The 53459-nt window shown below is 57.6% G+C and carries 68 protein-coding genes (2 of these 68 only partly in view); 42 read left to right on the plus strand and 26 right to left on the minus strand.

Features of this window, described 5'->3' with window-relative positions; translation table 11 throughout:
• A protein-coding gene (locus tag ABLN87_RS18985; protein ID WP_353013307.1) for a universal stress protein crosses the window boundary here: on the plus strand, positions 1 to 406 show its 3' portion. It extends 8 nt beyond the left edge of the window; only the last 406 of its 414 coding nucleotides appear in the window; the start codon falls outside the window, past its left edge; it ends in the stop codon at positions 404 to 406.
• Here the strand turns inward: ABLN87_RS18985 and ABLN87_RS18990 are convergent.
• On the minus strand, positions 399 to 740 hold the full coding sequence (locus ABLN87_RS18990; protein WP_353013309.1) for an ArsR/SmtB family transcription factor: 342 nt from the start codon (positions 738 to 740) through the stop codon (positions 399 to 401). The two genes, ABLN87_RS18985 and ABLN87_RS18990, sit on opposite strands and share 8 nt — an antisense overlap.
• 231 nt (positions 741 to 971) lie before the next feature.
• On the opposite strand from ABLN87_RS18990, the gene ABLN87_RS18995 reads away from it, so the two are divergent.
• From ABLN87_RS18995 to ABLN87_RS19015, 5 genes are all read left to right on the plus strand, one after another.
• Positions 972 to 1304, plus strand: coding sequence for an AtpZ/AtpI family protein (locus ABLN87_RS18995; RefSeq protein ID WP_170531415.1), 333 nt, complete (start codon positions 972 to 974; stop codon positions 1302 to 1304).
• 2 nt (positions 1305 to 1306) lie between these two features.
• On the plus strand, positions 1307 to 2065 hold the full coding sequence (locus tag ABLN87_RS19000) for a F0F1 ATP synthase subunit A (protein WP_170531413.1): 759 nt from the start codon (positions 1307 to 1309) through the stop codon (positions 2063 to 2065).
• 48 nt (positions 2066 to 2113) lie between these two features.
• Positions 2114 to 2338, plus strand: a complete 225-nt coding sequence (locus tag ABLN87_RS19005) for a F0F1 ATP synthase subunit C (RefSeq protein ID WP_005981269.1) — start codon at positions 2114 to 2116, stop codon at positions 2336 to 2338.
• A gap of 86 nt (positions 2339 to 2424) precedes the next feature.
• The gene (locus tag ABLN87_RS19010; protein WP_353013311.1) at positions 2425 to 2976 is read left to right on the plus strand and encodes a F0F1 ATP synthase subunit B'; all 552 of its coding nucleotides are present in this window, start codon (positions 2425 to 2427) and stop codon (positions 2974 to 2976) included.
• 5 nt (positions 2977 to 2981) lie between these two features.
• Positions 2982 to 3542 (plus strand): F0F1 ATP synthase subunit B, encoded by a 561-nt coding sequence (locus ABLN87_RS19015; RefSeq protein ID WP_353013313.1) that lies wholly within the window; start codon positions 2982 to 2984, stop codon positions 3540 to 3542.
• Positions 3543 to 3616: 74 nt separating this feature from the next.
• Here the strand turns inward: ABLN87_RS19015 and ABLN87_RS19020 are convergent, their stop codons facing one another.
• Positions 3617 to 4096, minus strand: a complete 480-nt coding sequence (locus tag ABLN87_RS19020; protein WP_353013315.1) for a metal-dependent hydrolase — start codon at positions 4094 to 4096, stop codon at positions 3617 to 3619.
• Positions 4096 to 4866 (minus strand): FadR/GntR family transcriptional regulator, encoded by a 771-nt coding sequence (locus ABLN87_RS19025; RefSeq protein ID WP_353013316.1) that lies wholly within the window; start codon positions 4864 to 4866, stop codon positions 4096 to 4098. Before ABLN87_RS19025 ends, ABLN87_RS19020 begins: the two co-directional genes overlap by 1 nt.
• A gap of 146 nt (positions 4867 to 5012) precedes the next feature.
• Here ABLN87_RS19025 and ABLN87_RS19030 point away from each other — a divergent pair, with 146 nt between their 5' ends.
• The 5 genes from ABLN87_RS19030 (at position 5013) to ABLN87_RS19050 (ending at position 11576) form a co-directional block, all read left to right on the plus strand.
• Positions 5013 to 6206 (plus strand): PLP-dependent aminotransferase family protein, encoded by a 1194-nt coding sequence (locus tag ABLN87_RS19030; RefSeq protein WP_353013318.1) that lies wholly within the window; start codon positions 5013 to 5015, stop codon positions 6204 to 6206.
• A 44-nt stretch (positions 6207 to 6250) separates the two neighbouring features.
• Positions 6251 to 6646, plus strand: coding sequence for a hypothetical protein (locus ABLN87_RS19035; protein WP_353013319.1), 396 nt, complete (start codon positions 6251 to 6253; stop codon positions 6644 to 6646).
• A 140-nt stretch (positions 6647 to 6786) separates the two neighbouring features.
• Entirely contained in the window at positions 6787 to 10242 is a 3456-nt protein-coding gene (locus tag ABLN87_RS19040; protein ID WP_353013321.1) for a chromosome segregation SMC family protein, read from the plus strand.
• Positions 10243 to 10296: 54 nt separating this feature from the next.
• Positions 10297 to 10647, plus strand: coding sequence for a hypothetical protein (locus ABLN87_RS19045; protein ID WP_353013322.1), 351 nt, complete (start codon positions 10297 to 10299; stop codon positions 10645 to 10647).
• A 131-nt stretch (positions 10648 to 10778) separates the two neighbouring features.
• The gene (locus ABLN87_RS19050; protein WP_353013324.1) at positions 10779 to 11576 is read left to right on the plus strand and encodes a class II glutamine amidotransferase; all 798 of its coding nucleotides are present in this window, start codon (positions 10779 to 10781) and stop codon (positions 11574 to 11576) included.
• Between the two features lie 10 nt (positions 11577 to 11586).
• On the opposite strand, the gene ABLN87_RS19055 is transcribed toward ABLN87_RS19050, so the two are convergent.
• From ABLN87_RS19055 to cobD, 3 genes are read right to left on the minus strand one after another with little or no spacing between them, the layout of a single operon-like run.
• On the minus strand, positions 11587 to 12750 hold the full coding sequence (locus ABLN87_RS19055; RefSeq protein ID WP_353013326.1) for a lytic murein transglycosylase: 1164 nt from the start codon (positions 12748 to 12750) through the stop codon (positions 11587 to 11589).
• Positions 12751 to 12760: 10 nt separating this feature from the next.
• Complete coding sequence (gene cbiB / locus ABLN87_RS19060) at positions 12761 to 13681, minus strand: adenosylcobinamide-phosphate synthase CbiB (RefSeq protein ID WP_353013328.1); 921 nt, start codon at positions 13679 to 13681, stop codon at positions 12761 to 12763.
• The gene (gene cobD, locus ABLN87_RS19065; protein WP_353013330.1) at positions 13678 to 14637 is read right to left on the minus strand and encodes a threonine-phosphate decarboxylase CobD; all 960 of its coding nucleotides are present in this window, start codon (positions 14635 to 14637) and stop codon (positions 13678 to 13680) included. Before cobD ends, cbiB begins: the two co-directional genes overlap by 4 nt.
• 183 nt (positions 14638 to 14820) lie before the next feature.
• Here cobD and ABLN87_RS19070 point away from each other — a divergent pair, with 183 nt between their 5' ends.
• A complete protein-coding gene (locus ABLN87_RS19070) occupies positions 14821 to 15183 on the plus strand; it encodes a response regulator transcription factor (protein ID WP_353013332.1) in 363 nt (120 codons plus the stop codon).
• Here the strand turns inward: ABLN87_RS19070 and ABLN87_RS19075 are convergent.
• Positions 15165 to 16154, minus strand: a complete 990-nt coding sequence (locus ABLN87_RS19075) for a glutathione S-transferase family protein (protein WP_353013334.1) — start codon at positions 16152 to 16154, stop codon at positions 15165 to 15167. The two genes, ABLN87_RS19070 and ABLN87_RS19075, sit on opposite strands and share 19 nt — an antisense overlap.
• Positions 16155 to 16369: 215 nt before the next feature.
• On the opposite strand from ABLN87_RS19075, the gene ABLN87_RS19080 reads away from it, so the two are divergent.
• Positions 16370 to 16723 (plus strand): hypothetical protein, encoded by a 354-nt coding sequence (locus ABLN87_RS19080; protein WP_170531387.1) that lies wholly within the window; start codon positions 16370 to 16372, stop codon positions 16721 to 16723.
• Between the two features lie 78 nt (positions 16724 to 16801).
• Here ABLN87_RS19080 and ABLN87_RS19085 read toward each other — a convergent pair whose 3' ends face one another.
• A complete protein-coding gene (locus ABLN87_RS19085) occupies positions 16802 to 17974 on the minus strand; it encodes a MalY/PatB family protein (RefSeq protein ID WP_353013336.1) in 1173 nt (390 codons plus the stop codon).
• 97 nt (positions 17975 to 18071) lie between these two features.
• On the opposite strand from ABLN87_RS19085, the gene def (ABLN87_RS19090) reads away from it, so the two are divergent.
• The 5 genes from def (ABLN87_RS19090) to ABLN87_RS19110 are packed head-to-tail and all read left to right on the plus strand — an operon-like array spanning position 18072 to position 20480.
• Positions 18072 to 18590 (plus strand): peptide deformylase, encoded by a 519-nt coding sequence (gene def, locus ABLN87_RS19090; RefSeq protein ID WP_353013338.1) that lies wholly within the window; start codon positions 18072 to 18074, stop codon positions 18588 to 18590.
• Positions 18587 to 19081 carry a peptide deformylase gene (gene def, locus ABLN87_RS19095; protein ID WP_353013340.1) on the plus strand — a complete coding sequence of 165 codons (495 nt, stop codon included), beginning with the start codon at positions 18587 to 18589 and terminating at the stop codon, positions 19079 to 19081. The genes def (ABLN87_RS19090) and def (ABLN87_RS19095) overlap by 4 nt, the downstream gene beginning before the upstream one ends.
• A gap of 2 nt (positions 19082 to 19083) precedes the next feature.
• Positions 19084 to 19998, plus strand: coding sequence for a methionyl-tRNA formyltransferase (fmt, locus tag ABLN87_RS19100; RefSeq protein WP_353013342.1), 915 nt, complete (start codon positions 19084 to 19086; stop codon positions 19996 to 19998).
• A 7-nt stretch (positions 19999 to 20005) separates the two neighbouring features.
• Positions 20006 to 20242, plus strand: a complete 237-nt coding sequence (locus ABLN87_RS19105; protein ID WP_353013344.1) for a hypothetical protein — start codon at positions 20006 to 20008, stop codon at positions 20240 to 20242.
• A gap of 1 nt (position 20243) precedes the next feature.
• Positions 20244 to 20480: a GlsB/YeaQ/YmgE family stress response membrane protein gene (locus ABLN87_RS19110; protein WP_170531376.1), complete on the plus strand. Its 237-nt coding sequence runs from the start codon at positions 20244 to 20246 to the stop codon at positions 20478 to 20480.
• Between the two features lie 46 nt (positions 20481 to 20526).
• Here the strand turns inward: ABLN87_RS19110 and ABLN87_RS19115 are convergent, their stop codons facing one another.
• From ABLN87_RS19115 to ABLN87_RS19145, 7 genes are all read right to left on the minus strand, one after another.
• Entirely contained in the window at positions 20527 to 21123 is a 597-nt protein-coding gene (locus ABLN87_RS19115) for an alpha/beta hydrolase (RefSeq protein ID WP_353013346.1), read from the minus strand.
• A 65-nt stretch (positions 21124 to 21188) separates the two neighbouring features.
• Positions 21189 to 21812: a trimeric intracellular cation channel family protein gene (locus ABLN87_RS19120; protein WP_353013348.1), complete on the minus strand. Its 624-nt coding sequence runs from the start codon at positions 21810 to 21812 to the stop codon at positions 21189 to 21191.
• Positions 21809 to 22276, minus strand: a complete 468-nt coding sequence (gene rnhA, locus ABLN87_RS19125; RefSeq protein WP_353013350.1) for a ribonuclease HI — start codon at positions 22274 to 22276, stop codon at positions 21809 to 21811. Before rnhA ends, ABLN87_RS19120 begins: the two co-directional genes overlap by 4 nt.
• Complete coding sequence (locus ABLN87_RS19130; RefSeq protein WP_353013352.1) at positions 22269 to 22862, minus strand: class I SAM-dependent methyltransferase; 594 nt, start codon at positions 22860 to 22862, stop codon at positions 22269 to 22271. The genes rnhA and ABLN87_RS19130 overlap by 8 nt, the downstream gene beginning before the upstream one ends.
• A complete protein-coding gene (locus tag ABLN87_RS19135; RefSeq protein WP_353013353.1) occupies positions 22859 to 23311 on the minus strand; it encodes a DUF3429 domain-containing protein in 453 nt (150 codons plus the stop codon). Before ABLN87_RS19135 ends, ABLN87_RS19130 begins: the two co-directional genes overlap by 4 nt.
• A complete protein-coding gene (gene ispH, locus ABLN87_RS19140) occupies positions 23308 to 24258 on the minus strand; it encodes a 4-hydroxy-3-methylbut-2-enyl diphosphate reductase (protein WP_353013355.1) in 951 nt (316 codons plus the stop codon). The genes ABLN87_RS19135 and ispH overlap by 4 nt, the downstream gene beginning before the upstream one ends.
• A gap of 190 nt (positions 24259 to 24448) precedes the next feature.
• On the minus strand, positions 24449 to 25024 hold the full coding sequence (locus ABLN87_RS19145; RefSeq protein WP_353013357.1) for an NYN domain-containing protein: 576 nt from the start codon (positions 25022 to 25024) through the stop codon (positions 24449 to 24451).
• Between the two features lie 137 nt (positions 25025 to 25161).
• On the opposite strand from ABLN87_RS19145, the gene folK reads away from it, so the two are divergent.
• The 13 genes from folK (at position 25162) to ABLN87_RS19210 (ending at position 34896) form a co-directional block, all read left to right on the plus strand.
• Positions 25162 to 25731, plus strand: a complete 570-nt coding sequence (gene folK / locus ABLN87_RS19150) for a 2-amino-4-hydroxy-6-hydroxymethyldihydropteridine diphosphokinase (RefSeq protein WP_353013359.1) — start codon at positions 25162 to 25164, stop codon at positions 25729 to 25731.
• Between the two features lie 94 nt (positions 25732 to 25825).
• Positions 25826 to 26179 (plus strand): DNA-directed RNA polymerase subunit omega, encoded by a 354-nt coding sequence (gene rpoZ, locus ABLN87_RS19155; RefSeq protein WP_142639234.1) that lies wholly within the window; start codon positions 25826 to 25828, stop codon positions 26177 to 26179.
• Between the two features lie 25 nt (positions 26180 to 26204).
• A complete protein-coding gene (locus tag ABLN87_RS19160; RefSeq protein WP_353013361.1) occupies positions 26205 to 28337 on the plus strand; it encodes a RelA/SpoT family protein in 2133 nt (710 codons plus the stop codon).
• A gap of 16 nt (positions 28338 to 28353) precedes the next feature.
• Entirely contained in the window at positions 28354 to 29052 is a 699-nt protein-coding gene (locus ABLN87_RS19165; RefSeq protein WP_353013363.1) for a DUF2062 domain-containing protein, read from the plus strand.
• Positions 29045 to 29791, plus strand: a complete 747-nt coding sequence (locus ABLN87_RS19170) for a pyridoxine 5'-phosphate synthase (protein ID WP_353013365.1) — start codon at positions 29045 to 29047, stop codon at positions 29789 to 29791. The genes ABLN87_RS19165 and ABLN87_RS19170 overlap by 8 nt, the downstream gene beginning before the upstream one ends.
• Entirely contained in the window at positions 29788 to 30411 is a 624-nt protein-coding gene (locus ABLN87_RS19175; RefSeq protein ID WP_353013367.1) for a LysE family translocator, read from the plus strand. Before ABLN87_RS19170 ends, ABLN87_RS19175 begins: the two co-directional genes overlap by 4 nt.
• A gap of 13 nt (positions 30412 to 30424) precedes the next feature.
• Positions 30425 to 30964: an ABZJ_00895 family protein gene (locus ABLN87_RS19180; protein WP_353013369.1), complete on the plus strand. Its 540-nt coding sequence runs from the start codon at positions 30425 to 30427 to the stop codon at positions 30962 to 30964.
• A complete protein-coding gene (gene acpS, locus ABLN87_RS19185; protein ID WP_353013371.1) occupies positions 30961 to 31404 on the plus strand; it encodes a holo-ACP synthase in 444 nt (147 codons plus the stop codon). Before ABLN87_RS19180 ends, acpS begins: the two co-directional genes overlap by 4 nt.
• 31 nt (positions 31405 to 31435) lie before the next feature.
• Positions 31436 to 32263 (plus strand): signal peptidase I, encoded by an 828-nt coding sequence (gene lepB, locus ABLN87_RS19190; RefSeq protein WP_353013373.1) that lies wholly within the window; start codon positions 31436 to 31438, stop codon positions 32261 to 32263.
• Entirely contained in the window at positions 32260 to 32937 is a 678-nt protein-coding gene (rnc, locus tag ABLN87_RS19195; protein WP_353013375.1) for a ribonuclease III, read from the plus strand. The genes lepB and rnc overlap by 4 nt, the downstream gene beginning before the upstream one ends.
• A gap of 22 nt (positions 32938 to 32959) precedes the next feature.
• Positions 32960 to 33478 carry a GNAT family N-acetyltransferase gene (locus ABLN87_RS19200; RefSeq protein WP_353013377.1) on the plus strand — a complete coding sequence of 173 codons (519 nt, stop codon included), beginning with the start codon at positions 32960 to 32962 and terminating at the stop codon, positions 33476 to 33478.
• A gap of 183 nt (positions 33479 to 33661) precedes the next feature.
• On the plus strand, positions 33662 to 34570 hold the full coding sequence (era, locus tag ABLN87_RS19205; protein WP_353013378.1) for a GTPase Era: 909 nt from the start codon (positions 33662 to 33664) through the stop codon (positions 34568 to 34570).
• A complete protein-coding gene (locus tag ABLN87_RS19210; RefSeq protein ID WP_353013380.1) occupies positions 34567 to 34896 on the plus strand; it encodes a DUF1491 family protein in 330 nt (109 codons plus the stop codon). The genes era and ABLN87_RS19210 overlap by 4 nt, the downstream gene beginning before the upstream one ends.
• A gap of 49 nt (positions 34897 to 34945) precedes the next feature.
• Here the strand turns inward: ABLN87_RS19210 and ABLN87_RS19215 are convergent, their stop codons facing one another.
• The gene (locus ABLN87_RS19215) at positions 34946 to 35335 is read right to left on the minus strand and encodes a VOC family protein (RefSeq protein WP_353013381.1); all 390 of its coding nucleotides are present in this window, start codon (positions 35333 to 35335) and stop codon (positions 34946 to 34948) included.
• A 166-nt stretch (positions 35336 to 35501) separates the two neighbouring features.
• Here ABLN87_RS19215 and recO point away from each other — a divergent pair, with 166 nt between their 5' ends.
• Positions 35502 to 36227 (plus strand): DNA repair protein RecO, encoded by a 726-nt coding sequence (gene recO / locus ABLN87_RS19220; RefSeq protein ID WP_353013382.1) that lies wholly within the window; start codon positions 35502 to 35504, stop codon positions 36225 to 36227.
• Here recO and ABLN87_RS19225 read toward each other — a convergent pair.
• Complete coding sequence (locus ABLN87_RS19225; protein ID WP_353013384.1) at positions 36211 to 36603, minus strand: META domain-containing protein; 393 nt, start codon at positions 36601 to 36603, stop codon at positions 36211 to 36213. The two genes, recO and ABLN87_RS19225, sit on opposite strands and share 17 nt — an antisense overlap.
• Positions 36604 to 36822: 219 nt before the next feature.
• Here ABLN87_RS19225 and ABLN87_RS19230 point away from each other — a divergent pair, with 219 nt between their 5' ends.
• Positions 36823 to 38055 (plus strand): SGNH/GDSL hydrolase family protein, encoded by a 1233-nt coding sequence (locus ABLN87_RS19230; protein WP_353013386.1) that lies wholly within the window; start codon positions 36823 to 36825, stop codon positions 38053 to 38055.
• 2 nt (positions 38056 to 38057) lie between these two features.
• Here ABLN87_RS19230 and ABLN87_RS19235 read toward each other — a convergent pair whose 3' ends face one another.
• The 5 genes from ABLN87_RS19235 to ABLN87_RS19255 form a co-directional block, all read right to left on the minus strand.
• Complete coding sequence (locus ABLN87_RS19235) at positions 38058 to 38609, minus strand: hypothetical protein (RefSeq protein ID WP_353013387.1); 552 nt, start codon at positions 38607 to 38609, stop codon at positions 38058 to 38060.
• A gap of 197 nt (positions 38610 to 38806) precedes the next feature.
• Positions 38807 to 40498, minus strand: a complete 1692-nt coding sequence (locus ABLN87_RS19240) for an acyl-CoA dehydrogenase family protein (protein WP_353013388.1) — start codon at positions 40496 to 40498, stop codon at positions 38807 to 38809.
• 144 nt (positions 40499 to 40642) lie between these two features.
• Positions 40643 to 41107 (minus strand): hypothetical protein, encoded by a 465-nt coding sequence (locus tag ABLN87_RS19245; RefSeq protein WP_353013390.1) that lies wholly within the window; start codon positions 41105 to 41107, stop codon positions 40643 to 40645.
• Positions 41108 to 41218: 111 nt separating this feature from the next.
• Complete coding sequence (locus ABLN87_RS19250; RefSeq protein WP_170531325.1) at positions 41219 to 41509, minus strand: hypothetical protein; 291 nt, start codon at positions 41507 to 41509, stop codon at positions 41219 to 41221.
• 357 nt (positions 41510 to 41866) lie between these two features.
• Complete coding sequence (locus ABLN87_RS19255; protein WP_353013392.1) at positions 41867 to 43465, minus strand: phosphoenolpyruvate carboxykinase; 1599 nt, start codon at positions 43463 to 43465, stop codon at positions 41867 to 41869.
• Between the two features lie 2 nt (positions 43466 to 43467).
• Between ABLN87_RS19255 and ABLN87_RS19260 the strand changes: the two genes are divergently transcribed.
• Genes ABLN87_RS19260 through ABLN87_RS19295 form a run of 8 tightly spaced genes read left to right on the plus strand, consistent with a single transcriptional unit; the run spans position 43468 to position 49235 of the window.
• Entirely contained in the window at positions 43468 to 43791 is a 324-nt protein-coding gene (locus ABLN87_RS19260) for a hypothetical protein (RefSeq protein WP_353013394.1), read from the plus strand.
• Between the two features lie 21 nt (positions 43792 to 43812).
• Positions 43813 to 44517, plus strand: coding sequence for a response regulator (locus ABLN87_RS19265; protein WP_170531319.1), 705 nt, complete (start codon positions 43813 to 43815; stop codon positions 44515 to 44517).
• A gap of 32 nt (positions 44518 to 44549) precedes the next feature.
• On the plus strand, positions 44550 to 46268 hold the full coding sequence (locus ABLN87_RS19270) for a sensor histidine kinase (RefSeq protein WP_353013396.1): 1719 nt from the start codon (positions 44550 to 44552) through the stop codon (positions 46266 to 46268).
• 4 nt (positions 46269 to 46272) lie between these two features.
• Positions 46273 to 46743 (plus strand): HPr kinase/phosphorylase, encoded by a 471-nt coding sequence (locus ABLN87_RS19275; RefSeq protein ID WP_353013398.1) that lies wholly within the window; start codon positions 46273 to 46275, stop codon positions 46741 to 46743.
• Complete coding sequence (rapZ, locus tag ABLN87_RS19280; protein ID WP_353013400.1) at positions 46740 to 47621, plus strand: RNase adapter RapZ; 882 nt, start codon at positions 46740 to 46742, stop codon at positions 47619 to 47621. The genes ABLN87_RS19275 and rapZ overlap by 4 nt, the downstream gene beginning before the upstream one ends.
• On the plus strand, positions 47618 to 48010 hold the full coding sequence (locus tag ABLN87_RS19285; RefSeq protein WP_170531314.1) for a PTS sugar transporter subunit IIA: 393 nt from the start codon (positions 47618 to 47620) through the stop codon (positions 48008 to 48010). Before rapZ ends, ABLN87_RS19285 begins: the two co-directional genes overlap by 4 nt.
• A gap of 16 nt (positions 48011 to 48026) precedes the next feature.
• Positions 48027 to 48296 carry an HPr family phosphocarrier protein gene (locus ABLN87_RS19290; protein ID WP_170531313.1) on the plus strand — a complete coding sequence of 90 codons (270 nt, stop codon included), beginning with the start codon at positions 48027 to 48029 and terminating at the stop codon, positions 48294 to 48296.
• A 39-nt stretch (positions 48297 to 48335) separates the two neighbouring features.
• Entirely contained in the window at positions 48336 to 49235 is a 900-nt protein-coding gene (locus tag ABLN87_RS19295) for a lysophospholipid acyltransferase family protein (protein ID WP_353013402.1), read from the plus strand.
• 47 nt (positions 49236 to 49282) lie between these two features.
• Here the strand turns inward: ABLN87_RS19295 and ABLN87_RS19300 are convergent, their stop codons facing one another.
• Entirely contained in the window at positions 49283 to 50158 is an 876-nt protein-coding gene (locus tag ABLN87_RS19300; RefSeq protein ID WP_353013404.1) for a 3-hydroxybutyryl-CoA dehydrogenase, read from the minus strand.
• A gap of 163 nt (positions 50159 to 50321) precedes the next feature.
• Here ABLN87_RS19300 and ABLN87_RS19305 point away from each other — a divergent pair, with 163 nt between their 5' ends.
• Positions 50322 to 51134: a DUF6473 family protein gene (locus tag ABLN87_RS19305; protein WP_353013405.1), complete on the plus strand. Its 813-nt coding sequence runs from the start codon at positions 50322 to 50324 to the stop codon at positions 51132 to 51134.
• A 56-nt stretch (positions 51135 to 51190) separates the two neighbouring features.
• Here ABLN87_RS19305 and ABLN87_RS19310 read toward each other — a convergent pair whose 3' ends face one another.
• The 3 genes from ABLN87_RS19310 to ABLN87_RS19320 all read right to left on the minus strand — a co-directional run.
• The gene (locus ABLN87_RS19310; protein ID WP_353013407.1) at positions 51191 to 52120 is read right to left on the minus strand and encodes an electron transfer flavoprotein subunit alpha/FixB family protein; all 930 of its coding nucleotides are present in this window, start codon (positions 52118 to 52120) and stop codon (positions 51191 to 51193) included.
• On the minus strand, positions 52120 to 52878 hold the full coding sequence (locus ABLN87_RS19315) for an electron transfer flavoprotein subunit beta/FixA family protein (RefSeq protein WP_353013409.1): 759 nt from the start codon (positions 52876 to 52878) through the stop codon (positions 52120 to 52122). The genes ABLN87_RS19310 and ABLN87_RS19315 overlap by 1 nt, the downstream gene beginning before the upstream one ends.
• A gap of 280 nt (positions 52879 to 53158) precedes the next feature.
• Positions 53159 to 53459: the 3' portion of a cob(I)yrinic acid a,c-diamide adenosyltransferase gene (locus ABLN87_RS19320; protein ID WP_353013411.1), read on the minus strand. 272 nt of this gene lie beyond the right edge of the window; only the last 301 of its 573 coding nucleotides appear in the window; its start codon lies beyond the right edge, outside the window; the stop codon is at positions 53159 to 53161.

Below are 53459 nucleotides of genomic sequence, written 5' to 3' on the forward strand. Positions count from 1 at the left end.
ACATATCATGATCCCAGTAGACCTTCATTTGCCGCCCGAGGTCCATAAGGCGATTGCCGTGGCCGGTGACATCGCCAAATGGCAGAACGCACGGGTGACCCTTGTCAGTGTGACCGGAACCCAGCCTGGGGATGTGCCGGTGTCCGAAGACTCGGTTACCGAGGGGCTAGCTGCGCTTTCCAAGGATCTGACGGCGAAAGCTGGTGTGCAGGTCGAAACCCGAAACATCCATTCCGTCGATGTCGCGGCTGAGGTCGATGGCGATTTAGCGCGCGCGGCAGAGGAACTGGGTGCGGATCTGATCGTCGTCGGAACCCATGCGCCGCGTATCACGGACTATATCTTCTCAAGCCATGCCGGGTATCTGGCGAAACACGCCAAGGTGTCGGTCTTTGTGGTCAGGTAGGACCATCCTCCGACGTGGGCAGTTCCGTTTCCAAAAACCGTTCAAACGCATCCAGGTTGACCGGCTCGAACTGCCCGAATCCCTGCATCCAGACCGAGGCGGCGCGTAACGCGTCGGGCTCCAGTTTGCACCATTTGACGCGTCCGCGTTTTTCCTGAGAGATCAGCCCGGCCTTGGTCAGAATGACCAGGTGCTTCGAGACGGCCGCTAGCGACATTTCGAACGGCTCGGCCACATCCGTCACGGCCATATCATCCTCAAGCAGCATCGCAAGGATGGCGCGCCGGGTCGGATCGGCAAGCGCCGCGAACACGGTATCCAGATCATTAGACATGGCCCGCTGAACCATACTGCATGGGTTTGGTCAACCGATTGGTTGAATATCGGAATTTGCTTCGATTTCCGGTGCCAGTGGGCCTCCGCGTCGATTTGCTTGCGAGAGAAGGCGTGAAAATCATATATAAAACAATAAGTTAAGATGTGGCAATTCGGGCATTCTATAGCGTTGACTCTGTGCCTCTTCGCCCTTAGCACCTAGCCTCAAGACTGTGCGAGGAAAACGCCCGTGACCGATGATGACCAAAAGCAGCGTATGGCGCAGCTGGAGGCCAAGATCGACGCGGCGAAAAAGGCCAAAGCGCCGAAGCCCCGTGCAGATGCTGACGTGTCCGGGGGCGAGCTTGCCTGGAGGATGGTCATCGAAATGGTATCCGGTCTGGGGATCGGATTTGGCATCGGATACGGGCTGGACAGCCTGCTCGGGACGATCCCGATCTTTCTGGTGCTGTTCACATTGCTGGGCCTTGTCGCGGGCGTGAAGGTTATGCTCCGCAGCGCGAAAGAGGTTCAAGAGAAACAAGCGGCGGCTGAGGCGGCCGAGAAGGACGAGAGGGACTGAACGTGGCAACTGAGACCACCGCAGCAGAAGGCAGCAGCCTGGTTTTCCACCCGATGGACCAGTTCATCGTTAAGCCGTTGTTCGGCGACGGTGCGGTTGGCATGTTCACGATCACCAACGTGACACTGTGGCTGTTCCTTGCAATTATCGCTGTTATCCTGCTGCTGGTTCTGCCTACGTCCAAACGCGCAATTGTCCCGACGCGCATGCAATCGGTCGCAGAGCTGACCTACGGTTTCGTCTACAAGATGCTTGAAGACATCTGCGGCAAGGAAGGTGTAAAGTACTTCCCTTATGTCATGACCCTGTTCATGTTCATTGTCTGCGCCAACTTCCTGGGCCTGATTCCGACCTCGTTCACCACCACATCGCATTTCGCCGTGACCATCCCTCTGGCTCTGGCTGTGTTCCTGACCGTGACCGTTCTGGGCTTTGTCAAGAACGGTGCAGCGTTTCTGGGTCTGTTCTGGGTGTCCAGCGCCCCTCTGGCGCTGCGCCCAATCCTGGCGGTTATCGAGCTGATCTCGTACTTCGTACGCCCCGTCAGCCACTCCATTCGTCTTGCCGGTAACGTCATGGCTGGTCACGCGGTGATCAAGGTGTTCGCAGGCTTTGCCGCGATTGCCGTGATCTCGCCCGTGTCCGTTCTGGCGATCACCGCTATGTATGGCCTTGAGGTCCTTGTGTCCTTTATCCAGGCCTACGTATTCACCATTCTGACCTGTGTATATCTGAAGGATGCGCTGCATCCGTCGCACTAAGGTCCGAACACCCAACATCGAAACTTCCAATTCGTAAGGAGATACATCATGGAAGGCGATCTCGCACACATCGGCGCAGGCCTGGCAGCAATCGGTTCCGGCGCAGCCGCAATCGGGGTGGGCAACGTTGCAGGCAACTTCCTGGCCGGCGCCCTGCGCAACCCTTCGGCGGCTGCTTCGCAGACCGCAACCCTCTTCATCGGTATCGCGTTCGCAGAAGCCCTGGGGATCTTCGCATTCCTGGTCTCGCTGCTGCTGATGTTCGCCGTATAATCTGCGGAACCTGATCCTTACGCGCAGGTGGGCCCAAGCCATAGCGGCCCACCTGTTGTAAAGACAAGTTTCCGACGGAGGATATCATGGCGACTGAACCCATTACAAAAGAGGTAGCCGGCTCGTGCGTCGACTCCTATGGCTCTGCCATCGGGATGCCGCAGCTCTGCTTCGATTGGTTCCCCAACCAGATTTTCTGGCTGGTCATTACGCTGGTCGTCATCTTTCTGGTCCTGTCCCGCGTGGCCCTGCCCCGCATCGCGGCAATCCTGGCCGAACGTCAGGGGACCATTACAAATGACCTGGCTGCGGCCGAAGATCTGAAGGCCAAGGCGGTCGAGGCCGAAGAGGCCTATAACAAGGCGCTGGCCGATGCCCGTGCCGAGGCGCAGCGGATCGCTGCCGAAGCACGCGCGGAAATTCAGGCTGATCTGGATGACGCAATTGCGACGGCGGATGCGGAAATCGCTGCCAAAGCGGCTGAATCGGAAAAGGCAATTGCTGAAATCCGTGCCGGCGCGCTGGAAAGCATTCAAGTGGTTGCCAAAGATACGGCGGCTGAATTGGTGACAGCACTGGGCGGCGAGGCGGATGCCAAAGCCATCGACGGTGCGATCAACGCGCAGATGAAAGGATAAGTGACATGCGGAACACTCTTGCCCTTATCCTGACTTTCGGCGCTGCCAGCCCGGCATTAGCGGCCAAAGGCCCGTTCTTCTCGTTGGGTAACACGGACTTTGTTGTCCTGCTGGGCTTCATCGTCTTCATCGCGGTTTTGTTCTACTTCAAGGTCCCCGGCATGATCGGCGGCGCTTTGGACAATCGTGCTGAGGGCATCAAGTCCGAGCTGGATGAAGCCCGCGCACTGCACGAAGAAGCCCGCAGCCTGCTAGCCTCGTACGAGCGTAAGCAGCGCGAAGTGCAGACGCAGGCAGACGCCATTGTGGCCGCCGCCAAGGAAGACGCAGTCCGTGCTGCTGAACAGGCAAAGGTCGATCTGGAAAACTCAATCGAGCGTCGTCTGGCGGCTGCTCAGGACCAGATTGCATCGGCGGAAGCCTCGGCTGTGAAAGAAGTCCGCGATCAGGCGATTTCTGTGGCAGTCTCGGCAGCCAGCGCGGTTCTGGCCAAGCAAATGAGCGCGGCGCAAGCCAACAAGCTGATTGACGCGTCCATTGCGGATGTGGGTGAAAAACTGCACTGATCACCCGGATCACATGATTTGAAAAAACCCGAGGGCTGCGAAGCACTCGGGTTTTTTTGTCCGGAATATGATTTTCACAGTGATCTGCGCCACCTCGCCACAAGCACGATCAGAGCGACCACGGTGATCAGGATCTCAACCTTGAACGTCCAATGATTGAGAAAAGACAATATCCAATGAGAATGTGTCGTCTGTACCGTTACCAATGGGTAAGTGGCGTTCGAAAACGGCCACAACCAGGCAACTTCACCCGTGATTGAATCCAGCAGCAGGTGAACCAGACCGCCGGCGCCGAGGAAGGTTAGAAATGTCCCGACCCGATATTGCCATTGTCGGATCAGCAGACCCGCCAGCAGAAAGCCCGCCCAGATGATCGGGCGGTGGGTCAGATAGGAATGATGGTGATGCCCTCGATCATCGATAAGATAGAACCAAAGCATATCGATATCGGGTGCGACGGCCCCGATCATTGCGGCTGTGAAAGCAAGTTTGCCAAGGTTTGGCGCAGTAGCCCGGAAGATCAGATAAGCCCCCGGCAGATGCCCGATGAACATCAAGCCTCTCCAGTCTCGTGCTTCAACCTCTGCTGGGCGATCTCTTCGTTGCGCACGGCCTTCTGCTGATCCTGCATGCAGCGCTCGACAAAATCCAGATGCAGTTCGACTGCAACGCGCGCTGCATCCGGGTCACGGCTTTGAAGGGCTGCATTGATCGCCCTGTGCTGATCCAGCAAAGCATCGCGCGTGGCGCGTTGCTGGAACATCATCTGGCGATTGTAGAATACGCCTTGGCGCAGCAGATCATACATCGATCGCATCATATGCAGCATAACCACGTTGTGGCTGGCCTCGATGATCGCCATGTGAAATTCAGCATCCAGTTGTGCCTCGTCCTCGGGGGCGTTGCGATCATGTGCGGATTGCATCCGGTCGAATATCGTCTGAACCACTTTCAAATCACTGTCGGATCCCAAGCGTGCCGCACGTTCCGCAGCCAAACCCTCCATGTCACGGCGAAAGGACAAGTAGTCGAACACAGCTTCATCATGGCTGCTGAACAGACGAATTAAGGCCGGTGAAAATGCCGACCCCAGCACTTCGGCAACATAGATCCCTGACCCGGCTTTGGGTGTCAGTAGCCCCTGTTCTTGCAAGTTTGAAATGGCGTCCCGCAATGAAGGGCGTGATACGCCCATTCGCTCTGCCAGCTCGCGCTCGGACGGCAAGCGCTCACCCGGGCGTAGGATGCCGCGCAGGATCAGCAACTCGATCTGGCGAACGACGGCCAGAGATAGTTTTTCGGTCTGAACTTTTTGAAAAGGCATAGACGTTCCAAAATTGGTCAAGTCAATTGACCACGATTGATGGCGGCGTTCAAGCTGATCACGGTGTTTGAAACAATAGGTCAGTATTATTGACTTAGAGGGTGAGGTGCCTAATCTGCGCGCTGGGGCAGAGGAGGCCCAGATAGATGGATCAGCTATACGCCACCCGCACATCAAGGATGAAGGCATCCGAAATCCGTGAGTTGCTGAAGCTGCTGGGCCAACCGGGCATTATTTCTTTTGCGGGGGGCATTCCAGATCCGGACCTGTTTCCGGGGGACGCATTTGCAGAGGCGTTCCAGAACGCACTCGGACCTGAGAAGCAGGCGCAGGCGCTGCAATATTCGGTCAGCGAAGGGTATGCCCCGTTGCGTGAATGGCTGGCGGATCATATGCGCGGGATCGGTGTGGAGTGTGATGTTGACAACATCCTGATCACCTCCGGTTCGCAGCAAGCGTTGGATTATCTGGGCAAGCTATTCCTGTCTCCTGGTGATACGGCGTTGGTTGGCTGGCCGACCTATTTGGGAGCGATTAACGCCTTTGACGCCTATGAACCACGTTTTGACCGGCTTGACCCTCAGGGCAATCGCGGCGCGGTGGAATATCGGGATGCTGCCGGCGATGGGGCCGTGAAGTTCGCCTATCTGTCGCCCGACTTTTCAAACCCGACGGGGGAAACCGTTGATCTGCGCGGCCGCGAGGCGTTGCTTGATCAGGCAGAGGAGCTTGATTGTGCGATCATCGAGGACGGGGCCTATCAAGCGTTGCGCTATGATGGGGAGTCCATACCGTCAATCCTGGCGCTGGAGCTTGCGCGCAAAGGAACGATTGAAGCGTGCCGCACGATTTACTGCGGCAGTTTCTCAAAAACACTATCACCGGGGCTACGTATGGGGTGGGTAGTAGCGGCCAAACCGATCATTTCGCAGATGGTACTGTTGAAACAAGCTGCCGATCTGCACTCGGCAACCATCAACCAGATGGCGGTGCACCATGTGGCTGAGACCTGTTTCGACACGCATATCCCCAAGGTCCGTGCGGCCTATCAGGCGCGCCGCGACGCGATGTTGGCGGCGCTGGAACAGCATATGCCAGAAGGTGTTCAGTGGACCCGGCCCGAAGGGGGTATGTTCGTTTGGCTGACTTTGCCCTCAGATATCGATGGCGCCACATTGTTAGAGAGAGCATTGGAGACGGAGAAGGTCGCTTTTGTTCCCGGTCGGGCCTTTTTCCCTGACGGAAGCGGTGCCAATACGATCCGGCTGAGTTTTTCGAATTCCAACGAAGACACGATCCGTGAGGGTATTCGCCGCTTGGGTGTCGTGCTGCGCGCTTGAGTGCGGAAAGGTTCTGTTAACCAATACTCTGCAATCCTACGGGCATGATCCGGTATCTTGCCCCTTTGCTGCTGGCGGCCTGTTCGGCTGGCACGCCTCATTTCCGCGATCTGCCTGCGACGCGCATATCAGTCAATGGCAGCGTGTTCGATGTACGTGTGCGCGGGGAACTGGCCGAAGCGGTCCGCCTGAACGCTCAATATGCGCCTCGGTTGGGACCAATCCGGGATCGGGCTGCCCTTGCCATGGCGCAGGTGTCTGGTTGTCCTATTTTGGATGTGCTGGGCGATGCCGCTGTCACGGTTGGAGTGTTGGGCTGTGACCGTGAGGCAGGTAAGCGTTTGCTGCTGACAACAATCTCACGCCCCAATTACGAATGCGTAAATTACGGCGCATCCAGTGGCTATGCCTACGAAGTGTTCGAGTGCACGCCGTATTGAAACACGGGTTTCACCTCGTATTTTGGCAAGATATTGTGGATAACTCGCCGCAATATGCCATATCCTGCGCATTCACGTTGACACCTCCGTGATCCGTTGCGCAGACTTCTTATCCATAGGAATCATCCAAAGAGCAGCCATTGCGCTTTAGCAAACTCAAACTGACCGGCTTCAAAAGCTTCGTTGACCCGACTGATCTGATCATCGCGGACGGGTTGACTGGTGTGGTGGGTCCGAATGGTTGCGGCAAATCCAATCTTCTCGAAGCTTTGCGTTGGGTAATGGGCGAAAACCGTCCCAAATCCATGCGCGGTGGCGCGATGGAAGATGTGATCTTTGCCGGGGCGGCCACGCGGCCCGCGCGCAATTTTGCCGAGGTTGTCCTGACGATGGACAATTCAGAACGCCTCGCGCCATCGGGTTTCAATGAAAGCGACCAGCTTGAAATCGTGCGCCGCATCACCCGCGATGTAGGCAGCGCCTACAAGACCAATGGGAAAGATGTACGAGCGCGCGATGTGCAGATGCTGTTTGCGGATGCCTCAACTGGTGCGCATTCGCCAGCGCTGGTGGGGCAGAACCGCATTGCCGAACTGATCAACGCGAAACCTCGGGCGCGCCGTCGTATCCTGGAAGAGGCGGCCGGGATCTCGGGCCTCTATCAACGTCGTCACGAGGCCGAGCTGAAGCTGAAAGGTACCGAGGCCAACCTGACCCGCGTCGATGACGTATTGGAACAGTTGGGTGGACAACTGTCACAGCTTGCACGCCAGGCCCGACAGGCTGCCCGGTATCGCGAGATCGGAGAACTGCTGCGTCAGGCCGAAGGCATGCTGCTGTACCGCCGCTGGAAAGAGGCTGATATGGCGCGCCAGGCGGCTGAGGACAAACTGCGTGAGCGGATCACCGAAGCCTCACGCGCCGAAGCGGCTGCCCGCGAAGCCGGGGCAAAGCGGGCTCAGATCGAGGAGACACTGCCACCGTTGCGCGAAGAAGAAGCCATTGCCGCTGCGGTGTTGCAACGTCAGCAGGTTCAGCGCGATCAACTGTCCGATCAGGAAACCCGCGCGCGCCAGACGATTGAGACACTGACCAACCGGATCAAGCAGTTGGGCAACGATATCGAACGCGAATCCGGCCTGAACCGGGATGCGGGCGAGATGATCGAACGGCTGGAATGGGAGGCCCGCGAGCTTGCAAAAGCCGCTGAGGGCTATGACGAGAAGGTGTCTCAGGCCGCCGAGGTTGCCCGCGAAGCTGCCACCGTTTTGCAGCAGCGTGAAGATCATCTGTCACAAGAAACTGAAGACATGGCTCGGCTGGTTGCTCGTTACCAATCGGCGCAGCGTTTGGTCGAAGACAGCCGTAAAACCCTGACCCGGTCCGAAGGCGAAGAAGAAAAAGCGCGCGTCGCGGTAGATGATGCCAAGCAGGTCCTGACCCGCGCTAGTGAAGCCTTTGTAACAGCGCAGGTCGGAGAGAACGAGGCCCGCGCGGCGGCAGATGCGGCCGAACAGGCGTTGACGGCAGCGGATGAGAAACGCTCGGAAACACAGGCGCGTGAAGCCGAAGCGCGGGCGCAACGGTCCGAGGCCGAAGGGGAGTTGGGCGCGATCCGCGCTGAAACCATGGCGCTGGCCAAGCTGGTCGAACGCGACACGGCTGAGGGCGGTCAAGTGTTGGACTTGCTGCGCGTGGCGCCGGGCTATGAAAAAGCCTTGGGTGCCGCACTGGCCGACGATTTGCGTGCGCCACTGGTCGAAGGCGATGGACCATCCGGCTGGGTTCCGATGGCGGGGTACGATAGTGACCAGCCGCTGCCCGAGGGGGCAGAACCCTTGGCCTTGCATATTAACGGGCCGGATCGCTTGAGCCGCCGGATCACGCAGATCGGGCTGGTGGATGCGGATCAGGGCGCGCGTTTGCAGGCCCAGTTGAAACCCGGCCAGCGATTGGTTTCTCGGTCGGGCGATCTGTGGCGTTGGGACGGGTTCCGCGCCTGGGCTGAGGATGCTCCAAGCGCGGCGGCTCTGCGGTTGGAACAGCTGAACAAGCTGGAAGCGCTTAAGCAAGAGCTTGCGCGGATCGAAGCACAAGCCGATGGCGCGCGCGCGGCACATGAGGCCCTGTCAAAACAACTGGCAGAGGTGACCGAAGCCGACCGCCGTGCGCGCGAGGCGCGCCGGGCAGCCGATCAGCGTATGGCCGAAACCGCCCGACAGCTAAGCCGGGCAGAGGCAGACCGTAACCTGGCGCAAGGCAAGCTTGAGACCCTGACACTGGCTGTGGATCGCCATAAAGAGGACGCCATGGCCGCCCGCGCCCAATTGCGCGAGGCCGAAGGCGCTTTGACCGGGTTGGGCGACCTCGACAGCGCGCGGGCGCAGGTTGAAGACATCAAACAGACGGTCGAGGCGGCGCGCATTACCATGCTGACTCATCGTTCGTCCCATGACGAACTTCGCCGCGAAGGTGACGCCCGGACACGGCGCTCGCAGGAAGTCACCAAGGACCTTAGCGGATGGCGGCATCGTCTGGAAACGGCCGAGAAACGCATTTCCGAATTGGCTGAGCGCAAGGAAAGCTCTGAGCTAGAACTGACTGAGGCTACCGCCGCGCCGAGTGAAATTGCCGAGGCGCGCGAAGAGCTGAACACTCTGATCGAAACCGCCGAAGCCCGCCGGGTTGAAGCTGCCGACAAACTGGCCGCAGCTGAAACCCAGCAGCGCGAGGTTGTGATGGCCGAACGTGAGGCGGAACGTGCGGCCTCGGAAGCGCGCGAAATCCGAGCGGCTGCCGAGGCGCGTTGTGACGCGGCCAAGGAAAGCGTTGTCACGGCGGCTGAGCGGATCGCAGAAGATCAGCAACTGACGCCGAACCAATTGTTGAACCAGCTGGATGTGAACCCTGATCAGATGCCAGCCGCCGATGCGCTGGAGGCTGAGGTCAACCGCCACAAGCGTCAGCGCGATGCGATGGGCGCGGTGAACCTGCGGGCCGAAGAGGACAGCAAAGAGGTTCAGGAAGAGTTCGACACGCTCAACACCGAAAAGTCTGATTTGGAAGAGGCGATCAAGGCTCTGCGCAGCGGTATTGCCAGCCTGAACCGTGAAGGGCGCGAGCGTCTGTTGACTGCATTCGAACAGGTGAACTCAAACTTCGCAATGCTGTTCAAGCACCTGTTTGGCGGCGGTGAGGCCAATCTGGTTATGGTCGAAAGCGACGATCCGCTGGATGCAGGCCTTGAGATCATGTGCCAGCCACCGGGCAAGAAACTCTCGACCCTCAGCCTGCTGTCGGGCGGCGAGCAGACCCTGACTGCAACTGCGCTGATCTTTGGTGTTTTCCTCGCGAACCCGGCGCCGATCTGTGTTCTGGACGAGGTTGACGCGCCGCTGGACGATGCCAACGTGACGCGATTCTGTGACCTTCTGGATGAGATGTGCCGCCAGACTGATACGCGTTTCCTGATCATCACACACCATGCGGTGACGATGGCGCGGATGGATCGGTTGTTTGGTGTGACCATGCAGGAACAGGGCGTCAGCCAGCTGGTCTCGGTCGATCTGAAGAAGGCTGAGCAGATGGTCGCCTAGATCCCTCACCGGATCGTTACGATCATGTCGGGATTATCGCGCTAGCTTGGCCTTATGAAACGCATTCTGATCCCCGCCCTTATCGCTGCCAGCCCGGTCTTTGCCGCCGATTGGCCCACCAAATCCGATGACGTCCCGCTGTCTTCCGACGAACTGGATGCCCTGGCTGGCCAAACGCTGACCTTCTATGATGATGGTCAGGCGAGATTTTCGGCGGGTGGGGCGTATTCCTACACCTACTCCAGCGGCGACGCGGCGTTTGGGACATACTCCATTGCTGAAGATGGCAGTGTCTGCATCGCCTACCGCAATGGGTTTGACCGGTGTGATCTGTATGTGCGCAATGGCGAGCGATTGATCCTGATTGATCAAAAAGGCGATCGATATCCGGTTCGACCGAAGTAATTGACCCACTTTTAACTTCTTGGAAGATCATATGATTGAAGGAAGAGGAAATTCGTAAGGCAAAACCGAAAAAAATCTGCGTAATGCTTTGATAATCTTCCCTCAACTCGAATGGTGAAGAAAGTGATCAGATGTGTCGGTTTTTGGCTTGGGTCGGCAAGCAGCGATATCTTGATGAACTGGTGCTGGAGCAAGAGCAATCTCTTGTCATCCAAAGCCGCAATGCCCTGATCGGAAAGACGCCGATCAATGCGGATGGGTTTGGCCTTGCTTGGTATTCAGACCGAAAGATGCCTTGCTTTTACAAAGACACGCACCCGGCCTGGTCGGACGCCAACCTGAAACAGCTGGCGCATCACACACAGTCACGGCTTTTTCTGGCCCATGTACGCGCCTCTACTGGCACAGCCACGTCCCGGAACAACTGCCACCCTTTTGGTGTCGGTCGCTGGAGCTTTATGCATAACGGTCAGGCGGGTGGGCATGATCTGATACGGCAGGAACTGGATGCGATGATTCCGGCGCATCTATACGGGCAGCGGTTTGGGGCTACAGAAAGCGAAGCCATTTTCTTGATCGCGCATGGTGAAGGGCTGGAAACGGATCCGATTGGTGCGATGGCACGCGCCGTTGCGCGGGTTGAGCTGGTGTCCAGCCGGCATAAAGTTCTGCCGTATATGAGGTTCGCGGCATGCTGGTCAGACGGCGAACGCGTATATGCGGCACGCTATGCGTCAGACAAATACGCGCCCAGTCTGCACTACCGAACATGTAAGGATGGCATCATCATCTCATCCGAGCCGTTGGACGGAAACAATGAGGGTTGGATCGAAATCCAATCCAATACGGCGATTGAAACCGAGGGGTCCTTGGTCAGGACACACTCGTTCAGGCCGTTCGAGGCCTTAGATCAGGTCGAGGTTGCCTAAGGCTAGCCTGTTACAGCCGGTTCAGTAGGTCTGCGGTTGGCCACGCATCCGCGGGTAGCCCTAACCGCTCTTGTTCAGCCTGTACCGCGGCGCGCGTACCCGCGCCTAGAATGCCGTCGATCTTGCCGACGTCATAGCCATTGGCTTGCAATTTGGTTTGCAGCTGTTTCATCTGCGCGCCCGACAACCCCGCAGGAGGGTTGCCTGCGTCATAGATTTGACCGCCTTCAAGTCGGGTGCCGAAATAGGCGGCGGTCAGCACATAGACAAAGCTCTGATTCCATTCGAAATAGACGTCGAAATTTGGATAGGCGAGAAAGGCAGGCCCTTTGTGCCCCTGTGGCAGGATCAGCGATGCGGGCAGGTTGGCCAGAGACCCAGTGCGCGCCTGGACGCCCATCGCCTGCCAATCCGCGATTGAACGTGATTTGCCGGGGCCAGATAGGGACCAGTCCATCTGGGCAGGCACAGTCACCTCCTGCAGCCAAGGCTGGCCCGGTTGCCAGCCCAGATGTGACAGCATCTTGCCACCGGACACCAACGCATCGGGAGCCGATGTTTTTAGGGAAACCTTGCCATCGCCATCGCCGTCGACGCCATTGTCCAGAATGTCTTGCGGCAGCATTTGCACCATGCCGATTTCACCGGCCCAGGCCCCGGTGGTGCGGTTCGGGTCGAAATTGCCTTGGCTGAATAGCTCGATTGCCGCAAAAACTTGTGGCCGGAACAAATCGGGGCGACGACAATCATGGGCCAGGGTGACCAGCGCGTTGCGGGTGTTGAAATCACCCTGAACCGCGCCGTAGTCGGTCTCGAATGCCCAGAAAGCCAGCAAAACGCCTCGTGAAACGCCGTAGTCACGCTCGATCCGGTCAAACACCGCGTCGTATTTGCGCGACATGGATTGCCCCCGGTCGATCCGGTTTTGCGAAATCAGGCGGCGTGAGAAATCGATGAAAGGTTTCTGAAACACCCCCTGAGCCCGGTCAGCGCGTAGCACCGCTGGGTCCTTTTGGACGCCTTGAAAGAAGGCATTCACCGTGGCCTGATCAAAGCCCTGTTGCGCGGCTTCGGATTTCAGCCCGTTTACGAATTGGTTGAAACCGCCACCGCATTGGGCAAAGGCAGGTGCTGCAAACAGGGCGGCGGCGAACAGAGAGGGCAACAAACGCATCGGACGTCCTTCAGAAATTAAGCGTGATCCCAACCCACACTGACAGAAGGCCGAGTGCAAGCCCCCAGACCCGCCACAAGATGGTACATGCGCGGAAAATCTCCTCAGCTCCGATCTCACGCTCGGCGTTTCCGTTTACCCAGGCCAGATCGCGGAGCTGTCCATCATAGCTGCGCGGCCCAGCCAATGCGATGTTCAGGGCCCGCGCCATTGCAGCCTCAGGCCATCCCGCATTGGGTGAGATATGGCGACGCGCATCTGCGATGATCTCGGACCAGCGGGACCATTGGCCCGACAGAGCGATGATCATCAGACAGGTCAGCCGTGCCGGGATCAGGTTCAGCAGATCGTCGAACCGGGCCGAGGCCCATCCGAATGCGCGGTGCTTTTCCGTGCGGTAGCCGATCATGCTGTCGGCGGTGTTGACGATTTTGTAGATCAACAGCCCAGGCAAGCCGCCAATCAGGAACCAGAAGGCAGGGGCGATGACCCCGTCACTCAGGTTCTCGGCCGCGCTTTCGATGGCAGAACGGGCGATTTGGGCCTCCGTCATATTCGTCGTATCGCGGGATACGATCATGGCGACCTTGGCCCGACCTGCCTCCACCGATTGTTGAAGCCCATTGCCCACGGCCCGCACATGCGAAACAAGTGAGTTCTGCGCCATTAGGATGGCGCAAATGACCCCTTCGGCAACCGGACCAAGCTGGGCAAGCGCCCAGCCCAACAGGCCAGCTAGGCCGATCAGTAAGATCAAGGCTCCCACGCCTTTCAGACGGCGGTAACGGTCGTGATTCAGGGTCTTATCAAGCGTAGCAACCGCTTTCCCCATGATCACCGCAGGGTGGCGCACGCGGGACCAGAGCCAATCGGGTTCGCCCAGTGCCGCGTCCAGTACCATGGCGCAGGCCAGCACAAACGCGATGCTCATAATGCGTTTTCCAGCCGGCCCCATCCGTCTGATGGGGGCAGTCCAAGGCGCAGATAGGTGTCAGAATAGGGGAAGATGCGGCTCCAGATATGGCCGCGCGCCAAACGGTCCTGCCAGACCTGCGCGTTGTCAACCCGATACAGCCGAAACAGCGTCGTGCCGCCGACCAGCTGCGCGCCCCTGTTCATAAGCAAGGCGTCCAGACGGTTGGCACTGGCGGCCAATTTTGCGCGTGTTTCCTCAGCCCAGCTTCCGTCTTGCAAAGCTGCGGTACCTGTTCGCAATGCCGGGCCGGACACGGCCCAGGGACCGGTTAGGTCGTTGAGCTGAGAGATCATGTCAGGCTGACCGATCGCAAAGCCCAACCGCAGCCCAGCCAGGCCCCAGAATTTGCCAAAGCTCTTTAGGACGACGACACCTGGGCGGGCGGATAACCGGATCAGAGACGCCTCTGGGCTCACGTCGCAGAAGCTTTCATCAATCACGGTCAAGGGCGCATTGGCATCCTCTTCGCGCCAGAGGCGTCCGTCTGGGTTGTTCGGGTGCACCAGAACGCGCGCATCGGCCGACCCGTCTTCCTGGACCTGCCAGCCTTGCGCGGCAAAGGCAGCAGCATGCTCGTTATAGGTAGGCGTCGTGATTTGCACCCGCCCAAAGCGCGCAAGCGCGGGTAGGCGTGCAATCACAGCGGATGCACCGGGGGCAGGCAGTATATGTGCAGTTTCAGGCACATTCCAAAAGCTCCGCGCTGCCTCACAGAGCCGTTCAAAAGCGCCATGATCGGGCAATTGGGCCCAATCTTCGGGATGGAAGGCTGGCAGGTCATATGGGTGTGGGTTGATACCGGTCGACAGGTCTATCCAATCACTGCGGGTGCCGCCATAGTGCCTGATCGCCTGATCCAGCCCGCCGCCATGGTCGCGTTCGGCGCGCGGATTCAACATGTTTTCAGTCATCGCGCCTCAAGCCTCAAACGCCGAATTCGCCTTGCTTCAAGCGGATTTTTGCCGTTTTGACAAGCAAATCCGCGTGATCAGCGCGTGTCGCTGGTGTCGTTAACACTTTGTTAAGGAAATAACGGGATCACAGACCACGGGGGTCGGCACCACTCACCATACCAAGTGCCGAGGTTGTTGCAAATGAAAGTTCTGATTGTTGAGAGTAACCCCGACCTTGGTCGGGTCTGGAAAAGACATCTTGAAAGACAAGGTGCAGATGTTGAACTGGTCACAGGGCAAGAGGCTGCGATCCTTGCGCTCTATGGCACGGCGTTTGACATTATCGTGCTGGATCTGGTGCTGGAAAGCGGCAGTGCCTTGGCTGTGGCTGACTTTGCCAGCTATCGTCGCCCCGAGGCGCGCGTGATCTTTGTCACCAACACAACGTTCTTCTCAGACGGGTCGATCTTTGCCCATAGCCCCAATGCCTGTGCCTATGTGCAAAGTGGCACGCCGCCAGAGGATCTGGCGGCAATGGTGGAACATTACGCGGCAGGCCGCTGATTTCGGCCATGCGGTTCCATGTAGTCCAGCACCGGGTTCACCGGGATGATCCGGTGCGGATTGATGCTGTCGTGGCTATAATGATAGTGCCGCACGATGTGGTTCATATTCACCGTCTGTACGACTCCGGGCCATTGGTATAGCTCGCGGGTATAGGCCCAAAGGTTCGGGTAATCGACCAGCCGGCGCTTGTTGCACTTGAAATGCAAGTGATAGACCGGATCGAACCGGATCAGGGTTGTGAATAAGCGCCAGTCCGCCTCGGTCACGCGATCCCCCATCAAATAGCGATTTCGGCTTAGGCGGTCTTCGAGCCAATCCAGTGTGTCGAACAACGGACCTACGGCGGCATCGTAAGCCTCTTGCGAGGTGGCAAAGCCAGATTTGTAGACGCCATTGTTGACGTCAGAATAGATGCGAGCGTTGACCTCTTCGATCTGATCGCGCATCTCTTCGGGCCAATAATCATCTGTGTTGCCGGTGATCCCGTCGAAAGCCGCGTTGAACATGCGGATGATTTCCGAGCTTTCGTTTGACACGATTGTCTCTTGATGTTTGTCCCAAAGGATCGGAACTGTAACACGACCGGAGTAGACGGGATTGGCCTTGCTATAGATCTGATGGGCGAAATCGAAGCCATAGAGGCCATCGCCCGTTTCCCCGTGATCGTCTGTCTCGAACGTCCAACCTTTGTCCAGCATGTCCGGATGCACGACTGAGATGGGGATCAGATCACGCAGCCCTTTGAGCTCGCGGAAGATCAATGTGCGATGTGCCCAAGGGCAGGCGTAAGAGACATAGAGATGATAGCGATCTGGTTCCGCCTTGAACCCGGCCTTACCAGATGGTCCAGCGCTGCCATCAGCCGTTAGCCAGTTGCGAAACTGCGCGGCGCTGCGTTTGAACGCCCCACCGGTGGACTTAGTATCGTACCAGGTATCATGCCATGTCCCATCGACTAGCAAACCCATTGCTCATCCTCCGCATTTTGAGTCTTGAGCAAAGATAGGAGGGCAGGGATGACCATTCCACATCAGCCTATGCGCATCTGGTCTGCGCCTTTGCACAGCTAAACATGCGATGGGTGCGCAACATTTCGCTACCCGCTCAGGTCTATGTGACGAAGTTCACTGGATTTTTACGCTCGCGTGCCCACAATAATAGATACAAGAGGGGGAATAGTTTGATGAGTACTTATGTTTCCAAGGAGATTCGCGCAGAATTAGACGCCGCACGAATCGCCGCCCTTAAAAAATCCAGCCGTTTGCGGGTTGAGATGGGCGACAATACCTACAAAATTCTGAAATTGTGGAAAGATGGATTCACGGTCGAGGCCGCGACCACGCCACGCTTGCGGGGGTTGGTCGATATCTATGATGGGGCGAACCACCTGTACCAATGCCTGATCATCGCGGATGAGGATGAAGGCGGCGAGATGCGATACGAATTCAAGCGCAGCACAGCAGCGCATGATAAGGCACCGCTGGATTTCTACCGTGCGCCGGACGCGCCAATTGCGTTGTTGGGGCACGAGGACTAGGGCCTTAAGGCTGGATCGAAGCCGGGTGCTCCGTAAGGAAGTTCGCCCGGCTTTGTTTTTTACGCAAAAGAAGATCGCTCACTGCAAATCCGAGAAGGCCTCCTTCAACCGCGCACAGGCGTCCTCAACCCGCGCGCGCTGGGTTCCCAGATTGAAGCGCAGGAAGTTTTCGCCACCTGTACCAAAAGTTGTGCCGTGGTTGACCGCGATTTTTGCGGTCTGTTCGACACGGTTGGTGAATTCTGCACGTTCCATCCCGGTTCCCGAGAAATCGACCCAGGCAAGGTATGTGGCTTCCAGCGGCATCGACCTGAGGCCAGGGATGCCCGCGATGGCCGTATCGAACACTTGGCGGTTTGCATCAATATAGGCGACCTGCTCATCCACCCATGCGGCGCCTTCTGCGGAATATGCTGCGGCAGTTGCAAACTGGCCGACCGAGTTCGGAGCAAGTGACAAGGCGGCCATACGTTTGGCGAATTTGCCGCGCAATTCAGGGTCGGGGATGATCACTTGACCGGTGTGCAGCCCTGCGATGTTGAACGTCTTTGAGGGCGCAGTCAGCATCAGCAGGCGGTCGGTAATCTCAGGGGCTGCGTTTTGCATCGGGATGTGAGTGTGACCCGGAAAGACCAGATCGTGGTGAATCTCATCCGACAGGATCAGCAGGTCATGACGCTTGGCAAAATCGGCAACGGCTTGCAGCTCGTCCTGGCTCCAGACGCGACCGCCGGGATTGTGCGGCGAGCACAGGATGACCATCTTCTCGGTGCCGGTCATCTGTTCGTCGTAGGCCTCGAAATCCATCTCATACCGGCCGTTGGTATTGCGCATCTCGCATTCAACAACTTCGCGCCCGGCACTCCGGATGACTTTGGCGAAGGCGTGATAGACCGGGGTGAACAATACGATCCCGTCACCCGGTTTGGTAAAGGTGTCCAGGCACATGCCAACCCCATTGACCAGACCGGTGGTTGTAAAGATCGCATCTGCATCAACAACCCAGTCGTGACGCGTGCGCATCCACCAGCGGATGGCGTCCTTGTAGGGCTGGTCCAGGTTTACGTAGCCAAAAACGCCATGGTCCAATAGCTCGCGCATCTTGTTCAGCACAGGTGGCGGCGCGCGGAAATCAGTATCGGCGACCCACATTGCAAGGCCGTCATCGGCTGGCACGCCGTAGGCCGGCTCCATCATGTCCCACTTGGCGCAATGGGTGCCGTGGCGGTTGATGAGGTCGTCAAAGCTCATGGGTGTCTCCTGTATGATCGTTTCGCAAGCTATCCGGAATTGCAGCATGCGCAAGGGGGGCGTTGCGGCGACGCGCGCGATGTCCTAAATCAGCCCCATGAAACGCACTATTTTGATCCATCCTGATCCCCGTTTGAAAAAGGTCTGCGCGCCTGTGGCTGACCTGACGGATGATTTGCGCAAGCTGGCTGATGATATGCTGGAGACGATGTATGACGCGCCCGGTGTTGGCTTGGCTGCGCCGCAGATTGGTGTACTGGATAGGTTGATCGTATTGGACTGCGTCAAGGAAGAGGGCGAGTCGCCACGTCCGTTGATCATGTTCAACCCCGAGGTCATTGCCGCCTCCGATGAGACCAATGTCTATGAAGAGGGCTGTCTGTCGATCCCCGAACAATATGCCGAGGTGACGCGCCCCAAGGTTGTGGACGTTGCCTGGATGGATCAGAACGGCAACCTGAAGCAAGAGACGTTCGATGGGCTTTGGGCCACCTGCGTGCAGCATGAGATTGATCATCTGGATGGCAAGCTGTTCATCGACTACCTGAAGCCACTGAAACGGCAGATGATCACGCGCAAGATGCAGAAGCTGAAACGCGAAAAGGCGCGGGCATGAGCGTTCGGACTTGCCTGCCCTGGCCCGACAAGCGCCTGCGCACCAAGGCCGAGGACGTCGCCGAGATCACGGATGAAATCCGCGCCATCTGGGCCGACATGATCGATACGATGGAGGCGATGCCAGGCGTTGGCCTTGCTGCAACCCAGATCGGCGTGATGCTACGCTTGGCGGTTGTTGACGGCTCGACCGAGCGGGGCCGGGCGGTGCGTCTGGCGAACCCGGAAATCCTGCATAGTTCAATCGAGATGCGTGAGCATGATGAGGCCAGTCCCAACCTGCCGGGTGTATCCGCCAAGGTGAAACGCCCACGTGCTGTAACGGTCAAGTTCCTGAACGAAAACGGCATGATCGACCGCCGTGATTTCGTGGGGATCGAAGCCACCAGCGTGCAGCACCAGATCGACCATCTGAACGGCAAGATGTATTTCGACCGGCTCAGCAAGGTCAAACGTGACATGCTGCTGCGCAAAGCCAGGAAACAGGGGTAACGATGCGCGTTATCTTCATGGGTACGCCTGATTTCTCGGTCCCGGTACTGGATGCGCTGGTCGAGGCCGGGCATGAGATTGCCGCCGTTTATTGCCAGCCGCCACGTCCGGCGGGCCGCGGCAAGAAAGATCGCCCGACGCCAGTTCATGCACGCGCTGAGGCGCTGGGCCTGATGGTACGTCATCCGGTGTCGCTGAAATCAGCGGAAGAACAGGCCGCCTTCGCTGCGTTGAACGCCGATGTGGCGGTTGTGGTCGCTTATGGTCTGATCCTTCCACAGGCAATTCTGGATGCACCTGAACAGGGCTGCTTGAACATCCATGCCAGCCTATTGCCGCGCTGGCGCGGGGCGGCCCCGATACATCGTGCGATTATTGCAGGGGATGCAGAAACCGGCGTCTGTATCATGCAGATGGAGGCTGGCTTGGATACTGGTCCCGTCCTGTTGCGCCAAGCCACACCGATACAGACCGAAGAGACAACGGCCCAACTGCACGACCGCCTGTCATTCATGGGTGCGGCGCTGATCGTTGAGGCGCTGAACCGTCTGTCTGATCTGACGCCCGAGCCGCAAGCCGATGAAGGCGTCACTTATGCCTCGAAGGTCGACAAGGCCGAGGCTCGGATCGATTGGATGCGCAGCGCTGCTGAGGTTGATCGCCAGATACGCGGCCTGTCGCCATTTCCCGGTGCCTGGACCAAGATCGATGGAGAGCGGATCAAGCTGCTGGCCTCACGTTTGGCAGAGGGGCAGGGCGCGCCCGGTGAAGTTTTGAACGATGATCTGCAGGTGGCCTGCGGGCAGGGCGCGGTCGAACTGCTGCGCTTGCAAAGGGCAGGCAAAGGTGCGCAGGATCGGGAAACCTTCCTGCGGGGCTGGCCGATCCCACCCGGCACACGATTGGTATCGGAGTAGCGCATTCATGTTCATGGTCTTGATGGGTACTGTAGTGATCGCCGGGATCGTTGGCTACCTGTCCGAGAAAACCGGCTTTACCCATAATGGCTATTTGCAATCTATCATCATCTGCGTAGGCGGGGCGTTTCTGTTCTACTTTGTGCGCATCATGTTCGGCATCAGCTTTGGCCCTCCGGGGTTGGATGCGGTTTTGTCCGCTATCGGGGCGCTGATCATCGTGCCAACCCATTGGAGGAAATAACATGCCCGTTATTGCCCTGATCATCATCGGTGCCGCTGCGGGCTTTCTAGCGACCCGTTTGATGCGGATCGAATCCGATATCCCTACGACGATGCTGATTGGCATTGTAGGAGCGCTGGTTGGTGGTTTCCTTCTGCGGGCCCTGGCGACGATGATGGGCTGGCTATCTGGATTTGTGGGGGCTGTGCTGGGGGCGTTGCTGGTGATCTGGATTTGGCAGGCAATTCGTCGTCGATAGCAAACTCCGTTAGCCCTGAGTCGTCTGAGCAAATGCAATGCGCGTCTTAGCGCTCGTCGCACGCCGTTGCTGAGCCCAGGCGGGGTGCGGCGCGATCGGTCATGTCGAACCGGTTCGCCTCGGCCGCGGTCATCCAGTGCATGTCGTCTGCCGGGGCAGCTTCGAGGGTAAACCAGTAGAATTCTTCGTCCACGCCGATATCTTCGAAATAGTCGAGATAGCGGTCATGTTCGGGGTCGTCCTCTGGCAACTCTGTCGCAACCAGTCCCCCACCGCTCCAGCTGTGGACACCGACGCACGCGCCGGGTTGCAGAACACGGGTGTTCCCGGCCAGAAAAAGATCGGTCCCGCCCGATGCGACCAACCCGTCAGAGGGCACTACCGTAGTCATCCCGTTCTGATGAACAACGCGGCTGAAGATGACATTCGCATCGTCATCGACCGATCCTTCGATTTGCTGCAATACCAGCGTTTTGGCTTGAGGGTTCTGCGCAATCACCTCTTCAAACGCATCCAGCGTTGTGTGGTCAATGGTGCCAGTCGCAATGATCTGATCCCCTTGGGCGACAAAGCTGACGGGCGTGTATTGCTCGGCGCACGCGGTCAGAACGGCCAGACCCGTCAAAATCGCATATGCTTTCATCAATCTTCGATCTCCAAAGTTTGGCAGACTGCAAACAGCTTGCAGTTGGTGCGCTGGTTTCGAGCTTATTGTCGCGGTGGCCGGGCCTTGTAAACCGGCAATTGCCAGCCAAACAGCAAAGAGCCAGCTCTGAGAACCCAACAAACAAGAGCACATAAGCCAAGAGCCAGCAGGCCCTCCAGCCCGAACTTGGTGGCCAAAACCGCGCTCAACGCTCCTGCTAAGGCGCAGGAGACATAGAGTTCACCCTGTTTCAGCACCAGAGGCACCTCATTGCAAACCACATCGCGCATCAGGCCGCCCAGACATCCCGTTGTAACTCCCATCAACACCACGATGATCCCGGATTGGCCCAGTGACAGCGCGGCGCCTGTTCCGGCAGCAACAGCGATGGATAGGGCGAAACTGTCAAGCCAGACCAGCCAGTTATATCTGCTCTCAACCAGATGAGCGGTGAAGAACACCAGAACGGCGGCGCTGACTGCGATCAGGATGTAATCGGGCTGGCCGACCCAAAACACAGGGTGACGATCCAGCAACAGGTCCCGAACGGTGCCGCCGCCCACTGCTGTCAGGCAGGCCATGAATGCAAACCCCACAAGGTCAAGCTGCGCCCGGCTCGCAACAAGCGCGCCGGTCAATGCAAAGACTAAGACCGAGGCATAGTCGAGCAGTGCAAGCCCGTTCACGCCTGCGCCTTTTTGGGTTTGAACGGGGCCATGCCGGCGCGGGCCAGTTCATCGGCTTTTTCATTTTCGGGATGGCCAGCATGGCCTTTGACCCATTCCCAGGTCACATCATGGCGTTCTTGCGCGGTATCCAGACGTTGCCACAGGTCCACGTTTTTGACGGGCTTTTTGTTCGACGTTTTCCAACCGTTCCGCTTCCACCCGAAAATCCAGCCGGTGACGCCGTTTTTCACATAAGCGCTGTCGGTCACGATGGTGATCCGGGATGCGCGTTCGAGCGTCTCCAAGGCGCTGATTGCGGCCAGCAATTCCATGCGGTTGTTCGTGGTCTCGGCTTCACCGCCGTTCAACTCACGCTCTTTCAGGACCTTCTCACCCTCCATCGCGCGCAGCAGCACGCCCCAACCACCGGGCCCGGGATTGCCAGAGCAGGCCCCGTCTGTGTAGGCGAACAGTTCAGGCATGGGCGGCCAGCGCGATGTATTCCGAAACCGAGCCGTCAAGGCCAGTACCGCTGCCTCGTCTTCGGCTCGTGATGGTGAAGCGGGCATCTTCCAGATAAGTCTTCAATTCGTCCTCGGAGTAGTAACTATAAAAGCGACCCAAACGGTCAGGCCCGTCACCGTCGCCCAGTTTCATGGCGATAAAGAACGCGCCACCGGGTTTCAGTGCGCGGTGAATAGCGCTCAGGTGCCTGGGAAATTCTGTTCGCGTGGCATGCAGCAGGCTAAAATTGGCCCAGATGCCATCATAGATGCCCACGACTGTAAGGTCGGAAAACGTGGCTTGCCTGGCCGAAACACCTGGGTGTTCTGAGGCCAGTTTTACCATTTCTTCCGACGCATCCATTGCGTCGACTTGTAATCCGGCCTTGGCCATGATTGCAGAGGATGCGCCCGGTCCACACCCGAAATCCAGCACTTTGCCACCGGCGGGCACGGCTTGAATGAACCGGCTTAGTTGAGGGTCGCCCGTATTGTCTTCATTCGTCAGCTCGGCGTAGCGCGCCGCCTGAGCGTCATAGACGGATATGGTGTTGCGGTCGCTCACAGGTAAACTCCAACTGCCAGGCAAAGCAGTACAATCACGGTCAGCAGAATGCGCAGTCGCATCCACCAGTTGGGGGCCAAACCCCAGTACCAAAAGATGGCATCCAAGACCAAAAGTCCCGCAAAGCCAGCAATCAGGTTGTTGCCCGCATTCACCGGCCCGCCACCTGTCATGAAAAAGGCCCAGAGCGCGGGTAGAACCGACAGGGTATACCCCACTGTTGCTCGGCTACCTGATGCTTTGGTTGCGAAACCCCAAAGCACCCCAGACATGAAACTCAGAATGACCGAGCCGTAAAACAGTTGGATGTATGGCCCGACGAAACGCGCGCCAAACTGCCGCGAACCCCATGCGTTCAGATCACTGTTCAGATAAGTCAAAGCACCCCAGATGAACGGGATCAACCCCGCCAGACCCAAGTACAGCGCAGCCTTGGGCACGCCATTCATGCCGGCTGCCTAAGCACACGGGGCACTTTGAATTCCACGTTTTCCACGGCGTTTTCAGCCAGCTCAACTGTCACATCATACCGTTCACGGAAAGCGTCGACGACCTCGTTCACCAGTTGCTCGGGGGCCGAGGCCCCGGCTGTGATGGCCACGCTGGCAATACCCTCAAGGGCGCGCCAGTCGATATCGGGTGCGCGCTGAACCAGTTGTGCATAGCTGCATCCGGCGCGTGAGGCGACCTCGACCAGACGTTTCGAGTTTGACGAGTTCGGTGCACCGACCACCAGCAAAGCGTCTGACTTTGGAGCCACAGCTTTGACCGCTTCTTGCCGGTTGGTGGTGGCGTAACAGATATCTTCCTTATGCGGCCCCACGATGGCTGGAAACCGGTCCTGCAAGGCTGCGATCACGTCTTTCGTGTCGTCAATCGACAGGGTGGTCTGGGTCACAAACGCCAGCTTGCTCGGGTCTCGTACCTCGATGTCAGCGACATCTTCGACCGTTTCGACCAACAGCACTTCGCCTTCGGGCAACTGCCCCATCGTGCCAATCGTTTCCGGGTGCCCTTTATGGCCGATCATCACCATCTGCAGACCGGCATCGAAATGGCGTTGCGCCTCGATATGCACCTTTGACACCAGCGGGCAGGTCGCATCTACAAACAGCATCTCGCGCCTGGATGCCTCAGCCGGGACAGATTTTGGCACGCCATGGGCCGAGAAAATCACAGGGCGATCATCCGGGCATTCGTCCAACTCGGCCACGAAAACAGCACCTTTGTCGCGCAGGCCGTCGACGACAAACTTGTTGTGAACGATTTCGTGGCGCACGTAGACAGGCGCGCCCCACTTCTCCAGCGCCATTTCAACGATCTTGATGGCCCGGTCTACGCCTGCACAAAATCCGCGAGGGGCGGCCAGATATAATGTCAGCGGTGGCTTGGTCATGTCGGTGTCTCCTTACGGCACAGGTAAGTCTTTTCCCGGCATTGGTCCAGCCGCCAGATCTGTCATCCATCTGACATGAATCGGTGTTAGCCAGCCGGTGTTTGAGCACCAAGCTATAGTTAATGAAGCGCGGCCAGATCAGTGAGCCCTGGCCGCGCGACCTTCCTAGCCGTTTGGGGCTAAGCTTCGATCAGGTTCCGCTAGCGACTGCTACGCTGCGGGGTTCAACCGGCATTTCGCGCGGGGGGCGCCCGATTACATCACGCAGGTCTTCCAGTTCGATGAAGTTGTCGGCCTGGCGGCGCAGCTCGTCCGAGATCATCGGCGGCTGGCTGCGGATGGTCGAGACGACCGAAACGCGCACGCCCTGTCGTTGCAGGCTGGCAATCAGCGGGCGGAAATCCCCATCGCCCGAGAACAACACGATATGGTCAACGCGTGGTGCCAGTTCCATGGCATCGACGGTAAGTTCGATATCCATGTTTCCTTTGACCTTCCGACGCCCCATGCTGTCGGTGTATTCCTTGGCCGGCTTGGTCACCATGGTGAAGCCGTTATAGTGCAGCCAGTCTACTAGCGGACGGATCGGAGAATACTCGTCATTTTCTAGGAGCGCTGTGTAATAGAAAGCCCGAAGGAGTTTACCTCTGCGCATGAATTCCTGTCGCAGCAGCTTGTAGTCGATATCAAATCCAAGCGCTTTGGCGGCCGCATAAAGATTGGAGCCGTCGATGAACAGCGCTAGCCGTTCGTCTTTATAAAACATAAATAGTCCCTTCCGGTATAATACAGCGCGGTGAGTGATGTGTGAGTGGGTGTAAAAATGTCGCGCTTTGGTGCCCCTATAATTAGGGCATTTGTTGTGCATCGCAAGTATGCAGTTGGCGGAATATACGGCCTCATATGAGTGATTCTGTGCCAAAAACCATCGTTGCCTTGGGGGCAAATCTCAGTTTGGGACGAACTGAGCCGCACTTGACGTTGCGGCAGGCGCTTTCTGCACTTTCTGAGAAGGGGCTGGTGATTCGCGACATCAGCCGGTTTTTTTCCACACCTTGTTTTCCTGCAGGTGCTGGGCCTGACTATGTGAATGCGGCTGCGTCGATTGAAACGACCAAAGCTCCGGAGGAGTTGTTGCAGGATTTGCATGCCGTTGAACATGAGTTCGGACGCGAACGTGTTCAGCGCTGGGGCATGCGGACCCTTGATCTGGATCTGATCTGCTACGCGGATCAGGTATTACCAGACCGCGCCACTTTCGATCATTGGCATGATCTTGACCCGGATCTGCAGGCGCAGGCAGCCCCGGACGAACTGATCCTACCGCATCCGCGCCTTCAGGACAGGGCGTTTGCGCTGGTTCCCATGGCCGATATTGCGCCGGACTGGCGGCATCCGGTGCTGAACAAGACTGTGAAGCAGATGATAGCTGCCTTACCTGCCGCAGACGTGGCTGAGGTCACGCCACTGTGATTGGTGCAGGGGCAGCATTTCTTGCTTGTCAAGGCGTACAATCGGCCTTAGATAAACCTCTTCCTGACATGGACTCAGTAACGGAGAGCGCCCAATGGCCCGCGTGACGGTTGAAGACTGCGTAGACAAGGTTCCGAACCGGTTCGAACTGGTGATGCTTGCCGCCCACCGGGCGCGCGAGATTTCTGCCGGCGGTCCGATCACCGTTGACCGTGATAACGACAAGAACCCTGTCGTGTCGCTGCGCGAGATCGCCGACGAAACCCAGAGCGCGGATGAATTGCGCGAGCGTCTGATCGAGGCCAACCAGACCCAGATCGAGGTTGATGAGCCCGAAGAAGATCAGATGGCATTGCTGATGGGTGCAGAAACGGACAAGCCAGCTGATGACGACATGTCCGAAGAAAAGCTCCTGCGTGCTCTGATGGAGGCGCAAGGCCAGGGGTAACCCCAGCGATAAAGGTGCGGACCGGATGATTTCAGCAGAAGACCTGATTGCGCTGGTCCGCAATTACAATCCCAAGACAAATGCCGAGCGCATCGAGCGGGCCTATGAGTTTGGCCAGCAGATGCATGAAGGGCAGTTCCGCCATTCCGGCGAGCCTTATTTTACCCATCCCGTTGCCGTTGCCGCCATTCTGACCGAACAGCGTTTGGATGATGCGACGATCATCACGGCGCTGTTGCACGACACGATCGAAGACACCAAGGCCAGCTATGGCAAAGTGGCCGAGCTGTTCGGGGATGAGGTCGCCAAGCTGGTCGATGGCGTCACCAAGCTGACCAACCTGCAGCTGTCCAGCCGTGAGACCAAACAGGCTGAGAATTTTCGTAAGCTGTTCATGGCCATGTCCAAGGACCTGCGGGTCATTCTGGTCAAGCTGGCCGACCGCCTACACAACATGCGCACCATCAAGGCGATGCGCCCCGAAAAGCAGGTGATTAAGGCGCGCGAGACGATGGATATCTATGCGCCACTTGCAGGCCGGATGGGGATGCAATGGATGCGCGAGGAACTGGAAGACCTCGCCTTCCGCGTTCTCAACCCCGAAGGCCGCCAGTCGATCATTCGCCGCTTCATCACCCTGCAACGCGAAACCGGCGATGTGATCCACCGGATCACCGGTGATATGCGGCATGAATTGGAAAAGGCAGAGATTGAGGCCGAGGTCTTTGGCCGCGCCAAGAAACCCTATTCAATCTGGCGCAAGATGCAGGAAAAGGATCAGGGGTTCTCGCGGCTGTCCGACATCTACGGGTTCCGCATCATCACCATGACCGAGGAGGATTGCTATCGCACGCTTGGAGCAATCCATCAGCGTTGGCGCGCGGTGCCTGGGCGGTTCAAGGATTATATCAGCCAGCCGAAATCGAACGGATACCGCTCGATCCACACCACCGTGTCGGGCCGCGATGGTAAGAGGGTTGAGGTGCAGATCCGCACCCGTCAGATGCATGACGTCGCCGAAACCGGGGTCGCAGCGCATTGGTCGTATCGCGATGGCGTGCGCACTGAAAACCCGTTTGCCGTGGACCCGGCCAAGTGGATTTCGAACCTGACTGAACAGTTCGACAACGAAGAAGACCACGAAGATTTCCTCGAAGCCGTAAAGCTGGAAATGTACTCTGACCAGGTCTTCTGCTTCACGCCCAAGGGCGATGTGGTGAAACTGCCGCGCGGGGCAACACCGATTGATTTCGCCTATGCCATCCACACACGTATTGGCCACGCTTGTGTCGGAGCAAAGGTGGATGGCATTCGCGTACCGCTATGGACCCGGCTCAAGAACGGACAATCGGTGGATATCATCACCGCAGATGGACAGACGCCGCAGGTCACATGGCTTGAGATCGCGGTAACAGGCAAGGCCCGCACCGCGATCCGGCGTGCGCTGCGCGAAGTGGATCGCGAGCGCTTTATTCGATTGGGCAAAGAACTGGCGCGCTCGGGCTTTGAACATGTGGGCCGCAAAGCGACCGACAAGGCGTTGGATACTGCGGCCAAGCATTTGCGCCTGAAGGATCGTGATGAACTGCTGGCGCGATTGGGCAGTGCGGAATTGACCGCCCATGACGTGGTCGAGGCCGTTTATCCCGAACTGACCAAGGATGAAGGCGATGCGATCCCGATGCGCCGCGCGGTGATTGGCCTGGAGCCGGGGCAGAAATTCGACCGTGCACCTTGCTGCCAGCCGTTGCCCGGTGAGCGCATTGTTGGCATCACCTATCGCGGTAAAGGCGTTGAGGTGCATGCAATCGATTGCAATCGATTGTCAGAATTCGAAAGCGAGCCAGAGCGCTGGGTCGATCTGCATTGGCATTCCGGCACTCACCCCGCCGCCTATGGCGCGACACTTGATTTGACCATTGGCAATGACGCCGGGGTGCTGGGGCGCATTTGCACATTGATTGGTGAGAAAAAGGCCAATATCTCGAACCTGGAGTTTGTTGATCGGAAACCAGATTTTTACCGGTTGCTGATCAATGTTGAGTTGCGTGACCTGGAACAGTTGCATTCGCTTATGCTGATGCTTGAGGCTGAAAGCGATGTCGCCGCCGTTGAGCGGCACAGGGAACAGGCGAAACCAGTTGTTGCGGCTGGCTGAGTAGGGGTGATCAGGAGTGGTTTTCAAGCGCCGAGATCGACGCTCGCCCATCCAGATCGCATCGGAGTTTGTCTATCCGCGCGGTGGATGGACCCGCGCCTTTCACTACGTCAAACATCGGGTGCGGCGTCTGCCGGATTCCCCTGATCGGATCGCGCGTGGCATCGGCGCCGGAGTTTTTGCAGCCTTTACGCCGTTTTACGGGATGCACTTTGTTGTTGCCGCGCTTTGTGCACGCCTGATCAACGGCAATATCCTGGCGGCGCTCAGCGGGACGTTCTTTGGTAATCCACTGACTTATGTCCCCATCGGGGTGATCTGCCTGCAAACAGGCCATTTCATTCTGGGCACTGAGTTCGACAAGAGTGTTGAGCGCGGGTTGATGGGTAAGTTCGCCAGCGCGCTGGGCGATCTCAAAAACAACTTTCTGTCGATATTCACCGACCGTGTCGCGGACTGGCACGGGCTTGGCGTGTTTTACTACGAGGTGTTTTACCCCTACCTCGTTGGGGGCATGCTGCCCGGCCTTTTGGCCGGTGCAATATGCCACTACCTCAGCCTGCCGCTGATCCGCACGTATCAGCAACGCCGCCGCGACAAGATCAAAGCGAAATTCGAAGAAATCAAACGACGGGCAGAAGAATCGACTGACGCCCTGACCTCAAAACCCCTAGGTTCGGGTCAAGCATTGAAAAAGGAAACGAACGATGTCTGACAACCACTTGCGCTTGGGTGTAAACATCGACCACGTCGCCACCGTACGTAATGCGCGTGGCGGTGCCTACCCGGATCCTCTGCGGGCTGCCAAGCTGGCCGAAGAGGCGGGGGCCGATGGCATCACCGCCCATTTGCGCGAAGATCGTCGCCATATCTCTGACGCTGATATCGACGGGCTGATGGAGGTTCTGTCGGTTCCCTTGAACTTCGAAATGGCCGCAACGGAAGAGATGCAGAAAATCGCCCTGCGCCACAAACCGCATGCTGTGTGTATCGTTCCCGAAAAGCGCGAGGAACGCACCACCGAAGGCGGGCTTGAGGTCGCGCGCGAGGAAAACAAGCTGGCGCATTTCATTGCGCCGTTGCGCGACGTAGGTTGCCGCGTGTCGATCTTCATCGCCGCAGATCAACGCCAGATCGAAGCCGCGCATCGCATTGGGGCCGAGGTCATCGAGTTGCACACCGGTGCCTATTGCGATGCCCATGCCGAAGGCCGCATGGAGGAGGCTGCCCGCGAGCTTGAGGCGCTGCGCACAATGTCGAGCTTTGCCCATTCTCTGGGGCTTGAGGTGCATGCCGGCCACGGTCTCACATACGACACGGTTCAACCGGTCGCTGCGTTCCCCGAGGTGAAAGAGCTGAATATCGGTCACTTCCTGATTGGCGAGTCGATCTTTCTGGGCCTCACGCCTGCCATCCAGCAGATGCGCCGTCTGATGGATGAGGCGCGCGCGTGATCACATACGGCTTCATTGCGATCTGGTTTGCCTGGATCATGGCCGGGGGCTCTCCTGGGCCTGCAACCATGGGCATCGCAGGAACCGCGATGAATGAAGGCCGCCGCGCCGGTTTGGCCTTCGCGCTGGGCATTTGTGCAGGTTCTGCTGCCTGGGGGATCGCCGCTGCACTGGGCCTGTCGGCGATCATGCTGGCCAATGTCTGGGTTTTCGAGATCATCCGATATGTGGGCGTGGCCTATCTGGGCTGGCTTGCCCTCAAGGCTTTGCGCCGGGCGATGACCTCGGATGAGGTTGCTTTGGGCCAACCTGTCACAGGTTCTCTGCCGACAATCTTTGCCAAGGGCGCTGCGATCCACCTGACCAATCCCAAGGCAATCCTCAGCTGGGGTTCGATCTACGCCATAGTCGCGCCGCACGATGCCAGCTTGCTGATGTTGCTTGGGTATTTCGCGCTGCTCTATGCCGGGTCGTTGCTGATCTTTATTGGCTATGCCTTCCTGTTTTCTTCGGAGCGCATGGTCCGAGGTTACCGTCGCGCCCGCCGCTGGTTTGACCTGGCATTTGCCGGTTTCTTCGGGCTGGCGAGCTACAAGATTCTGACGGTGCGGTTGGGGTGAAGGGGCGCGACGTTTGAACTTTCACCTACTCAGATACACACTTGTTTTTCTTATCACCAGTGTTGCGATCTTCGTGCTCTTGGCTTTTGAGATCATAGTTCTGTATATTGTTGTCGAAGCAGCGCCCGTGGGTGATATCGCCGGGATCATAGGTGGTGTGAAACTGATCGCTTATGTTTTGTTGCCCTTTCTCGAAAGCGACTACAGTGCAGGGATGTTTGTGGTTTTCATCGCAGCATTCGGAGTGGCTGGATTTGTCGAAGGAAGTCGATATCTGAAACGCAATCGAGACAGGCCTACACCCACAACAATGCTATCTGGCTCTCTTGCAATGGCGATTTTGGGTTTGCTTCTCAAATTCGGAGTCTTGGTACTCATTGTGGTTCTGACGGGAGAGAGACTCACAGCACAGGACTTTCAATTCACATGGTGGGGATGGTTTGGAGTTACCACTTCAATTGTTCTTGCCACGTCGATATGCCGTGTCGCTTTTGGGCTTGGTCTGCGCGAAGCGCGTTGGCAGCAATCAATTCAAACAGGTAACCCTATATGATCCTCGGCATCGGCACAGACCTCGCAAACATTGACCGCATTCAGGCCACGCTGGATCGCTTTGGCGACCGGTTTCGCAACAGGGTTTTCACCGAGATCGAACAGCGCAAGGCCGAACGCCGGGCTGACACCGCTGGCACCTACGCCAAGCGCTGGGCCGCGAAAGAGGCGTGTTCCAAGGCGTTGGGCACCGGTCTGCGCATGGGCATCTCGTGGAAAGATATGGCGGTCACCAACCTTAAAACCGGTCAACCCGTGATGCACGTCACCGGTTGGGCGGCCGAACGGCTCAAGGAAATGACGCCCGAGGGGCATGAGGCAATCATCCATGTCACCCTGACGGATGATCACCCTTGGGCACAGGCTTTTGTGGTGATCGAGGCCAGACCCCTTGCTGACACGGCTGCGGCCTTGACTTGGCCCCAGTCGCCCCGCATGTAGCATCCCAACAACGCAATGACCGGAGAGCAGTATGGCCGAGGACGCCAAAACAGGTAACCCCGTGTGGGAGACGACCAAAACCATCGTCTATGCCCTTTTGATCGCGGGCGTTTTCCGCACCCTGTTCTTTCAGCCGTTCTGGATTCCCTCCGGCTCGATGAAGCAGACCCTGCTGATTGGCGACTTTCTGTTCGTGAACAAGATGGCTTATGGCTACTCTTATGCTTCCTGCCCCAGCTTGACCTTTTTGAACATCGACGCCGAAGATATCTGTGGCTGGCTGCCTGGCGATGACAACACGCGTATCTGGGGCGGTGAGCCCGAGCGCGGTGATGTCATCGTTTTTCGACATCCGGTTACGGGGCGGGATTACATCAAACGTCTGATCGGCTTGCCGGGTGACCGCATTCAGGTGCGCGAAGGCCAGATCATCCTGAACGGCACGCCGGTGCCGCAGCAGCCAGACGGGGTGTTCACCGAAATCGCCGAACCCCAGGGGCCGCAACGCCTGCGCCCGCGCTGTGAAAACGGCCCTGTCGGCATTGGTGGTACTTGCGAAAAGTCACGCCTGATCGAAACGCTGCCTAATGGCGTGTCCTATGATGTACTGAACATCGGCAATCAAGGGTCGGATAACACCGGCATCTACACCGTGCCAGAAGGCAACTACTTCTTCATGGGCGACAACCGCGACAACTCCGCTGACAGCCGTCTGCCGCAATCCGCAGGCGGCGTTGGTTACGTGCCATACGAAAACCTGATTGGTCGCGCCGATCGGATCATGTTCTCGTCCGCCGGACGGTCCATGCTGTTCTTCTGGACCTGGCGTGGGGATCGGTTCTTTAAGGCGGTGAATTGAAGCTTTCATCCGAGATAAAAGCGTTCCAGCAGCGTTTGGGATATGAGTTCACCAATCCCGAACTGCTGGTGCGCGCATTGACCCATGGATCAGTGTCTTCGGCCACACGGCCCGATAACCAGCGATTGGAGTTTCTGGGGGACCGCGTACTGGGGCTGGTCATGGCCACTGCCCTACTAGAGGCGGATAAGAAAGCCACCGAAGGCCAGTTGGCGCCGCGCTTCAACGCGTTGGTCCGCAAAGAGGCCTGCGCAGATGTCGCTCGCCAGATTGATCTGGGGGCCGTCCTGAAATTGGGCCGGTCCGAGATGCTGTCGGGTGGTCGCCGCAAACAGGCACTGCTGGGCGATGCGATGGAGGCGGTCATCGCAGCCATCTATCGTGATGCGGGTTTTGAGGCGGCGCGGGACGTCATCATAGCCCTATGGGGCGAGCGCATCCACAAGGTTGAAGCCGACGCCCGTGATGCCAAAACTGCGCTGCAGGAATGGGCGCAAGCCCGCGGTCAGAAACCCCCGGCTTATGTCGAGGTCAAACGCACCGGCCCCGACCACGCCCCCATCTTCACCATTGCCGCCCGTTTGCAAGATGGCACTGAGGCGCAGGCGACCGCAGGCTCCAAACGCCAGGCCGAGCAGGCTGCTGCGAAATCTCTGTTGGGTCAGTTGAGTTGAGCTGTTTCGCCGAACTCAGAACATGAAGATCAGACCCGCACAGATAGCGGACGCTGCCAGCCTTGCGGCATTGTCGATTGAGGTCTGGATCAGTACCTACCTGCGGCATGGCGTAAACGCTTTCTTCGCCGAATTTGTTCTGTCCGAATTCACGGCCGCCCGGTTCGAGGCTGTGCTTGAAGAGGGGGATGATATGCTGATGGTCTCGGAAAACAGCGACGGGATCGACGGCTATATTCGGCTAGCAGAGAAACGTGTTGCACCTGTTGACGGGCTTTCCGATCTTGAGGTCCTGACGTTTTACGTCCAACCCCGCCATCACGGTAAAGGCATAGGTTCCGCATTGCTGGATGTTGCGATCGAATATGCTCGGGAGCAAGGCCGGAATGGGATCTGGCTGACAACCAATTCCGAGAACAAACCCGCAGTTGATTTCTACCTGTCCAAAGGCTTCCGGCAGGTTGGCGTCACGGATTTCCGTATTGGGGATCAAGCCTACCCGAACCATGTGTTGGCTTTAACGATACCAGGGCAAGCTTGAAATCAATCTGCTGGGTAAAGCCGCTTAGCCCGGTCTTCCAATGCTTGATGGCATGACACTTAAGCGTCCGGCTTCCCGAATGCTCCAGAATTACGCGACCCGTTCGGAACGCAACAAATCCCTCTGGCCCGCAGCGCCATTCTGCTATAGGGGTGCGCACTTGCAAACAGGATCGCAGCACACATGACCACACGCGCCGGATTTATCGCCCTGATCGGAGAGCCCAACGCAGGCAAATCCACCCTTCTGAACCGCATGGTTGGGGCCAAGGTCTCGATCGTGACGCATAAGGTGCAGACCACACGCGCGCGCATTCGCGGTGTGGCGATGGAGGGCGACGCGCAACTGGTGTTTGTCGATACGCCGGGCCTGTTCAAACCCCGCCGCCGTCTGGACCGCGCCATGGTTGCTGCCGCGTGGGGCGGGGCAGCGGATGCCGATGTCGTTGTTCTGATGGTTGAGGTCCATCGCGGCATCACCGAAGGCGTCGAACGTATCCTTGAAGGTCTGGAAGAGATCGGGCAGGGTCGCACCATTGCTCTGGCGATCAACAAGATCGACAAGGTGCCCTCTGAGAAATTGCTAGCGCTCACCAGCGACCTGAACGCCCGCTATCCCTTTGCCGAGACCTTCATGATTTCCGCCGAGAAAGGCCACGGAGTCGACGATCTGCGCACATGGCTGGCCTCGGAACTGCCCGAAGGCCCGTGGCTCTACCCCGAAGATCAGATCGCCGATCTGCCGATGCGGATGATTGCGGCCGAGATGACGCGCGAGAAACTGACGCTGCGCCTGCATCAGGAACTGCCCTATCAGCTCACGGTCGAGACTGAAAACTGGGAAGAGCGCAAGGATGGCTCGGCCAAGGTCGATCAGGTCATCTATGTCATGCGCGACGGCCACAAAGGCATCGTGCTGGGCAAACGCGGAGAGACGATCAAGGCCGTCAGCCAGGCGGCGCGGGCCGAGTTGGAGGAGTTCCTCGACCGCAAGATCCACCTGTTTCTTCAGGTGAAAGTGCGGCCCAACTGGCTGGAGGAATCCGAGCGCTATTCGGAGATGGGGCTGGATTTCAAAGACGGCAACGCATGACTCGCCTGACGGCCGAATTCTGGGTGCATGCCTATCTGGCGCGGCTGCGGCTACAGGATATCCCGGCTTTTGTCGTGGCCCATGGGGACAACACGGCAGGGGCGGTGCTGGTCAAGATGAACACGCTTGACGGGCAAGCCATCGCCTATCAACGCAGCTTTGACCTGATGAGCGGTGAGCGGAAATGGATTGAGCTATCCTCGGGGCCCGAAGGCGATGTGGACGCCACCCTCACCAAACAACGCAGCTTCGACCCCGATCTTTGGGTGATCGAGGTCGAGGATAGGCAAGGGCGACATCTGTTAGGGGAAGAGGGGTTGGAGTAAGAACTCTAGCGAGTTCGGTATCCACTCTTTTGGCTGAACATAAACGCGTTCAGTCTGAGTCTGAAAAATAAACAAAGCTCATCTTGTTGCCGTCCAGATCGCGGGCATATGCGCCAAAAAAGTCAGGGCCATACTGCGGGCGCGGTCCCGGGTCGCCTTCGTTTGTACCGCCATTGGCCATCGCGATTGCATGGACTTTGCGCACTTCATCTTCGCTTTCGCACATCAGGCCGACCATGTTGCCGTTACCCGGTTTTGCAGTTTTTTGATCATTAGGCAGCGAAACCCATATTCGTCCGCCGTCGCGCAGTTGGTAGCAGACAGCGTAGGGCATGTATTCAGCTACGACTTTGCCACCAATTCCAGCCATTGTTGTGTCGTAAAACTTGCGGGCTTTGGCAACGTCGTTTGAGCCGATCATTACGTAGTTAAGAGACATGGATTGAATTCCTTTCTAAGAACATTGGGCGAACATTAGCTAGTGCGGTGATAGCGCGCAATTCGATTGTTCGACCCTGTAAATCCCCTAGGCCAGTTTCTGCCTTGTGTGTTTAGCGGGCATGAGATTTTCTGCGAATAGACAAGACAACCGAACGGACACAGCCTTGGACTGGCGCGATCACGGCATACTTCTGACTTCTCGCCGACACGGCGAAACATCTGCGATTGTCGAGGTTTTCACTGAAGCCCACGGTCGCCATGCCGGGGTTGTGCGCGGTGGGACCAGCCGGAAGATTGCGCCGATCCTACAGCCGGGCGCGCAGCTGGATGTGCTTTGGCGCGCGCGGTTGGAGGAGCATATCGGCACGTTTCAGGTTGAACCCCTGAGGTCCCGCGCGGCGGCGGCGTTTTCGGGCCGGTTGGCCTTGTCCGGCCTTAACGCGGTTGTATCGCTGCTGTCCTTCTGCCTGCCAGAGCGAGAGCCGCATCCGGCGATCTACAAGCAGACCGAACAATTGATGGACCTGTTGGGACAGGACGACATTTGGCCTTTCGCCTATCTGCGGTGGGAGTTGGCGCTGCTTGAGGAACTGGGTTTTGGTCTTGACCTGTCTGCCTGCGCCGTCACCGGCGCGACGGAGGGGTTAGCCTTTGTCTCACCCAAAACGGGGCGGGCGGTCAGCACTGAGGGCGCAGGTGATTGGGCAGATCGGTTGTTGCCGTTGCCGGCGTGCTTGCGGGGCGAAGGCGACGCGCCGGATGTTGAGGTTGCAACCGGCCTACAGACCACAGGTTATTTCCTAGAAAACCGTGTCGCCCCCGCGTTGGGCCATACACCATTGCCTCAAGCACGGGCACGGTTTGTGGATCAGCTTACTCGACGGCTTTGAACACCATCTCGTGCCCGGCTTCGTTGCGCAGGATCAGCACGTTCCCAGACACCTCGGATTGAGTCATCGTCATCAACGCGGCAAAATAAGTGCCTTCCAGTTCGAGCGATGCGCAGGCCGCGCGCGTCGCGCTGAGGTTTTCAATCTCGAACCAGGGATATGGCGCGCTGATCGTCGCCTGATAGCTGTTGCAGGGGGCATTTCCGGCAATCTGCCCGTCTGCGGGAAACCGTAGCAGCGCGCTGGCCTCAAATAATTGGCCATCAATCTCCTGCAACGTCCATGTCTGGTCTGCCGCACCATAGGCAGACACGGTTTCATCCCGGTCACATTGCAAGAGCCCGATGAGCGGTAACGCAAAGGCAAGGCGGATCATATCAGTCTCCTACGACTTCGGAACGCTCTGCCTTTAGGCGTGTCGATCCGGCATCGTCAAGCAAGTTGAAGGCTTCCCGCAATACTCAGGCCATAGTTGACCCAAGGTCACAAATCGACATAGTGGAGCCAAGCTAAACCCGGGACTTAGTCAGCATCACACCTTATGCTGAAGAGCGATGCCCTTTGAACTGGTCGTTCCAAAAGTAGAGTTTGTTTCATGTCACAGGTCAGCGACACCGAAACCAAAAAGCGAACGCGACCCATCGTCAAAGTCGTGATTGTCCTGGTTTATCTGGTGTTTTTGTTCCTGCTGGTTGAATTGCTGTCTTACGTCGCGGTTGTCCACCTGTTTGACAATGCGCTCGGTGGCAAGGCCGAGCGTCATCTGTACTCCTCGATCCGAGGGCATGAACTGAACCCCGACTACCAACGTCAATTCGATACGGGCGGGCAGCGCATTCATTCGGATCAGGGGTTCCGGTATGACGCCGTCGTCGATCTGCCCAAGCCGGATAGCACCTACCGCATCTTTCTGATGGGCGGCTCCACCGCCTATGCCATCGGATCGCAAGGGCGCGTGTATCCAGATCATCCGACGCTTACCAACAGCGAAACGGTGTCTCATTTCCTTGAACAAGCACTCCGCGAGCAGCTGAAGGATGACATGCCCGGTGTGAAGATCGAGGTGATCAACGCCGGTGTTGCCGCCTATCACAGCTTTCAGCATGTGCTGTATATCTACGAGACGCTCTATGAGTACGAGCCCGACCTGATTGTTTTTCTGGACGGCCACAATGATTTCTACAATGTGGGCGTTACAAATCCGATCCAGAGCTATGGCTATTCCTCGGCTCGGATGGTGGATGCCCTAAACGACCGAGAGCCTTTCTTTGCGGCCCATGCTTTCCTACGGGCCCCGGCCGAGTATTCCTATACGTTCAAGCTGGCCTCGAAATTCACACAGGGGCTGTATCAGCGCTATGAGGCGCCCAACTACAATCTGACTGGTGACGTGACAGCGTTGGAGCGCGATTTCTCAAGCGAGCTGGCCGAAACCGCGCGTCGTGGTTTTTTGCGCAATTACAAGCTGATCGAGACTTTTGGTGCCTATCACGGGTTCTGCTACCATGTCTTCCTGCAGCCTGAGGTGGTATTCGAAAACGTCGAAAACCTAAGCGCAGCAGATCAGGAGATCGCTCAGATCACGCGCGACTGGTATGTACCCGGGCGCGAGCAGGTGATGACGCGCGCTCGGGCTGAGTTTCCGGCGCTGTTTGATCAGGCCGATATTCCCTATACCGAAATCGCTGAGATCGCAGCTCCTGAGCACAAAGGCAAAAGCCTGTATGTCGACTACACGCACCTGACGGCAGAAGGATCGAAACTGGTGGCGGCCCGAATGTTACCGGTGGTGATCGATACGATCACAAAATGCGAGACGGGGTCCTGATCTCAGAACGCAAGTTCACCGTTTAGTAATTGCGTGCGCACCTCCATCCTTGGGTGCCAGTTGTACCGGGTATCTTCCCGAACAGGCCCCCAGAACAAGGCGCCACTATTGCGCCATGGATCAAGGATTATGCCGTCATACATTGAATCGCCCTTGGCGCTGATCAGGGCGGAATGGTGAATGATCCGGAATGGCGTTGGTGGTGAAGTGGCCCAATGCAGTTCGAGCGTTCGAAACCCTTCCTGCCGCAGTCGCCGCGTCATGGCCTTTGCCCAGTCATTGCACAGCCCGTATTCCCGAAAGCCGTTGGCGACCTTGGCGTTATGTATGATCGCCGGGTCGGTTACATTCCATTCTCGGGCAAGGTGCTGAGAATAGGTGTACGAGATTGATGCGGCGGTTTGTGCCTCGACCGGATCAACCTTTGGTCCGAGGGATTGAATGGCTTGTGCCAATTCGTCGATATCATCCTGATTGGCGGTTGGCTGCGGCACCGCGCAGCCGCTTAGGGTTAGGGCTGTCAACATAGCCCAGAGAACCAGTATTCGTGTCATGTCGGGTGCCAGCAATTGTCCAGTTTCTTCTGGTGGCAATAAGTGGGTATCGACGGATTTCATAGGGGAAGTTTGGCCGCAGGTTTGCCAACACTACTGATTTAGGAAATTGGTCCGCGTTGGTTGCAACAACTGGCACAAGAAAAGACCCGGTGCAAAGACCGGGTCAGTTGGGGAAACAAGGCCGCCTTATTCGATCACCCGAGCAGACGTCGTGCGATGACCTGTGCCTGAATTTCGGCAGCCCCTTCAAAGATATTCAGAATACGCGCGTCACACAGAACGCGGCTGATCTTGTATTCCAGCGCAAAGCCGTTGCCGCCATGAATTTGCAGACCGTTGTCGGCTGCGGCCCAAGCGACGCGGGCCCCCAGCAATTTGGCCATACCGGCCTCAAGATCGCAGCGGTGGCCGTGGTCCTTCTCCCAGGCAGAGAAATAGGTCAGCTGGCGCGCGATCATGATCTCGACCGCCATCATCGCCAGCTTGCCCGAGACGCGGGGGAAATTGATCAGCGATTTGCCAAACTGTTTGCGGTCTTGCGCATATTGCATCGCAATATCCAATGCGCTTTGTGCCACCCCAATGGCGCGGGCGGCGGTCTGGATGCGGGCAGATTCAAACGTCTCCATCAGCTGTTTGAAACCCTTGCCTTCTTCCCCGCCCAGAAGGTTTTCACCTTTCACGTGGAAGCCGTCAAAACCCAGCTCGTATTCCTTCATCCCGCGATAACCCAGAACCTCGATCTCGCCACCGGTCATACCGGGGGTGGGGAATGGATTTTCATCGGTGCCCGGGGTTTTTTCGGCCAGGAACGTGGACAGGCCACGGTGGTCGGTGCTGTCCGGGTTGGTACGGGCCAGCAGGGTCATGACATGAGTGCGGGCCGCATGGGTGATCCAGGTTTTGTTGCCAGTGATCTGGTAGTCGCCGTTCTCATCTTTGACCGCTCGGGTGCGCAGGCTGCCAAGGTCCGAGCCAGTGTTGGGCTCTGTAAACACGGCGGTCGGTAAAATCTCGGCGCTGGCCAGCTTGGGCAGCCAGTTGGCCTTCTGTTCGTCGGTGCCGCCAGCCAGGATCAATTCAGCTGCAATTTCGGACCGGGTGCCCAGCGAGCCGACGCCGATATAGCCGCGCGACAACTCTTCTGAAACCACGCACATTGAAGCTTTGGATAGACCAAAGCCGCCGAATTCCTCGGGGATGGTCAGGCCGAACACGCCCATTTCGGCCAGTTCTTCAATGATCTCGATCGGGATCAGTTCGTCTTTCAGGTGCCAGTCATGGGCGTTGGGTTCGACCTTTTCCACCGCATAACGGCGGAACTGATCGCGGATCATCTCAAGCTCTTCATCCAGGCCCGAAGCTCCAAACATGGCGGCACCGGCTTGCGCCTCCATCAGCTCGACCAAACGTGTCCGCGCGGCTTGTGAGTTGGCCTGCGACATGAGGGTCTGCACCTCGGGGCATTGGAACCCGGACAACGCATCCCAACCAAGGCCAAGATCCTGAAGGCGCACAACCTCACCCTGGTTCATGGGGATGCCACCGGCCACCTGATGCAGGTATTCACCAAAGGCGATCTGATGCAGCAGCTGTTCGATCTCGCTGAACTTGCCTGCGGCTTCCAGTGCTTCGGCCCACCGCTGCATCTGTTGCAGCGATTGGTGATAGGTGGCCAGCCAGGCCAGCCCATGCGCGGCGGTTTGGTTGGCTTCGATCAACGCACCAGAGACGCGCCCATCAGATGTCACCATGTCCCGCACTGAATCGCGCGCTTTCTCAAAGACAGCCTCAACAGCGGGTACAGCTTTGCTGGTCAGGCTCAGAAGGTCTGGCAAAGTCGCATTGGTGGTCATCTGGGATATGTCCTGTCCATCATGGGCCATGAATCGCGTCCTGTCTTGGGTGGTCTGGTCATATCATGCTGCACGTGCAGCGCAACAAAAATACTTATTACGTTGCGAAAAAGTTCAAAAGTTGCGCTTTCGTTTTGCGATGCAGAAAGCTTGACGCTGTACATATTGTTGGTTTCAGCGCCGCCCATCTGCAAAGCGAAACGCGAAATACAACCCCAGCATCAGGAAAAACAGGCCCGAGATATCGCCGATCAAAAAGGCAACATATTCGACCGTCGCGCTGCCAAAGGCCATGTTGGTCAGGCCAGAGACCAGAATTGACGTGATTACGCCAACGCCCATGACGCAAATCCAACAGGGCTTTCTGTCGGCTCTTGGGAACAAATCCCAACCCACCCATTTCAGAAGGTAGAACACCGCCGGCACGGTTGTGACCGCTATGACAATGGCCATCAGGCGGCTGGGCAGGAACAGATCCGCCCCACCCAGAATTGCAAAAACCGCAATGACCCCCGGTAACAGGGCAAAGATCGCCCGCCAACCCAATAGCCAAGCGGATAGTACGCGCACTCCGTGCGGTAGAAACAGCAGGCTTGCCCGGCTGGGGTATTCTGGGAAGAACATGTTCTGTAGCGGCATCAAAACCTCAAAGGTGAGGAGTGATGCGACCACATAAGCCAAAGAGGCAAAGAAAGTTTCGGTGACCCACCTGCGCACCGGGATCAACCGATGACGCGTAAGAGGCGCAGTTTATCTGGGCGCATGAACGATGTATCGCCCTCGATTTGCGTTGCCGCTTTGAGACAAATAGCCTTTTTCTACCAACGATTTCAGCGCTCGAAAAAAAGTCGGGCGCGAAACTCTTTGGACCAGTGTGTGTTCGATCAAGCCGAACGTCCGAACCTCTTGATCTGCTTTCGACAGCTCCTCGGCCGCGTAGTAGATGTCGCGTTCGACCGGCGAGAGATTCTCCAGCCCCAATGTACGCTCCATGCTCTGCATCAACTTGCGCAGCTCGGTCAGTTTCGAAATTTCTGTCATATTTTACCTGTCTTGCTTCGTGCCTGACACCGTCCAGTCCTGGTGGTGCGAAATCGGTTGAATTTGGATGTTCAACAAGTTGCGCGCTGGCACGTATCCCCGTGTAAGTGGTTTACTCTTCTATTTGGGTGGCCCGATCTGCAAAGGTGAGTATGCAGGCGCGAGAAACCCTGTGGTGCTTTCTGTTTTGGATCCGATGCAGTTGCATCGGAGGTCTTGGTAATGGCCAAAGTGCCTATCTCAATCTGAGTGTCAAAACAATAAAATTGTTGAGAATGGTGCCGTGGCGTAACTATTGAAGGTTAAAGCACCATATTGATGACGCAAAAAAGAAGGGGCGCTAGCGCCCCTGTCTGTTTAGCCGATTGCAACCGATTTTATGTCGTCGTCGATGAAGGGGATGTATTGCTCAAAATTCTCGGCAAACATCTGCACCAATTTCTCGGCTTGCTTGTCAAAGGCTGCCTGATCGTCCCACGTACGGCGCGGGTCCAGCAGAACTTCGGGAACGCCGGGCACTGAAACGGGCACGTCAAAGCCGAAATTGGCATCCTTGCGGAATTCGGCATCAGCCAGAGACCCTTCGAGCGCAGCAGTCAGCAGCGCACGGGTCGCCTTGATCGGCATCCGGCTGCCCACACCATAGGCGCCGCCAGTCCAACCGGTGTTGACCAGCCAACAGGTGGCGCCGTGTTGGGCGATCTTATCACGCAGTAGGTTGCCATAGGCCTCGGGTCGACGCGGCATGAAGGGTGCGCCAAAGCAGGTCGAGAAGGTCGGTTGCGGCTCGGTCACGCCACGCTCGGTGCCTGCCACCTTCGAGGTGAAGCCAGACAGGAAGTGATACATCGCCTGCGCCGGTGTCAGACGTGCGATCGGAGGCAGAACGCCAAACGCATCACAGGTCAGCATGATGATGTTCTTGGGATGCCCGCCCAGGGCGCTGCTGGAGGCGTTCGAAATGTACTCGAGCGGATAGGCGCAACGCATGTTCGCGGTCAGCGAGTCGTCGTCGAAATCCAGTTCCTTGGTCTCGGGATCGAAGACCATGTTCTCGATCACAGTACCGAATTTCGAGGTCGTTGCGTAGATCTCGGGCTCGGCCTCGGCGTTCAGGTTGATTGTCTTGGCATAGCAGCCACCTTCAAAGTTAAAGGTACCACGATCCGACCAGCCATGTTCGTCGTCACCGATCAGCACGCGGGCAGGGTCAGCGGACAGCGTTGTCTTGCCGGTGCCCGAAAGGCCGAAGAAGACGGCGGTGTCGACCGGGTTGCCCACTGCGTGGTTCGCCGAGCAGTGCATCGGCATCACGCCTTTTTCCGGTAGCATGTAGTTCAACAGGGTGAAGACGGACTTTTTGTTCTCACCTGCGTACTCCGTGCCGCCGATCAGGATCAGCTTGCGGTCAAAGTTCAACGCAATCACTGTCTCGCTGCGGCAGTTGTGCTTGCTCGGGTCGGCCTTGAAACTGGGGCAGTTGATGACGGTGAAATCCGCGATAAATTCGTCCAGATCTTCACGATCGGGACGGCGCAGCAGGTGGCGGATAAACAGGTTGTGCCACGCCAGCTCGGTGACCATGCGCACATTGATTGAATAGGTGGGATCAGCTCCTCCAACGAGGTCCTGTACGAAATAGTCACGGCCCTTCATATGCTCGAGCATATCTTCATAGAGAGCATCGAACCCTTCCGGGCTCATTGCCGCGTTGTTTTCCCACCAGATGCTGTCGGCGACGCTGTCGGTCTTGACGACGTGCTTGTCCTTGGGCGAGCGGCCGGTGAACTTACCAGTGGTGACCAAAAAGGCACCGCCGTTGCCCAGCGTGCCTTCGCCGCGCTTCAGCGCCTCTTCGATCAGCGCCGGTTCCATGAAGTTGTAATAGACATTGCCCAGGCCCTCGATCCCCTGATTTTCGAGGCGGAATTGCGGGTTAACCCGTCCAGATGTCATGCGTGTCTTCTCCTGTGGCGGCGCTGTGGCGTGTTGGGCCGGGTGCGCCTTTGGGGCAGTTTGCCGGGAAAAACCGGCCGATGAGCGGGTCTTATCATGGTCCTTTAGGGCGTGAACAGGACGGTTTGGCGCAGTTAGCGCAACCAAGTTCAGGTTTAGCGCCACCAAAAATTTCCTGTCGGAAAACTGGGCGGCTTTTTGCGGGTGGCAAGGCATTTTTGCCGCATAGCTGCCGCAAGAATGGCACGATTCAGGGTTACGGATTGATTCGGATCAGCAAAAACGCCAACAATACCTTACAAAAAAGCGTATTATTGCGTAAGTGAGCAGGAATAGGGGTAAGCCCGATGTCAAAGATTGCACTGGTGGATGACGATAGAAACATTCTGACGTCCGTATCCATGACGCTCGAAGCCGAAGGTTTCGAGGTTGAAACCTACAATGATGGACAGGCCGCGCTGGACGCGTTCAACAAGAAACTGCCGGATATGGCCGTTCTGGATATCAAAATGCCGCGTATGGACGGGATGGACCTGTTGCAGCGGCTGCGCCAGAAGACGCAAATGCCGGTGATCTTTCTGACTTCGAAAGACGACGAGATTGATGAGGTTCTTGGCCTGCGTATGGGGGCCGATGACTATGTCAAAAAGCCATTCTCTCAGCGTCTGCTGGTTGAGCGCATCCGTGCACTGCTGCGTCGGCAAGAAGCCACCAGCGGTGATGCAACTGTCGCCGCAACCGGCGACACCAAGGTCATGGAGCGCGGAGAACTGCGCATGGACCCACTGCGCCATGCGGTCAGTTGGAAAGGCACTGATGTCTCGTTGACCGTGACCGAATTCCTGTTGCTGCAGGCACTTGCACAGCGTCCGGGCTTTGTCAAAAGCCGGGATCAGTTGATGGATGTGGCGTATGATGATCAGGTCTATGTGGATGACCGCACCATCGACAGCCATATCAAGCGTCTGCGCAAGAAAATGCGAGCGGCAGATTCTGAGTTTTCGGCAATCGAAACGCTTTATGGTATCGGGTATAGATACAACGAAGAATAGGCGCGGCCATCTACAAGGGGTAATGGGGTCCCGTGCGCGACACCGAACAAGCCAATGAAACGCGCGACGGTGATGTCGTTCTTGGGGATGACTGGGTTATCCCCCAAGACCCCGAGTCTGCGGAGTTACGAGAGAAGCGATCCCGCAGGAATCTGTTTTCTCTTCGCGGATCACCTCTGGCCCGCAAGATCATCACCTTCAACCTGATTGCCCTTGTGATCCTGGTCACGGGTCTGCTTTATCTGGATGACTCGCGGTCCGAGCAGGTACAGCAGACGGCGCGGAACCTGATGGGTGACGCCCAATTGGTCAGCAATGTGTTCGAAACACAGTTGCGACAGGGTGTTGTGCAATCGTCGCAGGATACAAGCCAACTTGACGTCAAGGACACGCTGGCTGGCCTCAGCCTGCCCGAAGGGGGCGAGGTTTTCGTTTACGATGCCAGCGGTACGCTTATCGGCTGGACACGGGGCGCGCCGCAAGCATCGGAGCTTCCTGTACTTTTGCGGCCTGACACTGAGATGCGGACAGGCGGCACCGTCATCAGCGACGCGCTGAATGCGGTCTGGACGGGATTGTCGCGCATCTTCAACTGGTCTTCCGACACCGAGGCTCCGACATTGGCACAACAGGTGCAGGCTATCATTCCGCAGGCGCTGGTGGGCCAGACTCAGGTTAAGGCTGTGCAGGATGATGCGGGAGATACGGTGATCGTGGCCGCCGCCCCGATCCTGTATGAAGGCGTTCCGGCTGGTGCCGTTGCAATGTCCGGCCCTGCAGGTGAGATCGATGCGCTGGCCCGGCGTGAACAGGAACGCATCCTTCAGATGTTTGTTGTTGCGCTGCTTGTCTCGATCGGCCTTAGCCTTGTTCTGGCCTCGACTATTGCCAACCCGTTGGCAGATCTCGCCTCGGCGGCCGAGATGGGGAAGGACAGGGGCACAGGTGTCAATCCGGGGCGTATTCGCATTCCGGACCTCAGCGCCCGACCGGATGAAATTGGCCGGCTAAGTCGCGCGCTGCGGGGTATGGTGACTGCGCTGTACAATCGCATTGATGCGAATGAACAATTCGCTGCCGATGTCGCGCATGAAATCAAGAATCCGCTTGCCAGCCTGCAATCCGCCGTCGGAACCCTGCGTATGGTCAAGCGCGATGATCAGCGCGAGAAGCTGCTGGGCGTTATCGAACATGACGTAAAGCGTCTGGATCGTTTGGTCAGCGACATCTCGAACGCTTCGCGTCTGGACGCGGAACTGGTCAAAGAGGAAGAACAGCCTTTCGATCTGCTTAAACTGCTTGGCAATATCGGGCAGTTTTTGGGCGAGGATGCCCGTGCGCAGGGTATCGATTATATCACTGACTTGCCTGCCGATCCGATCGTGGTGAACGGGCTAGAGGCGCGTCTGGCACAGGTGTTCGTTAACCTCATCACCAACGCGATTTCGTTCTGCGAGGAAAGCGACGCCATCCGCGTCTGGGTGCGCCAGCGGGACAATCGAGTGTTGGTTGTAGTCGAAGATACTGGCCCCGGGATCCCGGAACAGGCCCTGACAAAGATCTTCAAACGGTTCTACTCGCAGCGTCCAGCCGAGCATTTTGGCAACAATTCCGGCCTTGGTCTTGCGATCTCAAAGCAGATTGTCGAGGCACATGGCGGCGTGATCTGGGCTGAAAACATCCGCCCGACCGAGGCGGATGTCACCTCGGATCCTCTGGGTGCGCGCTTTGTCGTGGGGCTGCCTGTCTAATCCGATGACCATCCCATCCCTGAATGATGCGGTAGACCGGGACAGCGCCCGCGTTCATGCCAGCTGTGTCGTGGTTGCCGATAGGGGTCTTTTGATCTTGGGGGCTTCGGGGGCGGGTAAATCCTCTTTGGCATTGCAGATGATGGCGCTGGGCGCGCACCTGGTGGCCGATGATCGGGTTGATCTTGAGATGGCACAGGATTGCATCATGGCCTCGCCCGTGCCTGAGATTTCCGGTTTGATCGAGGCTCGCGGTATCGGATTGTTGCGAGCACAGAATGCGCCCTCGGTTGTGGTGCATTTCGTGCTGGATTTGGATCAGGAAGAGACGGCGCGCCTGCCTGATCCGATCACGATCCCGCTGCTCAGGCACACTGTGCCCTTGCTTCGGGGCGCTGCTGTGCCCAATTTGGCACCAACCCTGGTGCAACTTCTCAGATTCGGACGTGTAGACCCGGAATGGCCGAACAAATGACATCGCAAAAGCGAACCGTTCTGGTGACAGGGCCGTCGGGCGCAGGCCGCTCGACTGCGATCCATGTGCTGGAAGACTTGGGCTTTGAGGCCATCGACAACCTGCCCATGGGGCTTCTGGCGCGTCTAATGGACGGAGCAGAAGCTGACCGACCCATGGCTCTTGGTATCGACGCGCGCAACCGGGATTTTTCGACCATCGGTTTTATCGAACTAGCCGAGAAGCTGGGCCGCATGCCCCAAGTGGATTTGACAGTTCTCTATCTGGATTGCAGCGATGATGTGTTGCTGAGGCGCTTTTCCGAAACCCGCAGGCGCCATCCGGTTGCTCAGGATGCAGGCCCAGAAACCGGCGTTCGTCGTGAAAAAGAGCTGTTGGCGCCCATTCGAGAGATCGCGGATACTCTGATCGATACCAGCGGCCTAAACGTGCACCAGTTGCGCGAAGAGGTTGAGCGCTGGTTCGCCCCCAAGGACGGTCGTCATCTGGCGGTCTCGATTGAATCGTTTTCCTACAAGCGCGGTCTGCCGCGTGGATTGGATATGGTTTTCGACTGTCGATTCCTCGCAAACCCCTATTGGCGACCCGAATTGCGGTCGGCAGATGGTCGAAACCCGGATGTCGCGCACTATGTCCAGTCGGATATGAACTATGCGCCGTTTTTTGACCGGATCACCGATCTGCTAAATTTGCTGCTGCCGGCGTTTCGCGCCGAAGGTAAGGCGCACCTGTCGGTAGCGTTTGGCTGCACCGGCGGGCAACATAGATCGGTGGCAATGGCTGAAGCGGTTGCAAAGGCCCTTGCAGAACAGGGCCAGCAGGTGGCAATTAGACACCGCGAAATGGAACGACGCGCGTTGAATGTGAGGCCGGATTGATCGGGATTGTAATCGTAGCGCATGGCGGCTTGGCTCAGGAATATCTGGCCGCTATGCAGCATGTGGTGGGGGCGCAACCTGGTTTGGCGGCGATCGCGATCGAAGCCGATCATGACCGCGAAGAGAAACAAGCCGAAATCTGCCGTGCAGCGAATGAGGTCGATCTGGGTGACGGCGTTGTCATCGTGACAGACTTGTTCGGAGGCAGCCCCTCAAACCTCAGCCTCAAGGCCTGTGCGCCACAGGATCGCCGAATCCTCTATGGCGCGAACCTACCCATGCTGATCAAATTGGCCAAAAGCCGCCACCTGCCGGTCGCTGACGCAGTACGTCAGGCGATGGAGGCTGGACGCAAATACATCAATGCGCAAAATGTGACATTGGACTAAGACCGGACAGATTGAAATGACCAACCGAAGCTTGAAAATCATTAACGAAAAAGGGCTTCACGCCCGTGCCTCCGCCAAACTGGTCGAGGTTGTCGAGGGGTTTGATGCCAATGCTGAAGTCTCCAAGGATGGCCTTTCTGCATCCGGCGACAGCATCATGGGCCTTTTGATGTTGGCAGCCTCACGCGGAACGACTATTGACGTTCAGACCTCGGGGCCAGATGCTGAGGCATTGGCAGAAGCCTTGGAAGCGCTTGTGAATGACAAGTTCGGAGAAGGGTTCTAAACCGCCCCACCGGGACAGGAACTACGGGAAGACCAGGAATTGGCGGAAACAACGCACGAGACCAAGACAGGCCCGATCGTAAACGGGGCAGAGGATCAGGGCGAGATCTACGATCGTAGAACGCTCACCTATGCGAACTCGTTCGACGATGCCTGGACCGCGACCGCTATTCGCGCCATCGAATGGTGCACCGGCAAGCTGACCATTCTGAGGATGGTCAACAAGTTCGAAAAGAAGAACGAGTTGTATCGTGGCCAACGGTTCTGGAGCGGCGCGCTCAAGACCATGGGCATTACCCTTACAACGCCCGAAGAACAGATCGCGCGTATTCCGAAAACCGGCCCTGTTGTCGTTGTTGCCAATCACCCGCATGGCATGGTGGATGGTATGATCTTTGCAGAATTGATCGGGCGCGTCCGCAGTGATTACCGCATCCTGACACGTTCGGTTCTGACCGGCCTGGATGAGGCCGCCACATCGTTCATGATCCCGGTACCGTTTCCGCACGACCCCGAAGCGCAAGCAAAAATGCTGGAAATGCGCAGTAAGGCGATGGATCACCTCAAGGATGGTGGCGTTGTCGCGCTGTTCCCCTCTGGGGTGGTGATGTCCTCGGACGATTGGTTCGGCCCGGCGATTGAACGCGAGTGGAATGTTTTCACTGCCAAAATGATCCGCCGCTCGGGTGCGACGGTCGTTCCGATCTATTTCCCGGGTCGTAACTCACGTGCCTATCAGATTGCCAATAAACTGTCGCCGATCCTACGCCAGGGATTGTTGCTGCATGAGATCGTCCGCTCTTGCAATAAACCGCAATCTCCGGTCATCGGAGAGCCGATCTCTGACGAGGATATGCAGCTTCTGGAACGCGATCCGCGTGGTTTCATGGCGTGGCTCCGGGATCGGACCATGTCCTTGGGTACATCAGACAGGTCCTGATCTACTCTCTATCTGGCAAACATATTCCACGCGAAGGTGCTGGAACACTAGCGTGTGGGCACGGGAACCTCACCGCGATAGTCATAAAACCCACGATCCGTCTTGCGACCCAACCATCCGGCTTCGACATATTTGGTTAGCAACGGGCAGGGGCGGTATTTTGTATCCGCCAATCCGTCATGCAGCACATTCATGATTGCCAGACAGGTATCCAGCCCGATGAAATCTGCCAGTTCCAATGGCCCCATCGGATGGTTTGCACCCAGCTTCATGGATTGATCGATGGACTGAACGTTCCCTACGCCTTCATAAAGCGTGTACACGGCTTCATTGATCATCGGCATCAGGATTCGGTTCACGATGAAGGCTGGGAAATCTTCGGCACTTGCGGCGGTTTTGCCTAGGCGGTCCACCACTGCCTTACACGCGGCATAGGTCGGCTCATCGGTTGCGATCCCTCTGATCAATTCGACCAGCTGCATCACGGGAACCGGATTCATGAAGTGAAATCCCATGAATCGCTCGGGCCGATCTGTCCGGCTGGCCAGTCGCGTGATTGATATCGACGAGGTGTTCGACGTCAGGATCGTATGTGGTAGCAGATGCGGTTGCAGGTCTTCGAAAATGGCCTGTTTGATTGTCTCGCGCTCAGTTGCGGCCTCAATGACCAGATCAGTCTGGCCCAGCCGCGGCAGTTCCAGCGTTGTTGTGATCCGCTGCAACGCAGCCTGCATCGCCTCGTCGCTGATCTTTCCGCGCGAAGCCTGACGCGCCAGATTGCCCTGGATCGTGTTGATCGCTTGGTCAAGCGCCTCCTGGCTGACATCGTTCAGCAGAACATCATAATCCGCCAAGGCCAGCACATGAGCAATACCGTTGCCCATCTGACCTGCGCCAATAACTCCGACCGATTTCACATCCATGTTCTGCTGCCTTTGCCCTGCGCGTTATGGGCGACAGTATCGGCAGTTCGGGGCGGGCGGCAAGGGGCAGGTATGGCCGCAATTCGCTTCAAATGCGCACATTAGGAAAATCTCAACATCTGGGGCGTCAAGATGGCAGTTGGGTGAAAAATGGGTGAGTGAGATGAGCTATCATCAGACAGGCTCCGGCGTGACCGGGGGCGAACTATGTCAATATTCTGGGTCGAAACTGTGGTTTCGCGGGCCTGCGAATGCGCTGGATGGTCCTTATGTGGCCTGCGTTGGCATGGATGAAACCTTTGGGCGGTTTGTCGAGCACCCGTATCCTGCTGTTCTTCAAGACAAATTGCGGAAGACATGCGTCAACCTGGGCAGCTTGTTTTCGGGAGTTGATGCCATTCTTGGCGACGACGGTTTGCTGGAGCTGATCAATGGTAGCCAGATATGTGTTCTGCAACTGCCCGAGATGCACGGTCAATCGAATCGATTCTATCGCGTGCACCCTCGCCGCAACGACCGCTTCCTTGCCCCTACGCCAGACCTTCTGGCGTTGTATCCTGAGATTGACTTTACCGAGATCAATTTTGTGCGCCATTTGCTGAACCGGCTTCAGGCCAATCAGGATGCCCGTTTTGAGATGGTCGCCCTGGAGCTGCAAGAAGGCTGGGTGAAGGCGATGAAAACCTTGCTGCTAAACATCGAAATTCCGGTTTTTCTGCTGCATCTCACGGTGGGTCGGGTGCAGCTTGTCGAGGATACCCTGATACAGATCAGCGATGCGATGCTGGGTCAACTTAGACCGTTTGCCGCGAAAATGGTCAAAGCCGAGGTTGCCGTATCAGGTGCGTCTGAGTGGCTTGAGGATGTGCTGTTTGGTACGCTACAGCAGCCGATGGCCGAACACATGATCGGCCCCGCCGCCCATCGTGCCATTGCGGATGCGATCTTGCCTGACCTCAGAGATATGAACGACTAAGGCCCGCCTGTTGGCGGGCCTTTCGACGGTCTTCTGTAAAAACCTGGTCTCTTAGATCAGCTGAGTTTCTCGGTCAGTTCCGGCACCGCCTGGAACAGGTCTGCGACCAAGCCGAAGTCGGCGACCTGGAAGATCGGCGCTTCTTCGTCCTTGTTGATCGCAACGATGACCTTCGAGTCTTTCATCCCAGCCAGGTGCTGGATCGCACCCGATATGCCGACAGCGACATACAGGTCAGGGGCAACAACCTTACCGGTCTGACCTACTTGCCAGTCATTCGGCGCGTAGCCAGAGTCCACAGCGGCGCGCGACGCGCCAACAGCGGCACCCAGCTTGTCGGCCAAAGTCTCAATCAGTTTGAAGTCCTCTTCCGAGCCGACACCACGGCCGCCCGAGACAACAACGCCAGCCGAGGTCAACTCGGGGCGGTCACTTTCGGCAACCTTGTCTTCAACCCAGGAGGACAGGCCTTCGGAACCCGGAACCGAGATGGTCTCAACCGGGGCCGAGCCACTTTCGGCTGCTGCGTCGAAGCTTGCAGTCCGCAGAGTGACGACTTTCTTGACGTCGTTCGACTTGACGGTCTGGATCGCGTTGCCCGCATAGATGGGGCGTTCGAAGGTCGAGCCGTCAACCACGCCGGACGCATCCGAGATCACCATCACGTCCAACAGCGCGGCAACGCGCGGCATGACATTTTTGGCGTCGGTGGTCGCAGGGGCAACGATATGCTCGTAGCCATCAGCCAGCGACACGATCAGGGCCGCGGTCGATTCCGCTAGGCGGTGACCCAGCGAGTCGTCTTCAGCGACCAGAACCTTGGACACGCCGTCGATCTTGGCGGCGGCCTCACCGGCAGCGGCGGCAGACCCACCTGCGGCCAGAACGGTTACATCACCCAGCGCCTTCGCGGCGTTGACGGCCTTGGCGGTGGCGTCCATCGACAGCTCACCATTGTTGACTTCTGCCAGAAGAAGAACAGCCATTACACAGCCCCCGCTTCTTTGAGTTTCTCGACCAGCTCGTCGACCGAGCCTACGACGATACCAGCGGCACGTGCCGGCGGTTCTTCAGTTTTGACGATTTCCAGACGCGGAGAGACGTCGACACCGTAATCGGCGGCCGTCTTCTCATCCAGCGGCTTTTTCTTCGCCTTCATGATGTTGGGCAGTGACGCGTAGCGTGGCTCGTTCAGGCGCAGGTCAACGGTGACGATGGTCGGCATCTTGACGTTGATGGTCTGCAGACCACCGTCAACCTCACGGGTGATCTTGGCGCTGTCGCCTTCGATGTCCACTTCCGATGCAAAGGTGCCCTGGCTCCAGCCCAGCAGGGCCGACAGCATCTGACCGGTGGCGTTCATGTCATTGTCAATCGCTTGCTTGCCCGCCAGAACCAGACCGGGCTGCTCTTCCTCGACCACTTTGGCCAGGATCTTGGCAACGGCCAGAGGCTCGATATCAGTGTGCACATCATCAGCGGCAACAACCAGAATTGCACGGTCGGCACCCATGGCCAGAGCGGTCCGCAGGGTTTCCTGCGCCTGCTTGACGCCGATCGAAACGGCGACGACTTCGTCAGCCTTGCCGGCTTCTTTCAGGCGGATCGCCTCTTCCACGGCAATCTCGTCGAACGGGTTCATCGACATTTTGACATTGGCGAGATCAACACCGCTACCGTCCGCTTTGACGCGGACCTTCACATTATAGTCAATCACGCGCTTGACAGGCACGAGTACCTTCATTTTGCGCTTTCTCCTCACAAAAACGGCAAGCCGCAATGCGACTCCACCAATGCTCTCGGACGACTGAATAACGTCTCATGTCTTGCGACAACAGGGCAAAATCGTCACGTCATAAGCTTGAGACGTCGCGTTTTGATTTTTTTGACGTCACGGCGCGAAACTTTGTTGCGGATAGAAGCAGTTGATTTGCAGGCGCGCCATTCAGCGGTTCGCGCCCACCCTTCGGTCCGGGGCTTCGCCCTTCCGGTCGCCGTGGCGTCCACTGGACGCCACGCCGCTTTCAGCGGTTCGCGCCCGGAACCCACAAGACGTCGTCTTTGCCGTTGTTGTTGGCGCAGCGGGCCGCCACAAAAAACCAGTCGCTGAGACGGTTGAGATATTTGACGGCCACCTCGTTCACCGGCTCCATATTTGTCAGCTCAACGGCAAGGCGTTCGGCCCGACGGGACACGGTGCGGCAGACGTGCAGATGAGCCGCCAGACGGGATCCACCCGGCAGGATGAAACTGCGCAACGGTTCAAGGTCTGCGTTCATCGCATCAATCTCGGCCTCAAGACGGTCGATCTGGGCAGGGGCGATT

Source organism: Ruegeria sp. SCP10 (assembly GCF_040329495.1).
Classification (GTDB): domain Bacteria; phylum Pseudomonadota; class Alphaproteobacteria; order Rhodobacterales; family Rhodobacteraceae; genus Ruegeria.

Bases quoted from the DNA above. Each gene is read 5' to 3' on its own strand.
- ABLN87_RS19005 (WP_005981269.1), top strand. From the start codon at position 2,114: ATGGAAGGCGATCTCGCACACATCGGCGCAGGCCTGGCAGCAATCGGT.
- ABLN87_RS19300 (WP_353013404.1), bottom strand. From the start codon at position 50,158: ATGGATGTGAAATCGGTCGGAGTTATTGGCGCAGGTCAGATGGGCAAC.
- ABLN87_RS19070 (WP_353013332.1), top strand. From the start codon at position 14,821: ATGAAAGTTCTGATTGTTGAGAGTAACCCCGACCTTGGTCGGGTCTGG.
- ABLN87_RS19210 (WP_353013380.1), top strand. From the start codon at position 34,567: ATGACTCGCCTGACGGCCGAATTCTGGGTGCATGCCTATCTGGCGCGG.
- ABLN87_RS19145 (WP_353013357.1), bottom strand. From the start codon at position 25,024: ATGTTTTATAAAGACGAACGGCTAGCGCTGTTCATCGACGGCTCCAAT.
- ABLN87_RS19020 (WP_353013315.1), bottom strand. From the start codon at position 4,096: ATGTTCATCGGGCATCTGCCGGGGGCTTATCTGATCTTCCGGGCTACT.
- lepB (WP_353013373.1), top strand. From the start codon at position 31,436: ATGGCCGAGGACGCCAAAACAGGTAACCCCGTGTGGGAGACGACCAAA.
- ABLN87_RS19015 (WP_353013313.1), top strand. From the start codon at position 2,982: ATGCGGAACACTCTTGCCCTTATCCTGACTTTCGGCGCTGCCAGCCCG.
- ABLN87_RS19245 (WP_353013390.1), bottom strand. From the start codon at position 41,107: ATGCCGCTACAGAACATGTTCTTCCCAGAATACCCCAGCCGGGCAAGC.
- ABLN87_RS19045 (WP_353013322.1), top strand. From the start codon at position 10,297: ATGAAACGCATTCTGATCCCCGCCCTTATCGCTGCCAGCCCGGTCTTT.
- ABLN87_RS19170 (WP_353013365.1), top strand. From the start codon at position 29,045: ATGTCTGACAACCACTTGCGCTTGGGTGTAAACATCGACCACGTCGCC.
- ABLN87_RS19215 (WP_353013381.1), bottom strand. From the start codon at position 35,335: ATGTCTCTTAACTACGTAATGATCGGCTCAAACGACGTTGCCAAAGCC.
- ABLN87_RS19030 (WP_353013318.1), top strand. From the start codon at position 5,013: ATGGATCAGCTATACGCCACCCGCACATCAAGGATGAAGGCATCCGAA.
- ABLN87_RS19225 (WP_353013384.1), bottom strand. From the start codon at position 36,603: ATGATCCGCCTTGCCTTTGCGTTACCGCTCATCGGGCTCTTGCAATGT.
- ABLN87_RS19080 (WP_170531387.1), top strand. From the start codon at position 16,370: ATGAGTACTTATGTTTCCAAGGAGATTCGCGCAGAATTAGACGCCGCA.
- ABLN87_RS19025 (WP_353013316.1), bottom strand. From the start codon at position 4,866: ATGCCTTTTCAAAAAGTTCAGACCGAAAAACTATCTCTGGCCGTCGTT.
- ABLN87_RS19035 (WP_353013319.1), top strand. From the start codon at position 6,251: ATGATCCGGTATCTTGCCCCTTTGCTGCTGGCGGCCTGTTCGGCTGGC.
- ABLN87_RS19240 (WP_353013388.1), bottom strand. From the start codon at position 40,498: ATGGCCCATGATGGACAGGACATATCCCAGATGACCACCAATGCGACT.
- ABLN87_RS19085 (WP_353013336.1), bottom strand. From the start codon at position 17,974: ATGAGCTTTGACGACCTCATCAACCGCCACGGCACCCATTGCGCCAAG.
- ABLN87_RS19075 (WP_353013334.1), bottom strand. From the start codon at position 16,154: ATGGGTTTGCTAGTCGATGGGACATGGCATGATACCTGGTACGATACT.
- acpS (WP_353013371.1), top strand. From the start codon at position 30,961: ATGATCCTCGGCATCGGCACAGACCTCGCAAACATTGACCGCATTCAG.
- ABLN87_RS19315 (WP_353013409.1), bottom strand. From the start codon at position 52,878: ATGAAGGTACTCGTGCCTGTCAAGCGCGTGATTGACTATAATGTGAAG.
- ABLN87_RS19230 (WP_353013386.1), top strand. From the start codon at position 36,823: ATGTCACAGGTCAGCGACACCGAAACCAAAAAGCGAACGCGACCCATC.
- cbiB (WP_353013328.1), bottom strand. From the start codon at position 13,681: ATGAGCATCGCGTTTGTGCTGGCCTGCGCCATGGTACTGGACGCGGCA.
- ABLN87_RS19255 (WP_353013392.1), bottom strand. From the start codon at position 43,465: ATGACATCTGGACGGGTTAACCCGCAATTCCGCCTCGAAAATCAGGGG.
- ispH (WP_353013355.1), bottom strand. From the start codon at position 24,258: ATGACCAAGCCACCGCTGACATTATATCTGGCCGCCCCTCGCGGATTT.
- rpoZ (WP_142639234.1), top strand. From the start codon at position 25,826: ATGGCCCGCGTGACGGTTGAAGACTGCGTAGACAAGGTTCCGAACCGG.
- ABLN87_RS19305 (WP_353013405.1), top strand. From the start codon at position 50,322: ATGAGCTATCATCAGACAGGCTCCGGCGTGACCGGGGGCGAACTATGT.
- ABLN87_RS19310 (WP_353013407.1), bottom strand. From the start codon at position 52,120: ATGGCTGTTCTTCTTCTGGCAGAAGTCAACAATGGTGAGCTGTCGATG.
- ABLN87_RS19115 (WP_353013346.1), bottom strand. From the start codon at position 21,123: ATGAAAGCATATGCGATTTTGACGGGTCTGGCCGTTCTGACCGCGTGC.
- cobD (WP_353013330.1), bottom strand. From the start codon at position 14,637: ATGACTGAAAACATGTTGAATCCGCGCGCCGAACGCGACCATGGCGGC.
- fmt (WP_353013342.1), top strand. From the start codon at position 19,084: ATGCGCGTTATCTTCATGGGTACGCCTGATTTCTCGGTCCCGGTACTG.
- ABLN87_RS19200 (WP_353013377.1), top strand. From the start codon at position 32,960: ATGAAGATCAGACCCGCACAGATAGCGGACGCTGCCAGCCTTGCGGCA.
- ABLN87_RS19010 (WP_353013311.1), top strand. From the start codon at position 2,425: ATGGCGACTGAACCCATTACAAAAGAGGTAGCCGGCTCGTGCGTCGAC.
- def (WP_353013338.1), top strand. From the start codon at position 18,072: ATGAAACGCACTATTTTGATCCATCCTGATCCCCGTTTGAAAAAGGTC.
- def (WP_353013340.1), top strand. From the start codon at position 18,587: ATGAGCGTTCGGACTTGCCTGCCCTGGCCCGACAAGCGCCTGCGCACC.
- ABLN87_RS19055 (WP_353013326.1), bottom strand. From the start codon at position 12,750: ATGCGTTTGTTGCCCTCTCTGTTCGCCGCCGCCCTGTTTGCAGCACCT.
- ABLN87_RS19105 (WP_353013344.1), top strand. From the start codon at position 20,006: ATGTTCATGGTCTTGATGGGTACTGTAGTGATCGCCGGGATCGTTGGC.
- ABLN87_RS19290 (WP_170531313.1), top strand. From the start codon at position 48,027: ATGACCAACCGAAGCTTGAAAATCATTAACGAAAAAGGGCTTCACGCC.
- rnhA (WP_353013350.1), bottom strand. From the start codon at position 22,276: ATGCCTGAACTGTTCGCCTACACAGACGGGGCCTGCTCTGGCAATCCC.
- ABLN87_RS18990 (WP_353013309.1), bottom strand. From the start codon at position 740: ATGTCTAATGATCTGGATACCGTGTTCGCGGCGCTTGCCGATCCGACC.
- ABLN87_RS19110 (WP_170531376.1), top strand. From the start codon at position 20,244: ATGCCCGTTATTGCCCTGATCATCATCGGTGCCGCTGCGGGCTTTCTA.
- ABLN87_RS19050 (WP_353013324.1), top strand. From the start codon at position 10,779: ATGTGTCGGTTTTTGGCTTGGGTCGGCAAGCAGCGATATCTTGATGAA.
- ABLN87_RS19160 (WP_353013361.1), top strand. From the start codon at position 26,205: ATGATTTCAGCAGAAGACCTGATTGCGCTGGTCCGCAATTACAATCCC.
- ABLN87_RS19235 (WP_353013387.1), bottom strand. From the start codon at position 38,609: ATGACACGAATACTGGTTCTCTGGGCTATGTTGACAGCCCTAACCCTA.
- rapZ (WP_353013400.1), top strand. From the start codon at position 46,740: ATGACATCGCAAAAGCGAACCGTTCTGGTGACAGGGCCGTCGGGCGCA.
- folK (WP_353013359.1), top strand. From the start codon at position 25,162: ATGAGTGATTCTGTGCCAAAAACCATCGTTGCCTTGGGGGCAAATCTC.
- ABLN87_RS19275 (WP_353013398.1), top strand. From the start codon at position 46,273: ATGACCATCCCATCCCTGAATGATGCGGTAGACCGGGACAGCGCCCGC.
- ABLN87_RS19250 (WP_170531325.1), bottom strand. From the start codon at position 41,509: ATGACAGAAATTTCGAAACTGACCGAGCTGCGCAAGTTGATGCAGAGC.
- era (WP_353013378.1), top strand. From the start codon at position 33,662: ATGACCACACGCGCCGGATTTATCGCCCTGATCGGAGAGCCCAACGCA.
- ABLN87_RS19265 (WP_170531319.1), top strand. From the start codon at position 43,813: ATGTCAAAGATTGCACTGGTGGATGACGATAGAAACATTCTGACGTCC.
- ABLN87_RS19135 (WP_353013353.1), bottom strand. From the start codon at position 23,311: ATGAATGGCGTGCCCAAGGCTGCGCTGTACTTGGGTCTGGCGGGGTTG.